The following is a 57671-nucleotide window of genomic DNA, read 5'->3' as shown; positions in this document are numbered from 1 at the left end:
CCGACCATTCCGTTTGAACGGTATGCTGACGATATTGTCGTACATACCCGAAGCAAAGCACAGGCAGAGTTCATTAAAGTACGAATTACTGCCCGGATGGAGGAATGCAATCTCCAACTTCACCCGGAGAAAACACATATTGTGTATTGCAAGGACCGGCGACGCCGAGAGACTCAAAGCCAAACAAGCTTCGATTTTCTGGGGTACACATTCCGCCCGCGCATATGCAATACTGAACAGGGATGGCAATTACTGTATGTGCCTTCTATGAGCAGAAAAGCAAAAGTCTCCGTAACGGAGAAGTTGAAACAGCTGAATCTGCACAAGTATAAGGGCACGATTCAGCACATGGCCAAACTGCTTAACGTGCGTATCCGGGGATGGATGAACTATTACTGCCGATGGAGTAAGTGGACAACCACATGGGTATGGCGAGTATTAAACCTAAAGCTGATTAAATGGCTCAAATGGAACCGCAGGTTCTCTAAGAAACGAGCTGTACATTGGCTGAAGCAAGTATATAAAGCCAATCCAAGGTTGTTTGCTCACTGGAGCCTGGTTCATCCGTGAAATCCATAGCGATTCAACGACAGGAGCTGTATGATGGGAGACTATCACGTACGGTTCTGTGAGAGCCTTGGGGTGAAATTCCCCTTGGCTACTCGACTTGTAACATGTGAAGCCAAACCAATAGGCCTGTGGATAATTACAGCTGAAGTTGTCATGAATACTTTTCAAATTATACCTGACCGTTGACATCTAAAAAACCATACATTCATGGTTCAGAGACTCAAATAAAAAGATTGAGTTTATTGAATAACCCCTTAATAATACAGGTTTAAGAGTGCATATGGCTGATTTAAGTCGTATTTTAATATAGAGAGAAAGAGTGATTATTAGATAGTGGCATTTATACAGATAAAAGAGAAACCTAAAATAAAAAACCATGTCAAGTCCACATATCGTTATACTCGGATGCAATTTTGCAGGACTTACAACCGCAAGATATATTCGCGACGCTGTAAAAGACAAAGCAGAGATCACCATCATTGACCGTAAATCACTTCTTACGTTTGTGCCAAACATTCCTATGCAGGTATTAGAGAACAAAAATCCCGGCATTGATATGAATTTCCAGTTCATCTCGTTTTTGGAAGATGATGGCAGTACGTTTATACAGGCTGAAGTAAAAGATATTGATCCCGAAGTCAATAAAGTGTTTTACAAACCTAATGAACGCTCCGGACATCCGGTTCGTGAAATGCAATACGACTATTTAATTGTAGCATTGGGTAACCGTTTGGCCTACGATGCGGTTGATGGATTTAGTGAATATGGCCATAGTGTTACGGATATTTTCCTGGGAAATCGCTTAAGAAATTATCTGCATGAAGAATACAAGGGCGGACCTATCGGCCTCACTTCAGATCTGTTTCATCAGGGTAAGAGTGATAAGCTTCCCGACGGCTTGCCCGTAGCGGAAACCGCCTGCGAAGGCCCGCCTGTTGAACTGGCTTTCTCGCTGGCACATTGGTTAGGAGAACATCAGAAAGGGGATGAATCTACCATTTATTTATCAACCCCGGCTAAAGTTATTGCTGAAGATGCAGGTGAGACTATTCTTGATGAGCTTCTGCCCATGATGGATAAAAAGGGATATAATTACCAGGCAAATACCCGCGGGATAAAAAGGATTCATAAAGACGGAATTGAATTCAATGACGGTTCATCACAGGAAACTGAAATAGCCATTATTTTTCCCGATTGGCGAGCCCATAATTTTCTTAAAGAGTTACCATTCACGGATGACAAAGGCTTTGTTGTAACTGATTTGTATATGCGAAATCCCGATTATCAAAACATCTTTGCAGTCGGTGATGCTGCTTCAATAACGGTACCCAAGATCGGTTCGCTGGGCCACATGGAAGCCGAAGTGCTGACCAATACCATAGCTAAAGAGCTGGGTGTAATAGAAGGTGATATTGAACCGATGAAATTTGAGCTGCTATGCATGGGTGACATGGGCGGCATCAAGGGTTTTTATATGCGCACAGATGAATGGTGGGGCGGAGAGGAATCGCATCTGGAAATGGGCGTGACGCCTTATGCCCTCAAAATGGGCTTCAAAAAAATGTATTATACCTTAGGTGGCAAAGTACCACACTGGGGCGTTGGCTTGAGTAAAGTAATTGGCGACCACACCCTCTTGTAAGGCTACCCATAGTTTAACAACAGAACCGTAGACAAAAGCTTATTTCCAAAGCGGGAACTGAAAGCCCGCCGTTTCTTGCCTAACCGCTATCGCCAGTTTTATGTTACATGTAAAATATGTTGATATACAATTAACTATTTCATCATTTTTTTTAAATAAGCTCTTCAAACATTCTTCACAATACTGAGTTATTTTAAGACAAATGAGTCTTAATTTAACATATCGTAAGTATACCGCCCTGATCACTTTGATCGTGATGCTGTGGAATGTGGGCGGATGGCTTGCAACAGGCCTGGTGATGAATCACGCCCACCACGGATATGATAATTTTATTTGCGAGGTTTCGTTTTGCTACTGCGAAACTGATGAGGCAGAAACGGTGTGCACCTGCCATCATCACGACATGGATAGCGCTTCTGAGCATCAATCAGATGACCACGATAAGCCCGGTACATGTTATTTCACAAAAGACCACACCCCGAATACCACAGCGTCACAGCTTGTGTTCACGAATAGTCTAACGGCGTATTACTTTCCTGAATCTGCGCCTTTTTATAGAACAACAATGTCCTACTTACCCTCTGAGCCGATTTCAACTCTGCTCACCGGAAGTTTAGATGACCTGCTCCGCCCTCCACAGGTTTAATCTGTCATATCTCTTCTTAAATCAACGTCTGTCGCACACAGAATACCGTGACTGATGAATCAACCTACAGCCGTCGCACCGTCTAATTTTTTAACGGGCAGCGTGAAGAGCACCCTATTTGATTGATCGTTCACCCTGTGACCGGCAGCATCTCTATCAAACAAATTAAACCTGTTGGTATAATTATATGACATTTCTAAGATGGGCGGGCACCCTTACAGCCTTTGCGTTACTCGTATTCACTCTTGCATCCTGCGACGTTACAAACAGTTCCGATTCAGAACCTGAACTGGATCTCGTCACAATCGGATCTGTAACTTCAGATGACTACAAAATCTCTCTGGAGTCAGAATCCACGCTTGAAACCGGAGCCAATCAACTCTACTGGAAAATTGAGCGCGGCGGAGACCTCGTGACTCCCGAATTAATAACCATCACGCCGATGATGGATATGGGGAATATGATGCACTCCACGCCTTACCAGCAGCCGGAAGTTGCCCCGGAAGATGATCGCTACTACTCAAACATGGCTATATTTATTATGGCAAGCGGTTCGATGGGAAGCTGGGCAATCGAATTTGAAATCACTTTGCTGAACCAGGAAATACTTACCGGGGAGATCCCCGTAGAGGTTGATTCCTCATGGCGGCTGACCAGTGTTCGGGATGATAATGATAAGATCTATTTTATTACCTGGCTACATCCTAAGCAACCGGTAACCGGCAACAACACGCTGGGATTTATGGTCCACACAAGAGAGTCGATGATGAGTTTCCCTCCTGTGGAAAATGCTGAACTGGAGATCTATCCGTACATGGATATGGGAGGCGGCAGCGGTCACTCAACGGAGTTTACCTCTCCGGAAGCAGAGGGATCAGGCTACTACGAAGGCTCCATCAACTACAGCATGAGCGGAACCTGGACAACCTCGGTAACCCTGACTGCAGGCGATATAACCCTGCCGGAAGTGATGTTTGAATACAGCGTTCAGGCACAATAAATCAATGAAAATCGTGAATTGAGCCGGTATCTATTACCGGTCGTTCACCAAACAAACAGAGCCATGAAATTTCTTTTAGCCAATCTACTTTTTCTGATCTGGGCTTCGTCTGCATTTGCCCAGGTGTCCGCGCTTCGAGTGCTCGACCGGACAACAGGCGAACCCGTTATACAGGCCCATATAAAATCAGATGAGCAAACGGTTATCGCTACTACCGGCACCGATGGGTATTTTACCATTAACCGCGATGATTATCCTGTAATTATCGTAACTGCCGTGGGATACCAGTCCCGTGAGTTCGTGCTCAGGGCCGGCATGGAGACTCTTTACATGAATCCCGAAATTTACCGAATTGAAACCGGGCTCCTGGTTTTGGCGAATCGCGAGGGGGAAAACAATGTGCAGGCCTATCAGCAGCAGCATCACGCTCAGAACATGGACCAGTTTCTCGATAAAATTGACGGCCTTTCTACCAATAAACGCGGGGCTTTTGCATGGGAACCGGTCATACGTGGTGAAAGTGATCAGCGTATGAACCTGATGATCGACGGTATGCAGGTTTTCAAGGCCTGTGTGGATAAAATGGACCCGATCACCTCCTATGTGGAAACGTCCAATTTATCCGAACTCCATATCGACAAGAGCGGAAGCGACGTGGCTTCCTCAGGCGGAGGCAGCAGCTCCATCAACCTTGTTACCCGCGGGGCTGAACCGGAATCTTTTTCCATGAATGTAAGCACCGGATATCGCCTGCCCGACAACTACCGGTCGCTTTCTGTTGCTGGAAATACCTCTGACCGCACCGGAAGGCATGCCGTGCGGTTTTCGGGAAGCTATAAAAAAGCTGATGATTTTGTATCAGGCAACGGTTCACAGATCGATAATTCCCAGTACGAAAAACTAAACCTGAACGTGAGCTACAGGCATCGTCTGCCATCAAACCATACTATTGAAGCAAATTACATCACCGATAAAGCATATGATGTAGGATATCCCGCGTTGCTGATGGATGCAACGAAAGCACTGGCCGATATTGGTCAGCTCAGGTTTAATTTTGCACCTACGGACAAAAGCTGGCGCGTTGAAACCGTTCAAATCTACGCCAACGCCATTCGCCATACGATGGACGATTACAGCCGTGATGTAGAAAACCGTGAAGTGATGGGCGGGATGCATATGCCGATGTTTGGGGAAACTTTTACGGCAGGGACCCGGGTGAATGGTCAGGCCGGGATTTCCCGGCACTCATTTGAGTGGTTTCTGGACGGGTATTATTCCCGGGCGTATGGTGATATGGAAATGAACAGCCACGATCCCAATATTGAGGATATGTTCATTTACAACCTGCAGGACGTAAATACCTGGCAGGGGAATATAGGCATGAAGCACCGGTTTATGATATCGGATGACCTTCTGCTGAAAGCCGAGCAGAACATTGCACTAAAGAATCTCGATACTGGAAGTGAACGCTTTGCGTCATTTTTCGAAGGTCTGTATAACAGAGGGCTCAATACGCGCCCGAACATTCTTCTGTCAGCCTCCGGCAACCTGCTCTGGATGCCGTTCGACGACTGGAGTTTTTCAGGCTCCCTGGTGTACTCCGAGCGGATGGGGAACCACATGGAGCGATTTGGTCACTACATCTACAACTATACCGATGGCTATTTCTACGATGGAAACCCGTGGCTGAAAACGGAACGAGCCATCAATACCGACCTGAATACAACCTGGGAAACGGATAGTCACTCCATTTCGCTATCCCTGTTTCACAAGCAGTATTTCAACTACATAGATGGCATCCTTTCTGAAGGTACAGGAAACATCGGTCTTGATTTCAAGCGCTACGCGAATGTGGGTGACGCAACCATCACGGGCGGAGAGTTCCGAAGCCTGAACCGATTGGGTCCCCGGCTAAGTATTGAAAACCGGGTCTCCTATTTGTACGCCCGAAATCAAACCCTTGACGAGCCGCTTCCATTAATTCCGCCCCTGAAAGGGTTCAGCACTATGCATCTTCATCACAAAGGGAACAGGCTGATGGGAGAGGTAGAATGGGCTGCCGCTCAGCACCGAATTGCGGAAACCGCATCCATTGAGGATGCCACCCGGGCCTTTGCCGTACTGAATCTCACCTGGGAACGCGACTGGCTGAATGGGTCGCTCACATCCATTCTGCAGGCAAACAACCTGCTTGATCGACACTATCACACGCATACCAGTATTGGAAACATTCCTGAGGCAGGACGTTCAGTGATGGTTTCGCTTAGCTATGCTTTTTGAGAGAACGTGGTAATTTACCCAAAGCTGCAACGCTCACAAGATTTGCCTCGGTTATTTTAGGCGGAAAAGTTATTGGTAGCCCCTAATTTTACCCCAAAAAGCGGGGCAACACCATTTGAGCAGTGACAGGATAATTCTCCCTTTCAGGGAAGTACTCCGCCGGCTTGCGGAGGGAGGGATGTACAGCATGATACTATTCAGCCATTACCACAGGGTTTCGAGCCGATCGTGAAGTTTCTGAACACCCCTCGCATCCTGTTCTAAGCGAACAGGATGATCTCCCCTCAGAAGGGAGATCGGACTCACAGATAAAAGAAAACTGCTATGCCAAACAACTAATTTAAAATCTGTCAATGGTAATGCAGTAAAATGTACTGGTACAGAAAACTTCCTGTTTCTTTAAAATCCCGGGGATTTCGCAGTGTATAAAGCGCAGTTCCCGGGATATCGCACAGGACAGGCTACAACTCCTTGTTCATCACCATACTGACCAGATAGTCCGGCATGAACGCTTCCCGTACGGCGATAAACTCTGAAAAGGCCTTTTCGTCCATATCAAAAATAACCTGGAGTACCGGCCGTGCTAAAAATGGAAAGACAAGCATGCTCATGATGTTCACGAAAATCTGTTCCGGCGGCAGATTAACAGTATTGCCTTTTTCTCTCTCTTCTTTTATTTGATTTAAAAATGGCTGTACTCGTTTTCCGATCTCCTTAGCGATAAATTTTTTCAGACGGCTGGGATTTTTATTCATCTCGTGAATCACAAATAGCGGGATGTCCGGGTTGGCTTTGACGAGTTCGAGATATTTTGCGGAAAACTTTCGAAGCTTCATATCCAGCGGCATCTCCTCATTTAATAGCGACGCTACCTGCGGCATCAGCTTGATGATGGAGAGCTCATACACTTTTTCGAAAAGTTTCTCCTTCGAACGGTAATAGTAGTGCAGCATCGACTTGTTGATATCTGCCTTATCTGCTATTTCCTGCATCCGTGCGCCTTCAAGCCCCTTGCTTTGAAAAACATCTCTTGCGGCGTCAAAAATTTTCTGTTCTGTAGAGGATGATTCTGTTTCGCTACTCATACTGCGGAGATTAGGATTTTGAATTGGATAAGTAAAATAGGAAAGATTGGCACAAAAGTTAACTATATGGTTAAACTAAATTGTCTGTATCAAACTTTCAGATCAGTAAACTAAATATAAAATGTTCTATAAATAACTGCTATATAATGGTTTAGTTGATTTAAAAAAAGATAGATAAGAAGTATTTAAATATTCAACCATATGGTTGAACTGTATGATTTATGTCCGTAAACTACGGTTGAACACAAACCGGAAATATTGACATGAATAAAGCCTTGTTAAGTTTTTCAATACTTTTACTGTTAACGATTACAGCTTCATGCAGCGGTGTATCAGCGGATAAATCCTCAGAACAATCGAGTGAAGCTGCAGCGGCTGAAATCGGCTCGCCACAAATCACCTTTTTTACGGTAGAAACCGAACAAATAGCGGATCGGGTATCCCTAAACGGCCGACTTCGTGCGGAGAATCGGGTTGAGCTTTTTCCGGAAGTTCCGGGAAAAGTGGTGGAGGGAACCAAGCCGTTTCGGGAGGGAGTTTCCTTTCAAGAAAGAGAGATGTTAGTTCAGCTGGACGATAGTGAGGCGAGGCTACAGATTCAATCATCCAGAAGTAAATTTAAAACGCTGGTATCTGCGCTGATGCCCGATATTAAGCTGGATTATCCGGAAACCTTACCACGATACGAGAAGTGGTTTAATTCGCTGAACGCTGAGAATAACCTTGTCGCTATTCCTGAATTCGGAGAGGGCGTTCGCCGTTATTTGGAATCCAAAGGAGTCTACGAGCTCTACTACACTATTAAAAGTGCGGAGGATCGATTGGAGAAATTCACGATTCGGGCACCGTTTTCGGGAGTGTTATCAGCCGCAAAAGCTGAACCGGGTCAGGTTGTGGGGCCGCAGTTTCATTTGGGCACATTTGTAGATTCCTCGCTGATGATTTTAAATGCTTCTATAGATCCTGCCCAAGTTGAGTGGATTCGGCCGGGTATGACGATGGCGGTATCAAATCAGGGTCAGACCGAATCTTACAAAGCAGAGATTGTGAGGGTAAATCCGTCAGTGGATTCATCATCACAGCAGGTGTTGATATACCTGGAAGTGTCGGGTGAAAAGTTACGCGAAGGAATGTACCTGGAGGGCGAGATCGAATCAGAGACGAAAAGAGAGCTGGCCCGAATTCCGAAATCAGCCCTTTTGAGAACGGGCGGCGTGCTTGCCAAAAGAGATGGGAACCTGGTTGATGTGACCGTTGAAATCCATGACCTGGAAAGGAGCCATCTCTGGGTAAGCGGACTGCAAAACGGAGACGAGATCGTTATGGATGTCTCTGAACCCGTTAGCGGACGAATCATTAATTATAGTCATTTATGAAGAGATTAATCAACTTTTTTATCCGCTATCCCGTCATGGTTACCCTGGGGCTGATGATCGTTGTTCTGATGGGCATTCTTAGCTTCAGCCAGACGCGGTACACGCTGAACCCGCCGGAGGCCCCGACTGAAATTTATGTAAACATTATTTATCGCGGGGCCTCGCCGCTGGAAATTGAGGAGCGGGCGATCTCGAGGATTGAGGAGAACCTGAACGGAATTTCCGGTATGGACAGGCACACCTCGGTAGCCCGGGAGAACAGCGGACGCATAACCGTGGAGATTTTTGAGTGGGCTGATATCGACAGGGTACTGGTTGACGTGGAGAACGCGGTAAACAGGGTGACTGATTTTCCTGACCAGATGGACCGCCCGATCGTGTATAAGCAAGAGATGCTCAATCCCACGATTTCGCTTGCGCTGACGGGAGAAATCTCGCTTCAGCAGAAAAAAGATTATGCCGACCAGATCAGGGACGTATTTATTGTTGAAAAAGGGATCTCAAATGTTTTTTTGCTTGGATTTCCACCTGAGGAAATTTCTATTGAGCTGAATGATGAGCAGATGGATCGATATGGTATTTCTGCACAGGAAGTGGCAGAAGCAGTTAGGAAAAACAACATTGATATCACCGGTGGCGAGCTAAAAACAGGAGATGCTAATTGGCAGATCCGTGCAGAGAATAAGGAGAGGACGGCACTGGAAATAGCTCAAATTCCCGTGAGATCGGGTATGAATGGTGAACGAGTACTGCTGAAGGATATAGCAACTGTAAAAGACCAGTTCGATGATCGGCCCGTTGAGCGCTATCTCGATGGCGAAGAGTCGGTAGTAATACAGGTGCTTACAACTAACGATGAAAACCTGGTGGCCATCGCCGAAGAAGTGAAGGAGTATGCCGGGCATTTCAATACGCTGCACAGTGGCGTTGAGCTGACCGTGGTTGAGGATTTTTCGGAGTTTGTAAATGAGCGGGTTGAATCGTTGAGGAGCAATGCCATTTTCGGGTTGATCCTTGTATTGATTATCCTCACGCTTTTTCTTGATAAACGGATTGCGATGTGGGTGTCGCTTACAATACCGCTCGCTATTCTGGGGACATTTGCCTCAGCACTCCTGGGATATGGATTCACGATCAATCCGGTGTCGATATTTGGGATTATCCTGGTTTTGGGGATGCTGGTGGATACCGGTGTGGTGGTTGCGGAAAATATTTACCGCCATTACAATGAATTTGGGGAATCCCCCGTGGAGGCCGCTAGAAATGGAGCTGCGGAAGTGGCCTCACCCATGATTATCTCGCTTATGACTACCGCAACGGCATTCAGCCTCTTCTTTTTCCTTCCGGGAAAGCCCGGTGCCTTCTTTACGGAAGTCTCATTTGTGGTTGTGAGCGCACTGCTGGCCGCACTGATCGTCACGTTTCTGTTTTTGCCTCAAAAGCTCACAATTTCAAAAGTACTGTCTGATAAGAATAGTCAAACCCGTTTCGAAAAAGCCATGGCCAACGGCCTCACAGGGTTCAGGGACAAATATTTTATCCCTTTTACAGATTTTGTTTCACATAAGTGGCGATGGCTCAATGTTTTCGTTTTTATTCTCTTGCTGATAGGTTCTGTAGCTTTAATCAGAACCGGGGTGTTGCCGGTCACTTTTTTCCCTTACCTGGATGATGATGTGCAGCTGGTGCGGATTGAGATGGAGCCCGGAGTTCCAATTGATACAACACGAGCTAAACTGATGAAAATTGAAGAAGCGGTTTATAAAATCGGGGATCAGTTGAGCTCTGAACGGGCTGACAATGAAAAAGTGATACGCAATGTGGAGAGAATTCTGGGTCCTGAAAGCCATCAGGGAGAACTTCGAATCGTAATGATGGGAGGCGAAGAACGGGGAATCCCGGCATATGAAATTAACAACATGTTCAGGGACGAAGTGGGTGACGTTCCCGGTACAAACTACATCCGGTTTATTTCTGCACTGGCGGAGCACCGGTTTGGAGGATTGCCGGTAGATATTTCAGTTTCGGGCAAAAGTATGGAGGAAATACAGCAGGCATCTGAAAAGCTTAAAACATCACTTGAAAAGAGAGATGACCTGGTGGATGTAGCCGATACCGATCAGCGTGGGAACCCCGAGCTTCATATTGAACTGTCAAAAGCGGGCGAGCAGCTCGGGCTTACGCTCCAGGATATTATGATGCAGGTCCGAACGGCATTTTTTGGAATGGAAGTACAAACGCTTCAGCTTAGGGGAGATGATGTTCGGATATGGCTGAGATTTCCGGAGGAAAACCGGGAGAGTTACCGGGATCTCTTGAACGTAAAAATCAGGACACCGAAAGGTGCATACCCTCTGTCGCAAGTGGCACATATTTTTCCGACAGATGCATCCCTCAACATCAACCATATTAATGGCAGGCGAACCATCCGGGTAGATGCTGACCTGGCCGACCCATCTCTTTCAGCTCCCGGAATCCTGGCCGATATCAGAGAAAACACGCTGTCGTCCCTGGAGCAGGAGTTTCCAGAAGTTCAGTTTGTGATTGAAGGGCAGAACAGGGAGTCGGCAAAGGTAACAGAAGCGATGCAGTCAGTTGCACCCATTATTCTGCTCATAATCCTGGCACTAATTGTGATCAACTTTCAGTCGTTCAGCCAGACATTCCTCGTATTGCTTTCTCTGCCATTTGCCTTTACGGGCGTGGTGATTGGGCACTGGATTCACGGGGCGACTATGAACATATTTTCCCTGATCGGGATGATTGCCCTTATCGGTATTTTAATCAACAACTTACTGGTGCTCATTACGGCATTTAACGACAATCTGAAATCCGGAATGACATTTGAAGAGGCGCTGAAAGATGCGGTACGGTCACGATTCCGACCCATTTTGCTTACAACGCTGAGTACCGTAGCCGGACTTGTCCCCATGATTTTTGTCGGCGGACTCGCCTCAGCATTCCTAAAACCACCGGCAATTTCCATCGCCTATGGACTTACATTTGGGCTATTGATCTCCCTGACACTGGCACCTGCATTCTTGGTCATTTTCAACAACGCCAAATTCAAACTTCTGCAGCTCGCGGGTAAAAAACCGGAATCACAGGAAAGTATCGAGCCGGCTGTCATACTTCATGAACATCATAAAAAGAGTTCACTATGAGATTTCTAATTTTTTCTTTTATTCTGGCGATTATGGCAGGAAGTGTCTCTGCTCAGCAGCAGTTTACACTTGATGAAGCGATTAAAGCGGCGCTGGAGCATAACCATAGCGTAGAGATCAGCAATATCGAAACAGACATTGCAGAGAACAGCGTTTCGCGCGGAAATGCCGGTCAGCTCCCAAATCTGGCGATAACAGGCGGACTGAGTGCTTCATACACAGACCTTGATATAACACCGGGGTCGTTCTTTCGGAATCTGCTCGATCCGCAGAATAGCGGTCAGCAGGTGGGAAGCCGGTCTATTTCGTATGATGGTGTTACAACTACGCAGTTCAGTTCACAGATCGGGACACAGATAGTGATCTACAACGGAATGAGGGGACGGCTACGGTACAAAATGCTCGAAACGGGCAGCGATTTAGCCGATCTGCAGTATCGGTCTGAACTGGAAACTACCATTTTAAATATCACCGCTCAGTTTATCAGGGTTGCTTCGTTTCAGAAAGCGATTGAAGTAAAAGAAATATCACTTGAGCAAAGTAATGACCGTTTTCGTGCGATTGAGACGAGGCGGGAATATGGTCAGGTGAATGAACAGCAGCTGCTTCAGGCCCTGGCCGATTTAAAAAGCGACAGTACGGCATACAGAAACCTGAAGCTACAGTATGAAACTGCATATCGGGATTTACATACAGAAATAGGGTGGGATCAGCGCAAAATGGATAATGTGGCTGATGAATTTAATGCTGCCGATCTGCCGAATTACGAAGATTTCTTGGCTTTGATGATGGAAAATAACTCTGTGCTGAACATCAGGGAGAAGCGTTTGGCGCAGGCCGAGCTGAATGAGCGGGTAACGAGGGCCGGCTTTCTGCCTTCGTTAACTGCAACAGCCGGATATGGCTACAGCTATACGAACGCTACCGAAGGACAGTTTGAAACACAGGAGCAGCTTGGATTCAGCGGCGGGATAACACTCAAGATTCCGATTTTCAGCGGCGGACGAAATCGTATCGAGTCTCAAAATGCAAAAGATAGGATACGCCAGGAGGAGCTGCGCAGGGAAGAGTCGGCCATACAGCTTCAAACCCGGTTCGAAAACAGCTGGCAGCAGTATCTGCACCTACAGAATCAGCTTGAAACGGAAAGATCAAATCTATCCGTATATGAACGGAATTACGAACGTGCGAAGGTGACGTTCGACCGCGGCGAAATTACCGGTGTAGAGTTACGTGCAGCCCAGCTCTCATTGGAAAATGCCCGGCTCAGAGTAGCAGAAACTGGTTTTCAGCTGAAGCAGACTGAGACATTGCTGCGCTATCTGACGGGTACTTTTATTACGGATTATTCACATTAATTGATATTTAGTACTAAGATTTTAAATCATAACACAAATCAAAAAACAAAGATAAATGAGCAAGAAAAACAGAATAGGTCTCGACACTAACAAAACAAAAGAACTGGCTGAAAAGCTGAACATTTTATTGGCGAACTACTCCGTGTTTTACCAGAACACGAGAGGATATCACTGGAATATTAAAGGAGATACTTTCTTTGAACTACACGTAAAGTTCGAAGAGCTGTACAACGACCTGGTTTTAAAAATTGATGAGGTGGCTGAGCGAATTTTAACGCTGGGATACACGCCCGAGCATCAATATTCAGAGTATGTAAAAGTCTCCGAAATTTCAGAAAGCGCAAAAGAGAGTGACGGAAAAAAAGCAGTGAATCACATCCTCGACTCCTTCAAAGTTACGCTAAAGCTGCAGCGGGAAATTCTGGAGTTGTCGGACGAAGCAGATGATGAAGGCACCAACGCACTGATGAGCGACTACATCAGCGAGCAGGAGAAGCTTGTATGGATGTACTCTTCTTATGCGGGAGAATAGGCTTAAGCTGCAGGAAAGAACACTGCAAAAAAGTGGTACCGTCTCGATTAAATTCGGGTCGGTATCTTTTTAAATCTATTCGATAGCTTAATATGTCATTGACAGAAAACATTACGTGCCAATATTTTAGACGAAAAGTGGTAAGATCAAAATGTGTGTAGGGCAAAATGGAAAAGAATAATCATATTATGCCTAAATGGATACGTTTTTTAATAGCCGCAATTGCAATTGGATTTGGTTTGTTGACAGTTTCTGCGGGGAGCCGGGTGCTTTTTGATATATCAGAGCCCGGTTACATCGTTTTTTTGCCCCTTCTGATTTTTAATACACTGATGGGATTTATTTATATGTCCACGGGATATCTTATTTTGAGAAATGCTCAAAAAGGGAGAAAAGCATCGAAAACGATTTTTATACTGAACTTATTAGTCTTAGTCATCATACTATTACTGTATTTTTTTAGCAGTGATCAGGTGGCAGCAGACAGCATCAAGGCGATGGTTTTTAGAACGAGTGTTTGGCTGGCCATTTATTGGAGTTTAAAAAAATCGATTTTCAGACAATGACAGAAAAAATCTCACTCAGTTTTATGAGACTTTCCCTATGACCGATAGGCTGAATATAACTCACCTTCACGTTCTACTCTCTTCCTTTCCTCACCAATCCACCTCACAGGCCCCGCCTCTGAACTGAAGACTCTCATCGGTGTACTGATGGAACTCTATTTTTACCCCGTTGGGATCCTCTGTCCAAGACTGCCAGGATTTATCAACCCCAAGTTTCTTATCCGTTGCATCAAATCCATTAGATCGTAATGTCGAAATAACCTGATTGATATCATCCGTCTCAATGGCCAGATGATCGATATTGCCTGCCGCTCCGGGGTCACCTTTGAAAACTTCAATAAATGAATCGTTGCCAAGTTTAATATAATACCCAAAAAGGGCGTCATCTTTCATAAAAACAAAACCTTTTTCCAAGCCGAGCAGATCGCAGTAGAATCTTTCAGTTTCTGCTAGATCTTCAGTGTGAATGCAAACATGTGCTAATCGTGTAATCATTGATTTTGGTATTGTGCCTGGGGTTTGTCTGGTAATTCATAAGTGCACTTTGTCGTAGAATAATTTAGTGACCTCAAGATACATTTTGAAACCTAAACTAATCATTGTAGATGCAACATAGGGTGAAAAGATAAACATAGTATTTTATCTGAATAGATTTGCAGTGGTTAAAGTTCTATCCTCTATTGAGACAGGGGAATGGATCGGCATTTCTCATTTATAAAGTTACTACTTCTTCCGGTGCAGGGAGCATGATCGGTAATCAAATATACGTAGAAGCATTATCGGGGTATTTTGTTGGTCTTTCTGGTATCAACCGAATTACAAATGACACTAACGCACGTGACAACAGAATGTAGCCTGTGCATCAGCTTTGAGATATCTTCTGAGAGGATACTATACCATACACTTCCTCCTCAATCCGTTTATGAAGATGTTCGATATGGGATGGCCCAACCTCACAGCAGCCGCCAACAATAGAGGCACCGACATTAATCCACTCCATCACATGCGAGGCATATTTCTCTTCGTCCAGATCACTTCTGGCGGATAGTTGTCCCACGGTTTCTCCCGGTTTAAGGGGCTCAACAGTGGTAAATCCATTGGCATATCCTCCGAATGGAATATTCAGATGCTGTAGCGATTTCATTCCCTTGGTTATCGTTTCCGGAAAGGAGCAGTTGAACAGAATGGCATCAAGGGAATAACCGATCATGGCATTCAGCGCTTCATGAATGGATTCTCCGGAGCGAAGCTGATTCGGCTGCCTGTCTGACAGTGTAAAACTCAAATAAACCGTTTTACCGCTCTCAAGTGCAGCTTCTGATGCTGCTTTCGCCTCTTTTATACTTGCAATGGTTTCGATGAGAAACAGGTCAACAATGGGTTCCTGAAGAGCAACAATTTGCTCATATTCCTGCTTGATCTCTGCAAAGGAACGTTCATCCGGAACATAGCTTCCCGTCAACGGAGGGAGGCAGGCTGCTATCTGAACATCCTCTGTTATAGATCCAAGTTCATCCCGGGCATTTAGCGCGATTTCTGTAGCCTGTAACTGAAGCTTCTGGAACCACTCGACTTCCCCGTCACGCCGAAGACGGGTTGGAGTAACTGTGTAACTGTTGATAGTTAGGATGCGGGCTCCTGCTTTGAGGAAATCCTTGTGAACTTCTTTCACGATATTCGGCCGGTCGATCATCACTTTGGCAGACCAAAGCGGGTGAGCAGGTTTTTTGGATCGCTTATAAATTTCCTGACCTGTACCGCCGTCTAATAAGCATATATTTTTCATAGTCTGTGTAGTAATAGCCATTTTTTATGGATTTGATCAACTCCATGAGTGAGCACATCTATTAGTTCAGTAGTTGCCCCTGATTTTCAATCACGTTTCTGTATGGGTTATAAATTTTTCTGATTAGTAAATAATTCCAAAGATCCGGAACCATCAGATTTATTATTCATTATTTAAGTCCTGATTTAGATGCCATGGCGCAGATCTATCAGATGAATCTCCGGAAATCTGAACTGAGACCTGATTTGTCTTTGAGCTAAAGCGTTTTCCCGCGTTCAGACCGTTCGGCAAATTCATAGCCAGAATGCCCGTAAAATCTTTTTTAACGGAGACCTTATCTGAGGTTGTAAAGTCAATTTGGGTCATAAACTGTTCCTGTTTTGTAAAGAGCTGTTTCGCTTGTACCGTTATCTCACGAAGTTTGATGCCGCCGGGCTAGGAGGGAATTCCCTCAACAGGATTCTTTTGGATATCCATATACCCTATGATGTAGATTGATGAGACTTCAATAAACAGGACAGGTTCATCTTTCACAAGTTTAAACCCGGCTCAAAACGTAAAGTACCGAACGCCTTTCTGCTTCATGAATTCAGCCACTTCCGGAGGAGCGGCGGTTCCGATGCCTTGCGTCAGATCCACTTCTGTGTAGTCACGGTTTGGGAGAAATATGCCGCAGACGTCAACTTGCACACCGCGATCGATCAGCCCATCTAAAAGCTGTTTAGGTGAGCGATCAGGAGGAGCAAAAGAGGGTGACTCATGGTTTTTGAGTGCCAGCATACCTGCGTCACTGCAAAGAAGTACGCGGACCGGCACATCCTTGTTGAGTGACTGTGTGGCAAGGACCATCGCCATCATTTGTGTTTCAGCGTCGTCTGAGGTGAGTACAACAAAAAGCGATTCGCTGTCTGATTGTGCCTCAGCCATTCCGGCAAATCCGAAAAGTGTAATAAATAGTGCAATGAGTGTTTTCATGAGTATAGGAGATTAGTGTGGATTTGTATTTTGTTAATTGGTAGTGAGGTAACATGATCAGGCAAAATCTTCTACGGCAACCTGGTAGGCGTGCAGCGGATTATCCCGGTCTCCTTCATACTCTTTGTTATAATTTTTCACTTCTTCCAGAATGCTTTTTACAGTCGCTTCATCCTGAAAGGAGAAAAAGAGGGTAGAGTAGATGCCCTGATCTCCCTGTGAAAACCAGCTTCGTATATCCGGTTTATGTTTTTCAGTTCGAAATCCATGCATTTCGGTTTCGCTATAGACAGGAACGTTGTTTCGTGTCATCATGGACCGGACTTCATTCGCGAATTCGGCTATGCTTAGTATGATCAGAAGTTTCATGGGTATGGTGGTTTGGTTTGTTGTTGGATAAAGTCCTGACAGGTTTCAAAAACCTGTCAGGTCTGGTTTAATATCTTTTAATTAATTGCGCATAATCTCGTCCGTCCTCTTATTCTTATTCACCATAAAGTAGATCAGCGGAACGGTAATCAGCGTGAGGGCTGTGGATGCAATAGCTCCGCCCATCAGTGATATTGCAAGTCCCTGGAAAATCGGGTCAAACAGAATCACAATAGCCCCGATAACCACGGTACCTGCCGTTAAGAGAATCGGCATAGTTCGAACTGCACCGGCTTCCACAACGGCATCCTCAAGTGAATTTCCTTCATTGAGGCTGATCTGGACGAAGTCGATCAGAAGCACGGAGTTTCTGACCATGATGCCGGCAAGGGCAATGAGTCCAATCATTGATGTTGCTGTAAAAAATGCGCCTGCAAGCCAGTGGCCGAGCAAAATCCCGATCAGTGACAACGGTATGGCAATCATCATAATGATGGGAACGCCAAAGTCCTGGAACCAGCCGACAATAAGGATGTAGATGATCACCAGTACCACGGCAAAGGCAATTCCGAGATCACGGAATACCTCGAGAGTAATTTGCCACTCACCATCCCATTTTACGGTCACGTTTTCGCTTGTAAACGGCTGACCTGCATATTGCTGCTCCATGCTGTAACCGGCAGGAAGAGATAAAGCGTCTATCTGGTCCTGTGCATCAAGGATGGCGTAGACCGGACTCTCAATTTCACCCGCAACTTCGGCCGTTACATAAACCACCCGGCGCTGATTTTTTCGGTGAATACTTTTCTCAAGCGTAGTTTCTTCAACATCAATGAGGTCGGTGACGGGCACCATTGCCCCAGATTGCGACTGAACATGAAGTCCGCCCAGTTCATCAACACCGGAACGGCCTGCCTCGCTGAGCTTCATCTGAATGGGTACCAGCGTGGCTTCATCTTCATCATAAAGTGAGGAAACCGGGTGCTGACCTAAAATCATGCCAAGCGATTCGGAAAGTTGATTGGGCATCACTCCCGTAATGGCGGCTTTATTGCGCAGAACGTTAAACCGGTATTCGGTTTGATCGGCTTCCACCATCCAGTCTGTATCCACAATCCCGGGTGTTTCAGTGAAAATCTGCTTAATCTGTTCGCCAACGTTACGCTGCATCTCCAGGCTGGGGCCATAAATCTCGGCTACAAGCGTGGATAGAACGGGTGGCCCCGGCGGTACTTCAACCACTTTAACATTCGCACCATATTTTTCGCCCACTTTTTGAACGATGGGCCTCATCCGCTTGGCGATGGCGTGGCTCTGATCCGAACGCATGCTCTTATCCACAAGATTCACCTGGATATCGGCGACGTTCGATGACTGTCGCATATCGTAGCTGCGGACCAGTCCGTTAAAGTTGATGGGAGCGTTGGTTCCGGAGTAGGTTTGGTAGTCGTAAACTTCGGGAATTTCGAGCAGGCTAAGGCCCACTTCCTGTGCTACGGCTTCGGTTCGCTCGAGCGTGGTGCCTTCCGGCATATCGATAATGAGCTGTATCTCGTTTTTATTATCAAAAGGAAGCATTTTTACTTCAACGGATCGGGTGTAAAAAAGCACCAGAGTAGCCAGTAAAACAACAAAAGTTCCGAGCAGAAAAAACCACCGTTTCCATGTGCTCTGCATCAGCGGACGCATGGTTTTATCGTATATTTTGAAAATAATAGTGTCTTCAAGTTTATAGCTCTTACCCGAGCTTCCGCCGGATTGTACCCTCGCAGCACGTAGTAAACGATACCCCAGCCACGGTGTGGCGATCAGGGAAATTATGAGAGACAAAATCATGGCAACAGTCGCGCCGATTGCAATCGGGCTCATGTAGGGCCCCATCAAACCGGAAACAAATGCCATCGGAATGACGGCAGCAATAACGGTGAATGTTGCCAGAATAGCCGGGTTACCCACCTCGTTGATAGAGTAAATGGCGGCCTGCTTGATGGGCAGTTTGCGCATTTTAAAGTGCCTGTGCATATTTTCGGCCACAATGATGGAGTTATCCACCACGATCCCGGTCACGAACACGAGGGCAAAAAGCGTAATCCGGTTTAGCGTGTAATCGTACATGTAGTAGAAAAACAGTGTAAGGGCAAAGGTGATCGGCACCGAGATAAATACCACAAGTGCACCCCGCCAGCCCATGGCCAGAAATACCACAAACGACACGGACAGCACGGCCACAAGCAGGTGCATAAGTAGCGTGTTCACCTTGTCAGTTGCGGTTTCGCCGTAGTTACGAGTGGTTTGCACGTTAACTCTGTCGGTGATAATAGACCCGTTGAGCTGTTCTAACATTCGGTCGATATTCTCAGCAATGGTCATGGCATCAGCTCCCTGTTGCTTAGCCACGGAAATCGTGACAGCAGGATAGGAACTGCCGGCTTCAAGGCTGTCTTCTCTTGCAGAAACCGGCCCCGGTGAGTATGAAACGTAGTTGGCAGGTTCGCCGGGTCCGTCCGCAATATCGGCCACGTCGCGGAGCAGAATCGGATCGCCCTGACGTACATCGAGCACGAGATTACCAACGTCTTCGGCGGTTTCAAGGAAACTTCCGGTTTGAACCAAAAACTCCTCGTCATTTCGCGTAAACGAACCCGATTTAAACTCACTGTTTGCAGTCTGAATGATCTGGGCGATTCGCAGCGGGTCAATAGAGAGTGCAGCTAATTTGCTTTTATCCAGAACCACCTCAACTGTTCGTGAACGCCCGCCATGAATGCTGGTTTCGGCTACGTCGGTGATCGACTTAATTTCGTTGTCGAGCTCCTGCGCCACTCGCCGAAGCTCATAATCCCCGTGCGTTTCACTCCAAAGGGTGAGGGTAACAATAGGCACATCATTTATGGACCGTGTTTTGATGAGCGGCATGGTAACCGGCTCCGGCTTGGTGTCCATGAACTTCATTACCTCGGTGTAGAGCCGCACCATGCTCTCTTCCACATCCTGCCCCACAAAAAAGCGCGCAGAAACCATCGCCTGTTGCGGCATGGATGTTGAATAGACATATTCCACTCCCGAGACATTCGATAGAATTTTCTCAAGTGGAATGGCGATTTTGTTCTCAACTTCAAGGGGTGAAGCGCCGGGATAACCGACAAAAATATCGGCCATAGGCACGTCAATTTGTGGTTCCTCTTCGCTGGGTGTCAGCCACACGCCATACACACCGATCGCTACAAAAGCGACCATCAGAAGCAGTGTAAGCTTCGAGTCGATAAACGCCTGTGCAATTTTACCTGCTAATCCGGTTTTCATTTTCTGTTGTTTCCTTTCAAATTCTTGTTAGTTGACCTTCTGTCGGTAGAATTACTGTGCGTTTACCAGTTGTCCCTGTCTCAGGGGCTGATCCATTGAGGCGATGTACTGTTCACCGGGAGCAAGTCCGGTTAAAATTTCAATCGTTTCGCCTGCAGATTTCCCTGTCCGTACCCATCGGAGTACGGTTCGGTTGTTATCAGATATCGTGTAAATCCCTGTGAGCTGTCCGCGTTCAATAATGGCACCGGCAGGGATGAACAGTGATTCTGTACCACCTGTGGGAATGCTGATTTCGGCAAACATTCCGGGTTTCATGCGGTCCGCCACGGCCGGATCGGTAATCTGAGCCTCGATAGCGTACTGCCTGCTCATCGGGTCGCCGGCGTTGCTGACAGCAGTCAACACAGCTTTGACAGCTTCAATATTTAAAGCGGTTAAACTGACGGTAACACTGTCTCCCTCACTGATTTCGCCAATCCACTTTCCCGGGACGTTCGCAGTAATTTTCAGGGTTCCGGGATCAGCAACGGCAACCAGCGGGTGTCCGGGTGCGGCCATATCGCCGGCAGAGACATACTTGCGGCTCACGATGCCGTCAAAAGGCGCCCTGATTACGGTGTACTCCAGCATTTCATTTACTTCACGCAGGCTGGCTTCCAGCGCATCAACATTCGCTTTGGCGATGTCGTACATTGTGGAAATATCGTCCAGCTCTTTAGACGTAGCGCTCTCTTCGGCATACAAATTCTTGATACGATTGTAATTCTTCTCTGTGTTTTCAAGATTGGCTTTAGCCTGAACTATGTTGGCTTCGAGCTGCATCTTATTGGCACGAATCTGGTCATCCTTTATCCGTGCAAGAACGTCTCCTTCCTTCACGGTTTGCCCCACGGAAACGGGGACCTCGGTTACGGTTCCCATTACGATGGTGCTTAAGCCAGCCTGATTATTACTCTCTACATTTCCGGGAAAAGTTTTGTTGGCGCTGCCTTGCGCGGTTTCAGCTGTGGCCACCTGTACATTCACCGCTGTTTCATCAAGAGCGGCCGGTTCGTCCGATCCGCAGGCGCTAAAAAGAAACGTTGCGAAAAGCAGTGCGAGGAGACCCGAAAGAGTACTAAACCGGGAATGTTTTAAAATATTCATGATAGTATAGATTGAATGTTTAGTTGTTAAGATCTTTTTCAAGAAGCATCTCAAGTGTGGCGATGCTCATATTGTATTTATAAAGTGCGGCCACATTTTGGAGCCGTGATTCGGCGAGTTTGGTCTCGGCTTCGAGCAGATCGGTCGTACGCTCCATGCCTTGTTCATACCGGTTTGTCCGGATTTTTACGCTCTCTTCAGACTGCGCTATCGACTCATTCGTAAGCTCGAGTTCCTGCCGGGCGTGCTCAAGAGCTCTGTAGGCCTGACGTACCCTGTTTTCCTGCTCCATGAGGTGACTCTCCTGCATGGTCTGAGCTTTTCGAAAGTCAGCTTTTGCCTCCATAATTTTTCCGGCCTTGCTGAAACCGGAGAAAATATTCCATTTCAGGTTCGCACCAATCATATAGGAGGAGGCATCAAAACCAGCAAAATCAGGATCATTAAACTCGTAAGATCCAAATAGGTTGATTTTAGGAAGAAAACTGAAGTTCGCTGATTTCACCATTCGTTCAGCCGCTTCTACACGGTATTCAATAGCCCGTGTTTGTGCATTGTTGATTGTAGTGGTGGTTATATCTTCGGGCAGTGCTGCAAGGTTAGTTTGTTGTAGATCCTGGGTGGGAGTTACTTTTACTGATCCGTCCATGCCAAGGAGAATGGCCATCTCTTCCTCAACTTTGGCAAGCTGATTTTCCGTGTTCAGTTTTCGGCTCTCCATTTCCAGCTCATACACCCGGGCAGCCAGAAAATCTTCCTTGCTGATTAATCCCTCTTCAAAATAGTTTTGCGCCTGACGCCTGTGCTCAGCCGCAGTTGCAAGAGCTGTTTCCAATACCTCAAGCTGGCGGTGGTGCAAAATGAGGCTGTAGTATTGGTTTCGCACCCGGAACTCTACATGATTTCGTGTGCCGGTCAGTTGCTCATCTGCCGAATTCAGCCGGCTTTTTACCGCGCCTCTTTGCATTATCATATCAGGATTTAAGAGCGGCTGCTGTACCTGGAAAGTAGCACTGTAGTTTTGAGTTGCGTCAGGATTGTTGAGCAAACTAGGGTTAAAATCCGATTGAGAAACAATCTCCTGCTTCAGTTTAAATCCGAATACATTCAGCGGATCGTTTGTGGAAACCGCATTGTATTCGAATGAGAGCTGAGGAAGGAAAACAGCGTTTGTCTGGCGGTATTGAGCTCTGGTTTTATCAACATCAAACTCCGCCTGTTCTACTGCAAAATTCTGTTCCAAAGCGATCTCCATGGCTTCTTGCAGCGACAGAGACAGATTAGAATCCATATCTGAAGGCGACTGTGCCGATACGTAAAACGGCACCAGCAAAAACAGCAAAATAAGATATACTTTTGGTGCGCGTAATTTCTTTCGATTCATTTTAGTTGTTGTTATTTGATTTAGAAAGTGTTTTGGCCCGGCAGGTAACAGATTTTTTAAAACCGAGATTATATTTTTCAATGATGTTATCCGCAAGGCACCAGCCCGTAAAAGCCGATTGAATCATATTTACACCTACAAATAGTGTAAGCAGGAGCCAGTAGGGTGAGATGACGTAAGCAAGAAGTAAGCTTCCTGTTATCATGCTACCGGCAAATAGTCTCATTGTTCGTTTATTTCCATCCATCGTGTTTTCCTTATTTGATTTTTGATACTATGAGTGCTTTAGTGGATCGCGTGGTTTAATCGTCATGCCGCACTGCGATGCGGCATCTCCCAATTCATTTAAGTCCGGTTCTATGCAGTGATTGGAGATCCCACGCTCCGGCGTGGGATGACCTTTATTGGAACTCACACTTCAGAAAACCTGCAGTAACTGTTCATCAAAAATTATTCAGGAACCAGGCTTTCTCTGATATGACTTTTTCCCAGTGTCGCAGCGCACCGCTTTTAGAGGATTGATTCCCGCCCTTTTCAAAATCTCCGCTTATTTTATCAGCTCTGTTTCCGGAATCAAGGATGTAGGAACCCTTGTACTTGAATGTCCTGTCAGGTGACTTACCTGAGATTTTGCGTGCTATGTTATGAGCCACTACTTCTGCCTGGTGCTGTGCAAAAATTCCTGCTTTTGGCATGGGTTGATTCTTTTCGCCGGACAGTTCAATGACATCACCAATCACATACACATTGTCAAATTTGGTTTCAAGAGTGTCGGGGTTGGGTTCTACCCAGCCGGAATCTTCAGTCAATCCTGCCTCTGATAAAACAGCAGGAGCTATATGTTCCGGTGTGTATGCAAGAAGGCCCGGGTTAGCGGTGAACGTGTCATCTGAACCTGTCCTGAATTCAATTTTGTCCTGTTTTTCTTTAACAAATTGGTGACTCGGATGGTAGTAAATGTCCTTTTCCTGCATCAACTTAACCACGTGCGATGAGATCTCAGAATTGGCAAAAGGCATGGGCTTTACTTCGGGGGTATAGAGGTGAATCTCAACTTCCTGACGTTTGTCATTTTCTCTCAGGTAGTTATCTATAAGCATCGCGGCTTCATAGGGAGCTACCGGTGATTTGTAGGGGAGAGAAGAGACCAGGATCGAGATTCTGTTTCCGGTAAATGATCTGAGTTCATTATGGAAAGATTCAGCACCATCAACTGTATAAAAATTATGGCCTTCCGATATCAGGTTTGCAGAATTATTTTGGGAAACACCGAGAGAAGCGATTATGTAATCCCCCTCGCAGGTTTTCCCGTTGGATGTAACTGTTTTAGCTTTGGGATCTATCTTTTCAATTTCTCCTTCTATAACTTCAATGCCGTTATACTCGATCTTACTCAGTTCTTTGTAGATCTCATTCTGCTCGCGTTTGCCCACCATCAGCCACGTGAGAGAGGGGGCATATAAACTCTGTTTCTTTCGTTCAAAAACTAAAATTCTGGCCAGGTTTATTCCGTCTTCATTCCCGATTTCACGGCTCAGTTGCTTTGCTGCATGAACGCCGCCGATTCCGCCGCCTAAAACTAATATTGTTGGTTTCATCCTATTCTCTGTTTTAAATGTTATTTGTCAGTTATTTCTACTGGTCTTTCTTCAGCTAACCAGTCGGCAAATCCGTTTTCGAGCCTGGTGGCATGTAATCCCTCTTTTCTCATCAACGCTACAGCTTCATCGGCCATCAGGCATAGTGGGCCGCGGCAGTAGGCTACGATTTCCCGGTCGGTTGGCAGCTCCTGCAGCCTCTCTTTTAGCTGCTTATGCGGCAGAGAGCCGGCCTGCTTAATGTGTCCAAGGTTGTACTCCTCTTCGGGACGCACATCAACCAGGTACACTTCATTGTTTTTCAATTTTTGGAACAGTTCATCGCTGCTCATCAGGTTCATCTGATCTTTTCGCTGCCGGTAATCCTCAAGCAGCTCATTGATCTCCTGGTTGCGTGAAAGGCCCAGCTGACGCAGTGCTCTCCAGGTTTCCAGCACACGCCCATCATAGAGTTCGTAAAAAATATATTTTCCATCCCTCACAGTGTCTACCAAACCCGACTTCTTCAGCACCTGCAGATGCTGCGATGCATTAGCCACAGACATATTCGCGTTTTCGGCTATGTACTCAACCGAAAACGAACCCTGGGCAAGCAGATCTAAAATTTCAAGCCGGTGAGGATTACTCAGCGCTTTTGTCACCTTTGCAAGCTGTTTGTAAAGAGACGATTTGAATTCTCGTGTATCCATATTGCAACGTTACTTTTACATTCAATAATAATGTTGAATGAATAATACGGTAATTCTCGGTAACGTTCAATAAATTTATTGAATAAAAGAAATAATCAAGTGCATTTAATCAAAAGGAAATATTTCCGTTTGATGGTCATTAGTAAAAAAAGATATTAAATGGCTATTAGAGATATGGAGCGTACGCTGTGACGCGCAGATTTGGAGAGAAAAATATTTAAGGGTCTACAGGAAAGTTTGTGGGTTGATGGAAAATATGTGGACAATCACATAGAACATGATCAAAATTTTCTAAAAAATTGTCCATTACTCTTGCAGATCCTTCTCTGCGCCATCAACTACAATGGCTTGATCAGGATGACACGCTCATGGGTTAGCAAGTGAGTGGCGTGGACACATCAGTCGTTTATCACTATCGCCTTGTAATCACGCCGCCCTACGCCTCAGCCAGCTAATTGTCATTCTGAATAAAACGGTGATTTTCCGTTTTGTGAAGAATCTAAAAAAGCAACATGATTTGTTCTATCAAATGACTGGTATTACCTCCTGAATAACTCATCTGACTTAATGAGACTGTGCATTGGATTATTACATGTACCCACAAACTTTCCTGTAGAACCATATTTAAAATGCATTATAGTCACGCCAAACCGAAAGCTTGATAAGCCGATATCATTTAAAAATCGCTGTTTGTGAAACTACAGGTTCCTCACGTTTGAACTCAACGTATTGGTGGGGGAGAAAGAGGCCTATATTTATTCTGAACTTATTTACGAAAGAATATTGGGAAGGGGAGTGTTTATCCAAAAACGAGCTCTTTTAAGTATCCTCTGTTCGCTGTAATAAACTTAAGACAGGCCCCAATTATTACCAGACGATGTACCTACAATATGGCCTCAATAAGGTCATCGTCAGGCTCGGGAATGCCGCCCTTATTTTCGGCAACCCAGCCGGCATACCGGTTTGCCTTTTTGATGGTTTCGCGCCAGGGTGATCCCTTCAGCGTGTGATGAATAAAACATGCCCAGAATGCATCGCCCACACCCACGAAATCGCCGATGCCTGTTTCTATGTCAACTGCGGATTCTACATAGTGCGTGCCATCGCGATCAAAGTAAATAGAACCGTCAGCGCCGAGCGTTAAAATAATTCCTTTCAGATCGAAAGCCTCCAGAAGTTTCGCTTCCTCTTCAATACTGAACATAGCACCGATCTGATCCCATTCAGCACGGTTCATTTTTACATAGTCTGCTTTTTTCATGGAGTACTCCAGCACCGGTTTCTGGACGTAAGGCGGACGAAGGTTCACATCAAAAAACAAAAGACAGGAGCCTGGCAGGTCAGCGATAATTTTTTGTAAAGTAATTCTGTTGGTTGAACTCCGCTGGGCCAGGGTTGCAAAAGTAAATGCATCAGCAATGCGCGTAATCTCGCTGAGAGAATCGGATGGCTGAATAAAATCCCACGCCACGCGCTGATGGATGGTATAGGTGGGTTCGTCATTCTCATCCATATGAACGGAAACCGTGCCGGTTGGATAGTCGGTTCGTTCTATGTATTTCTTCTCACCCTCTTTTTGAACGATGATATCCAGAAGCTGACTTCCCAATTCATCACGTCCGACAGCGCTTATCAGGTAACTTTTGTGTTTCAGGTAATGGAGGTGCATTGAAACGTTGAACGGTGAACCGCCGGCACGTTTATAATCTTTAAATTGATCCCATAATATTTCACCAAAATGGAGGATAGTTTTGCTCATATGATCGGGTAACTGAAGGGTTAAGCCAAACGAAAATAAGAGTTAGTATACAAAGAATAAAACACCATTAGTTTAAAAAAAAAAGCGGGTAGCATGCCTCAACAGGCTTGCTGGTTGACATCATAATTGTCCAATAGCTTTAGTTGTTGATGCATTAAGAACTATTGGTTGTAATAGTGAAATTTGCTTTAGATATCGCAATAAATATTTTGGTCCCTGATAACTTTTTGCCTGTTTCCGGAAGCTGAGTCTGGCTAGAGGTATCAAAATCGCAATTTAAGATATTTGTACTTACTCAGACATCGCATATTCAATACCGCCCCACACATGCTGCTGAAACAGATCATCAGAGAAGGCTGCTTTTGTATGTCCAAGGCCAGTATAGAATGCCCGTCCGCCATCATATTCGTGATACCACGCAATTGGGTGATTGCCAAGGTGGTCGCTGCCTTCGTAACTGTCGGTATCCAGGCTTAAAAGAACATTGATATGATCTTTAAATTCCTGGTAATTATACCATTCATCATCCCGGTTCCAGACATCCGGAAGCATTTCTGTTGCGCTGTGACCGTCGTCTTGCACGAGTACATCAGCGTTGGGGGTTCCCGGAGGGTGATTGTCGAAATAAGCTCCCATTAGGTTTCCATACCACGGCCAGTCATATTCTGTATCAGCCGCAGAATGAATGCCAACATACCCGCCGCCATTTTGAATGTACTCTTCAAATGCAGACCGCTGCTGATCGTTGAATATTGTCCCGGTCGTGTTTAAAAAGACGACAGCATCATACATTGCCAGGGTGTCGGGGTTAAACATAGATGCATCTTCACTTACCGTAACACCTACGTTATGTTGCTCACCCAAAGATTGTAAAGCATCTTGACCTGTTTCGATTGACTGATGTCTCCAGCCCGCAGTTTTTGAGAATACCAGTATTTGTTTACTATCCTGTACAGATGTGGCGGAATCTGATTCCGGGGACGATGACTGCCCGTCTGCCGCACATGAGATGATCAAGATTGAAGCGGATAAAATCAGTAAAAGACACTTAATGGTTGATGCTGTCATAGTTACAATTTTCATATTGATATCTGGTTAATTTTCACTGTTGGAATCTAAACAATCTTGGTCATGAATTCACCTTTCAAAAATACAACCTTTAAAGGCAGTATAAATTGCCCGAAATGCCAACTGCTAATTGTTGGATGGATCAATTCAAGAGGATCACTGCCCGAATACTTCAACTCTATCTTTAGTATTCTGCGCGCATATATATTTAACCAAACTATGTGATTTGTCAGTGGTTACGGATATCTTTGATCTATAATTTGCAGGCCGATTTCCGGTTGAATCAAAGAGTCTTTGATAACAGATTTTTATGAATAAAGTAAATAAAAGCCTATTGGTAATCGGGTTTGTTTGGCCTGAGCCTACGTCTTCAGCAGCTGGAAAACGTATGATGCAGCTACTCACCTTTTTTAAAAGCCAGGGCTGGTCCATCACGTTTGCAAGTACAGCAAAACAAAATAAAAACACAGCCGGTTTATCTGAACTAACGGTTGCATGCGAATCGATAGAAGTAAACGATGAGTCATTTGATCGTTTTGTTAAAAAACTGAATCCGGAAATTGTACTGTTTGACCGGTTTATGACTGAGGAACAATTTGGCTGGAGGGTTCACGTGCAGTGTCCCTCTGCCGTACGAGTGCTTGATACAGAGGATCTTCACCTGCTCAGATATGCAAGAGAGATGAGTTTCAAAAATAATGACGACAGAATTCAAACCTATCTTAGGTCTGATGTGGCAAAACGGGAGATAGCATCCATCTACAGGAGTGATTTATCCCTGATTATCTCAGAAACCGAAATTCACCTGTTGCATGAGTTTTTTAAGGTGCCGAAGGAACTACTACTGTATCTGCCATTTTTATTCGATGCTATCACAGATGGTGAATCAGGCGCGTGGCCAGGTTTTTCTGAACGCGATGGATTTATGACGATCGGGAATTTCCGACATAAACCAAACTTTGACGCAGTAAGTTATCATCGAAGTGACATCTGGCCTCTTATCAGGCAATCGTTGCCGAATGCAACAATGCATGTATTCGGATCTTATCCAAGTCAACAGGTAAATGAGTGGCATAGTCCGGACACCGGATTTATAATTCACGGCCGGGCAGAGCGTGTGGATACTGTGATGCAAGAGGCTCGCGTTTGCCTTGCACCGCTGAGGTTCGGCGCAGGCTTGAAAGGGAAATTGATTGACGCAATGTTGAGTGGTACGCCAAGTATCACAACATCAATGGGAGCCGAGGGCATTAACGGGTCCATGGATTGGCCCGGTGTGATTTGTGATGATCCTGAAACTTTCGCCCAGGCTGCCATAAAAATATATACTGATGAAGCTCGATGGACTCATGCACAAAAGCAAGGCATACGAATTATCAATGAGCGATTTTTAAAAGAGGTGTATCAAAATCAACTTTCAGAGCGACTGAAAATCTTATTGTCTGAGCTGGAGTTTCACCGAACGAACAATTTCACCGGATCCATGCTGATGCATCATACGATGGCCAGCACACGATTTATGAGTAGATGGATTGAAGAAAAGAATAAACCTGCGGATGATAAAAATGTTTGAGCGTTTGGCTCAAACAAAAAAGGAGGGACTCATATTTACGGCAGGCGGATATAGATTTCAGGAATTAGAAATTTGTGTGGATAGGTTAAGGCTTCACAAATGGTTTAAGGCAAAAATAATCATTAAGTATAAGGGATACATTGTTAAATTCAGTCCTATGTATTGCTGGAAGAGCTTAGAAAATTTTTTGAATATGTAAAAACCGTCTTCTGTGCGAAATAATCACGTATTTAATTTGAACATTATCGTGTGGTTACATAGTTTAGGTCCACTTCCAAAATGAACTGACAGAATAAATTAAACTAACTAAGGAGTTTATATGAACAGAATTGAACAGGTGCGATCACTAATTTCCGAACTGGAGCCTGATATGGAAAAATTTTATGAAAAAGGAAATAAAGCTGCCGGTACAAGAGCTCGTAAGACACTTCAGGAAATTAAAAAAGTTGCCCAGGAAATCCGTCTTGAAATTCAGGATTGGAAGAATAGTGGCAAAGTAGACGAGGTCTAATTCTCCTAAAGAAAACGATTTGATAAAGCCGCTTATTAAGCGGCTTTTTTTTAGTTCTGAAATAATCTGAAAAATATTTCAAATCTCCCTTGACTTACGCTTATTGTTCCCCTTATATTTGCATCCTCTTGAAGGAAACGCGGCTTACTTTTCTTTTAGAGTCATAAAATTTTGTTTTTTTCCTCGGTAGCTCAGTGGCAGAGCAATCGGCTGTTATCCCGACAGTGGTCGGGACGTAGGAGTCGAGTCCGCTGGAATGTTTTTAACTTTATTGATATATAATCCTCGGTAGCTCAGTGGCAGAGCAATCGGCTGTTAACCGATCGGTCGTAGGTTCGAATCCTACCCGGGGAGCCAAGCGTATCGGAAATGCGAACTTTGATCTTTTCAGAGTTCGCATTTTTTATTTCAGCCCATTCAGCTTCCAGTTTTTTATCAGCAATTTACTACACTTCTAAAGTTCCCCAACCGGGTAATATGAGCAATTTGTCGAGGGTCACGAGTATTCCCCACCTAAGTCCATTAGTATTCCCCACTGAATATTTCACTCAACTTGACCCACCTGTTTCACACTAAACTGACCCACCCCCTCACCGGTGGATGCGGCCATTAATATAGCAATGTTTTTATTGTTTGGTTCTTAAAGATTTTCCTTTCAACTCAATGCGGTTTGCCCGTGCTGTGAGTCGATCCAAAATGGCATCGGCCAGCGTGGCATCTTTCAGGTATTCATACCACTGGCCTACCGGCAATTGCGAGGCGATCACGGTGGACTTTTTTCCGTAGCGGTCTTCAAGTATCTGAAGCAACGCCAGCCGGACATCACTTTGCAACGGTTGAAGGCCAAAATCATCGAAAATCACTACCGGGATTTTCTCAATTCGATTCAATAGCTTGATAAACGTCCCGTCGAGTTTGACCAGCGTAATTTGCTCGATAAAACGGTTCATATTCAGATACAACGTTTTATAACCCATCAGGCAGGCCTGGTGGCCGACCGCACAGGCCAAATAGCTTTTCCCGCACCCGGTGGCCCCGGTAATGAGCAGATTTTCGGCCCGGTCAATCCAGCTGCATTCAGGCGATGATGGCCAATTATTCGGTCCGCAGTCTTCTGGAGAAAGCTGCCCTCATTGGCCCGAATACAGCCCGCTACGTGGAGGCCTTGCTCCAGCCCCACGCGATGCGAAACCTGCGGAAAGCGATGGGAGTGATTGATCTTGCCGGAAAACATCCCGCCGATATTGTAGAGGCGGCCTCCCTGCAGGCTCTTGCCGGCAGGGCATTACCCCGGAGCTTCCCATCCCTGTTTCCTCCCAGACCCGACAGCTGACGCGCTCGGGCGACTATTTTACCCATACAACTGACACATAATCAAAACCCAACCCCCCATGAACAACCATCACATTGTAAAACAACTCAAACAATTAAAACTGTCCGCAATGGCCGAAAGCCTGGATCGCAACCTGCTGGCCGCCGAGCAAAACGGCCTGGATTACACCGGGTTGCTGTCTATGCTGCTGGCTGAAGAACTTGAGCTTCGCGATGATCGCAAGGCCCAGCGACTGTTGCATGCCGTCAGTTCGGCAACCTGCAATGCCTGGAAGACTTTGACGTGAGCCTGTCGACCGGGGTAAACCCTACGCTGCTGCGAGAGCTGGCACGTGCCGGTATATCGATCAGGGGCAGGGCGTGAACCTCCCGGCACCGGGAAAACCCACCGGGCTCGCGGGCTGGGTCATGCTGCCTGCCGGGCTCTTCGAACGGTGCGGTTCTTTAAGTTTAACCAGCTGTTCGGCCATCTTGAACAGACTCTGGAAGCCGAAAACACGCGCGCCTGGCGTAAATCATTGGCCATGACCTGCTGATTATTGATGACTTTGCATTCCGGCGTATTACGCAAAGCCAGAACGAAATGCTCTACCAGCTTGTGGACACCTGCTATGGAAATACATCCATTATTCTGACCAGTAACAGGGCCTTACCAGACTGGCTGGACGTATTTCCGGACCGGGTCATTGGCGGAGCTATCCTGGACCGGCTGGCTCACAACGCCCACCAGATTACGCTTAAAGGAGAATCCATACGTAAAAAATTACGGCTGAAAAACGACCCGTTTTCACCACTGGAACCCAACGAAAAAACCACCTAAATTGAATCGCTCAACTCCGAAAAAAGGTGGGGAATACTATTGACCCCGGGTGGGAAATTCTCGTGACCCTTGACACCGGAATCCAACATTCAGGGTAAGCTGTAACTCATTATCCCTCTTGACATTAAGTTTAATGTTATTAATATTCAAGACAAACCAACAATAGATTTATATTTCATTATATATGAATCAGTCTATTAAAAATTAATAAAACAGAGAGAGGTAATAATCATGAGTAGCTTAAAAGCTTATGTCAGTATAGTCTTAATGAGCGTGTTCCTGCTTACGGCAGGTTGCGACTCGAGTATAACGAACGAAGAGAAATCAACCGATAAGTTAGAAACTCAAAATCTGACCGAATCCTTCCAAAAAGTTACCAATCCTGGATTGAACCGGACACTGGCCGACGTTCGTTCTGCATCAGCCCAATTCCACGATGTGGATAAGGCAGAAGCTGAAGGATACAGTCAGGCAAGCGAGTTTGTCCCGGGAATGGGTTATCATTATGTAAATCCTGCATTCGTAGATGCTGAAATTAATCCAACCGAACCCGAAGCGTTGGTGTACCTGGATAACCCCGTAGATGAAGACAAGCGCAGGCTTGTTGCCGTCGAATATATCATTCCTTTTGCCATAATACCGTCTGACACTCCACATTCTGAATTCGATAATAAATTTCCTGGTGTAGATGGAGATAAATGGCACAAGGAAGATGAAATCGACTCTTGGACACTCCATGCATGGATTTGGTACCCAAATCCTGACGGCGTTTTCCACCCAACAAACCCAAGAATACGGGGAGGAGAGGAAGAACATTAATCGACTATATCTTTAGTCTATTTTCAGGGCTCCGGAAACCGGGGCCTTTTTAGTTTATCCGGCATGTGCAGAGTATACATTGAGCTCAATTTAAAAAGCCTTTGATAAAGGATTCCATTTTTTTTCGGCTTGTTATACTCCACCTGTGCATTGATCATGCTGTAGCTGGTGTCCTTTTCATCGGCCCAGAACGGCAAAAAGCCCCACTGGAACGGAAGAATGGATCGACGGCCATCCTCATTCTCGCCCACTACAGGCTCCGTCTGGCTTGGCGCCACATTGTAGCTCGGCTGCAATTCATTCAGCTCCACGCGGTCGGCCATAAGAACCTCCGTAACCCAGGCTCTGCTTACCCCAAATTTTCTGGCTATAACAGCCTTATTTTTGGCTTTTCCCGAGTCAAGGATTTCCGATATAATTTAGCCTGCTCTTCACGGCTCTTTTCTTCTTAGGGTCCTTCCACCATATTAATACGAATTTTGAATTACTCAGAGTTCGTATTTTATTTTGGGCTTTTAATCTAATGGTTTGATTCTATCAAAAAATTTGGGATTGCTAATTTATACTTGATGACACTGAACAAATTTCTATCCCTTATTTTAATGATTTAAAAACATCTTTATTAGCAGGAATAAATTACTGTGCTGCATAACCGTCAAAGTTCAAGTTCGATAGGGCATTCATATTTGCCTTGTAATTCAGTTCTTGAGTATCATTTATTTCATTTCTTCCAGGAACACCTACAGCATGAAAGTGGCTTATGTACTGAATATTATTTCTAATGGTGCGAATTATATCGCCATCCATGATTTGCATGTGATAGATGTCATAAAGTAATTTAAAATCTTTATAACCAAGCTTTTCACAAAGTGCGGCACCCTATGTGGTATGGTCACATTGATAATCCGGGTGATTAACTTTTGAGTTAAGAAGCTCCATACTCATTGTGAAGCCATATTCAGCTGCTTTTTTACTATAGGGGGTGGAAGATCCTGCTAAAAGGGGTCAGGCTTACGCTGTGTTAGGAAAAACATATCGTGCACTCAAAGAATATCAGCAGCTTAGGGATAGGGGTGGAATCGAGTCGCTTCCAGTGTCGAATATAGATACGGAATCATTTACGATCTGGAGCCTCTCCGCCAGGATCTCCGGTATGAGTAGTTGATAAAAAGGCAAACCGGGTCTGAGGCCTGAAACCGGACGGGAGTTTACCACAAGGAAATAGTTCACCTGAAGACTTTTCACAAGCGTCTCTTTATTCGGAGTCAAACGCCTTGGTCGAGACTGTACTTCTGTTGTTTTTTTGACTTTCTGTAAATACATCCGCAAAAATATAATTTTTTCATCTGTACCAAGCATGTGGATATAGAATGCATCTGCTCGTTAAAACCTGAGGTATAGAGACCCTGTACCACTTTTCATCCATCATTTGAAGATCGTCGAAAATCGATAAATTCTTTCGTTGCCTGTGTTTATGTTTGGATCCAACAGTTTTATTCAATTCTACGGATGTTGAACTATTGACAGGATGAAAATGTCAAACCCGACCTCTGCCAAAAATCAAGGAGAGAAGGAAGAGGACGATAAACACGTATAAGAGAATCTCGGCTATTCCAGCAGCTGCACCTGCTATGCCCCCAAATCCGAAAATTGCAGCGATAATGGCTATAATTAAGAACGTTATAGTCAATCGTAACATACCCAGGTACTCATAGCTTGCGCGCTGATCCAGGGCAATCTTTATCATCCTGGCCGCATCAAAACAGAGCTGGCTGTACTGATGCTCAGATTCATAGATCGCGGTGACAACCTGTTCCATAAGCTCTTCGAGCATGTGTTCCCCAGTGTGCTTTCTCATCACGGTGCTGTCGCCTCGGAACATTAGATTGTCACAGACGATAACCGAGGTGCCCACAGCTACAGCAGATCTGAACGTCTTGCAGTGTGAATTTCGGATATCGATCGAAAGGCGCAGGGGGTCATCGTCAGATGTTGATTTGCTAGAACAGGACAGGACGCCAAACATTTTGCTGCCATTTGAGCTGAGGGCATAGGCTTCCTTTGCAAAGGTAAAGTCCCGTAGCATATTGGAGGCAACGGTCTTCACGTTGATCGCGAAATCGTAGTGATTCAACGGTGTGTAGGTCTCAGTCTGTTCGGGTTCAGGGATCGAAAGCGGCTGCTCCAATTTGCACAGCTCGGATCCGCAATGTGTCAATAGTTCAGGCATGTAATTCTCCGTTAGTTATAGGTTTTGTACACTGTTCTTATACCAAAAAAAGCGGGAGAATGACGTCTGAAGGTTGAGAATGGAGAGAAATTTGGTATAAGAAGTATAATGGGCTGGAAAAGCTTAAGGATTGTTGATTCCGGCAAATAACAATAATAGACCGGCAGACTGGCTTATTAGCGAGTTACCCAGCACTTATCTAATCAATCACATAAAAAACGGAGACACTATGAAAGACGGATTATCAGAGATCATTTGTATCATTGACAGTTCAGGGTCGATGAAACTCATTAAAAATGACGCGATTGGAGGCTTTAACTCGTTTCCTGACGAGCAAAAAAAGCTCCCTGGAGAAGCAACGTTAACGCTCATCCAGTTCAACACAAATTATGACGTTATTTATGAAAACGAGTCCCTGAGTAAGGTTAACCCTATCAATGACAAAGATTACATACCGAGAGGAAGTAAAGCGCTGCCGGATACCCAGGCAAAGCGATAGATTCAACAGGGCGAAGACTGGCCAATACCCCGGAGGAAAACAGACCTGAAAAAGTGATTGTTGCTATCCTGACCGATGGGGAAGAGAACGCAAGTAGTACCTATAATTTATCAACAATCAATGACATGATACGCCATCGAAAAGAGACGTACTCATGGGAATTTATTTTCCTGGGAGCCAATTAGGATGCGTTTGCGGAAGCTGCAAGAATAGGCATTGATTCAAAAGACACGATAGACTTTGCGTCAACAGGGGATGGAATCAGAACGGCGTATGGCGAGATGAATGACAGTATAAGCACCTATAGGAAAAAGCAGAATCCGTTTTAAGAGGCTTAATCTTAACAGGTTGAAGCCTTTTTTTCAATTAATTGATTCCAAATCTATAAAGTAACTGAGGTAGAGCTTACAGCTAACGATTCTGCCATCCTTATTTGAAAAGAATAAGCTCAGTGGTTTGATCTTTCTCGGAATCCCGGACATTACCCGCTGAAGCTTTGCGAAATATTTTTCATACTTAGAGCTAAGCAAAAAGAACTTCCATAAATTCACTTTAGGACTGGTTTCAAAGTTGGAAATAATACTTTCTTATTTTTCTTGAAAAAAAGATTTATTCAATATAAGAATCAGATAATATAGCTTAATGAGAAAAACAAGCATATTATCTCCTGATTAAAATAGGCTTTCACGTGCACGGTTAAATGATCAATGTCCAAAAGACTAACTTTTAAAAAAAAATGATACTTAATAATTTTTTTTTGCGCATTATAGCAAAGGGGATGTCTTCAGCTTCAATAAATGAGAAAGAGACCAGGTTTTTTGGGATAGCTCATCTTTAAAATACTGACCCATTTAGAAGTCTAGCAGGATAAATGAAAACATAAGCTTACCGCCATGGAGACTCAGACACTGAATAAATATATATGGAAGGCTCAATGGGGCATCGTATTCTCGCTGACCCTCTTGTCATCATGTACAGTTTCTTCAGACAGTCAAGAATGGAATACATACCGTTATGATGGTGAAATTGTCTTCACATTGGAGTATCCGGCACAATGGACTACCACTCAAAAAGAACAGCATGTCGTTTTGTTTACGCCACCTGATAATGGCGATGTAATAATCGAAATTGTTGTTTACGATCCGGTAGAGACCCCTCCGCTTCCCGTTCATATCACCTATGACACCCTTCGGGTAGTTGATTCCCGACTCGGTCCGATTTCCGTCCTTAAGAGGGACCCGGCAGCAGTTACCGAGAGATATGTTGCCTTCATAGATATTAATAGCCATATCGCGGAATTCCGACTTTATGCCAAAAGTGATTATGACGAAATTTTCGACCACATGCTGGCCACCACAAGGCCAATAACTTCACAAAATTAAAATTAAAATGAATAAAACAAATGATTCAATACCGTGTGAAACATTGTCTCGTCTTCCTGTAGCGACAATATTAGCTGCAATAATGGCTCTGGCCGTTCACATCTTATTCGTAACCACACCTGCTGAAGCTCAGCGTCCCGGCACCTTCGATCCGGAATTTACGATCGAGGTTCGTTTTGCTGAAGATGCCATGCCCCAGGCACGTGGCCAGCTTATGTCATCTGATCTTCGCCGGTCCATGGTTAGGGTGGAACGACTTTTTTCTGCCAGTGACGATCGGTTGCGTGAAATACGCAAAAGAGGTCAGCTGAGATCTGAACGCAGAATACCCGCGCTTGAAGCCTGGTATCGCATTATTGTAAAAGAGGATACAGATATAGAAGATTTCATCAACCGTCTTCTGTCACTCCCCTATATAGAAATTGCCGAACAAGCAGCCGTCCCTGTACCGGCACCATTTTTTCCCGGGGAAATAAAAGAAACACCCTCCCTTAAGCTCGCGACAACTCCGCTTTTTGAAGACCTACAAGGCTATCTGGAACCGGCACCGGATGGCATCGATGCCTTCTACTCCTGGGATTTTCCCGGCGGTAATGGAGCCGGTTTCACTGTTTATGACGTTGAATATTCCTGGAACCAGTCGCATGAAGACCTTTCCAAATTGTCCGGCATCAGTTTACTACTGGACTCCGGTGATTCCTCTTCCGATCCCTTTAACGACACGAATCACGGGACCGCCGTTATGGGAGAACTAATTGCCGACAACGACGATAAAGGTGTTACAGGTATATCATGGGGAGCTGACGGAGGCCTCGCACCCGCTAATACCAGTGACCTCGGGTATAACCCGGCTAATGCAATCGCTCTTGCAGCAGTTGACGGTAATGCCGGGGACGTCATCCTCATTGAACAGCAAACCTGTGTCTGCAACCAATCTTGTTCAACTGGCCAGCAGGGACTTGGACCTACGGAATGGATTACTTCTGTCTACGATGCCATTGTAAATGCAACCGCAGCAGGTTTTATCGTGGTACAGGCGGCCGGTAACGGCGGTGTGGATCTCGATCAGGAGAGCTGTGGCGGGCGCTTCGACCGCGACGTTCAGGATTCAGGGGCCATCATCGTTGGTGCCGGGAGCTCGACGACCCGTGAACGTCTTGGTTTTTCAAGCTATGGAAGCCGGGTGGATCTGCAAGGCTGGGGCCAGAATGTAATGACTACAGGTTACGGCACCCATTACACCAACTCTGATGACACTGGCAACGATGACTTCTGGTATCGTCGCAATTTCGGGGGAACTTCGAGTGCATCTCCGATCGTATCAGGGGCGGTGTTGAACCTTCAAGGCATCAATAAGGAGGCAAATGGCACCGTGCTTTCAGCCGATGAGATTGCCACCATTTTAAAAAATACAGGCACGCCACAGGGGGGTGATACCAGTGAACATATTGGTCCGCTTCCGAACCTGCGCATGGCTATCGCAGAAATCGTAAATGTGGCGCCGGTCGCCGACGCGGGGCCCGATCAGACACTTGAATGTGATAATTTTGGAGTGGCCGCTGTCTCGCTCGACGGTTCGGGATCCTTTGATGACAACGGTGATATGCTCACCTATTCCTGGAGCGCTGGCGGTGAAGAGATTGCCACCGGTGTGAACCCCAATGTTTCGCTGGGAATTGGCGTGCATGTCGTTACCCTCACTGTCAAAGATTCACAGGGCCTTTTTGAAACGGATGAAGTAATCATTACTGTTGAAGACACCACACCTCCTGATGTCACCTTGCTCGGCGATGATCCATTGATCCTCGAATGCGGAGTCGATTCCTATGAAGAATTTGGTGCTGAAATCTCAGATATTTGTGACGCTGATCCGGCACTGGTCATTGATGCACCGGAGGTTAACACATCCGTAACCGGGGAGTACACCATCAACTATACCGGAACCGATGCAAACGGAAACTCTACTCTGATTCAGCGTCAGGTGATTGTTGAAGACACTACGCCTCCTGATATCACCTTGCTCGGCGATGATCCTTTAATCCTCGAATGCGGCGTGGATAGCTACAACGAATTGGGTGTAGATATCTCCGATTTTTGTGATGCTGATCCGGCACTGGTCATCGATGCCTCGGACGTTAACACATCCGAGACCGGCGAGTACCTTGTCGACTATACCGGAACCGATGCCAGCGGAAATTTTACAGTGGTTCAGCGTAAGGTAATTGTCGAGGATACGACGCCTCCGCAAATCACGGTAAACAGCCCGGCTACAGTACTCTGGAGTCCAAATCATGAGTATCGAATTTTGTCACTTGCCGACCTCGACATTGAAGTTGAGGACGCTTGTGATCAAACACTCACCCCCGAGAATATTTCAATTGTAAAAATTACGAGCGACGAGCCGGAAAATGCCAATGGCAACGGTGACGGTAATACGCCTGAAGATATAATAGTCGGAGAAACCTGCGATGTCGTTCAGCTTCGAGCCGAACGTGCAGGAAACAGCAACGGACGTGTGTACACCCTTCATCTGGAACTGATGGACGCCAGCGGAAATATCGGAACCGCAACACATGAGGTCCATGTTCCAATTAGCCAGCGTCCGGGAAGTATCGCCGAAGCTGATGACCCGGCCTACGAAGTTATTTCTGAAGGATGTGAACCCGTTTTTGCAGAAGCAGTTGTAGAGAGTGATGGTCCGGCTTCACTCGGATCGCTTGAATCAGATTTCAACGATTTGAATGAAGCTAATGACGGAAGTAACATGGAGCTGCCAACAGAATTTGGGCTGGAGCAGAACTATCCGAATCCATTCAATCCTGTTACAATCATACCATATATGATGCCGGAAGAAGCTTCTGTACGTTTGTCAGTTTTTAATATGCTTGGTCAGGAAGTCATGCGATTGGTGGATGGAACCCGGAAAGCAGGACGGCACCAGGCACAATTCGATGCTAGCAGTCTACCATCAGGGTTATATATCTATTCGATAACTGCTGGTAATTTTCGGGCTTCAAAGACTATGGTCTTGTTGAAGTGATATAAAAACAATAAAAGTGAGTATCCGGTCATTGATCGGGTATTCACTTCTTCTAAGGAGGTAAAACTGATTTCAGAATTCTTAATTAATACGAAAAAGCAGAAAAAACGATCCCATGCGGTCGCTTATTACTCCACTTGAGATTATAGATTGTGGGTGGATAGTTCACTAGTTTCCATTCTCCATTGGCCTTTTCATGCTCTCTGAGTAGGAATTAGCTCATCCCATGATGCGTTTGATGTCACCGGTTTAACGGTTGATTTCCGCCTGGCGCAGAACGCCAGCCCTTACGAAACTACTCATTTGTTTCACTTTGGGGCACACTTATGATTTATGACACTCTAGAAACTTTATATTTGGATATAACATATAATTTGTGAGTCAATAATGTATGTCTGAAAAAAATAGTTATGATGAAATTCTCCAAGAATCAGGTAATTTTCTCTCTGAAATCGCACTCGCAATCGAAGAAAAAAAATCCACAGAAACACTCTCTGAAAAAGATTAAGGATTCGTTATTTGATGCGGCTGGAAATTCAGATAGTGATCAGTTTAATCACAAGAGATATGACTTTCTCTATAGTTTGCTGGAAGTTCTTGATGACGTGGATAAAAAGGATACACTCCAGCAATTTCTGGACTAGATCTGCCAATAGGCCAAAGACCCGTATAATCCTGAGCGACATTACGAATATGTAACAAGCTGTAAAAAGATAGGGGAGTTATTTGATGAAGATCTGATTTCATCTTTAGTGCCTAAGCTTGAGCATCATGTCCGAAAAGAGGTGAAGTTTCTTCAAATGAAAGAACCAAAATATCTGGATAACGAAATTTGTGATTTAGCCATTGGGTCCATCCAAAACCTGACATTCCAGCGTAAAGAGTCTACCCAACAGCAGACTAATGAAATTATGCTACTGTATGAGATTTTAATTTTCGGCTTTCCACTCTTAATGATGAACAGGCATGGCACTATATGGTTCAAACAATTTTAAAGGAAGCTAAGACGACAAAACCTTCGTAACCATTTCCAGTTTAATCAAATTTCCTGGCAATAGCAGCCCTGTTTTTGATCTTCCCTGAGTTCAAAATTTCCGATATAAATTAGTCTGCTCTTCACATATTATTTAGCTCAATGAGTATTCTAAGAAAAATTTAATATTCAGGGAATGTAACTTGAATTTTAAAGTTTCGTAATTTTTGTACGATTTAATGCTCACCCTGCTGCCAGGTTTGTAATAAGTAACAGTTCAGAGAAGAGATAAGTCGCTTTCCTACTTATAATTCTAATTACACTACAATGAAAACAAGCATACTATTATTCGTGTTTGTTTGTGTGTTTACGGTACCGCTTGCGGGAACACCTCAAAATGAGCAAACAAACAATCATAAGATTACTCACCCTTTAGTTGAATTCTCTAAAAAATACAATTTGGTAGATCAGGCCTCGATTCAATCGATGCTCAAATCGAATGAAATCTTAACTCTTGAATCTGTTGAACACCAGGGGTGGAACGGGAGTGAGTTTGCTTCCTATTACGCAATCGATTTCATCTACTCAGGTGGCAAAAGAACAGAAACCCATCACTATTATAAATGGGATGCGGGAAGCGATTGGGAGATTGACTCAAGGGAGGTTTATGTTTATGAGAACGACAGGCTGCTCTCGGTTACAAACCAAATGGTCATTGAAGAGGAGTATGTAAATGATTACAGAACCCTTTTTGCCTATCAGCAGGTCGGAGATGATGTGTTATTGTCTGAAACGGTTGATCAATTCTGGAATGGAGATTTCATGTCATGGGAGAATGAGGAACGAATTGAGTTTACCTCCTCTAACGGGGAATTAACAGGTGGCGAGTCAAGTACATGGGATGGAATTGATGAATGGGTTCTGTACGAACGATTTATTCTTGACGAACAGGAAAATGACCTTTACATGACGTACCAGGATTTTACCGGTACGGATTGGATAAATTCAGAACGACAAATTTTTGAGAACTTCAGCATCAATGAAATGTATTCTCTCTTCACTGAAGAAATGAATGTCGTTGAAACCGGCTCTTTGCTTACACTGGCAGAGCTTTTCCCTGATTATACGGAACAGGCATGGGATGGAAGTCAATGGGTAGATGTTAGCCGACAGGTTACTGAAACAGAATATACATGGCCGGGAGAGATTACTGGAAAAATAATATCGGGGCAAGCTTATGAATCAGAATGGGTTACATTTTCTGAAATCAGAATAACATTCCAGGATAATAAACCTCATGAGTTAGTGCTATACATAGCTGAAGACTCTGAAGCAGCAGAATTGATTCCCGATTTTGGTGAAGAGTTTCAGTACAATGAAGAGGGTCATTTGAAATACGTGCTTCAAAAACAGGCTGCCGATGAAAACAACAAAGCATTATCTGTCGCTGAACTAGTCACTACCGGCCGCCTGATACTACAATGGAGCGGTGCCTCAACTTCAATTGGAGATGAAGTAAAACCCGTTTCTTTCAGTCTCGGGAATGCGTATCCCAACCCGTTTAATCCGTCCACGGTCATTCCATTTCAGCTGGGTACAGCGGGTGATATTTCGATCCGGGTATTTGATATGCTTGGACGCGATGTCGTATCGCTCGTAAACGGCAGATACCCTGCAGGAAATCATACTATACGGTTTGATGGTTCCGGACTCTCAAGCGGTGTGTATCTCATCCGCCTGGAGGCTCCGGAATTTCAGGAGACGAGACGGGTTACGCTTTTGAAATAGATTCAGAAAAGAAGCTTAAACAGAGAGAAATCATCCCGGCAGGAATGCCGGGCTGATTTTTAAAGAGATGAAAAAAATTAAATGGTGCACAGGCTTGTCTAAACTATTCGCAGACAATGAATTCTATGGAGAATCAATTTTCAATCAATCATACTGAAGTAAAATCATGTAAACACTTAAAAATCAATTAAAATGAAAACTAAAAAAATAATCGCAGTTACCGGTGCTACCGGTGCGCAGGGTGGCGGTCTTGTACGTGCAATCCTGAATGATCAAAACAGCGAATTTAGTGTTCGTGCTTTAACAAGAGATAAGAACTCGGATAAAGCCAAAGCACTCACGTCTCTTGGCGCTGAAGTTGTGGAGGCTGATCTTGATGATCTCGAAAGTTTAAAAAAAGCATTTCATGGTGCCTATGGTGCTTATTGTGTGACCTTTTTCTGGGATCATATGTCTCCGGAAAAAGAGTTGAAACAAGCTGAAAATATGGCGGAAGCTGCCCGGCTTACGGGTCTGAAACATGTCATCTGGTCCACATTGGAAGATAGTCGCAACTGGATTTCACTTGAGGATGATCAAATGCCAACGCTAATGGGTAAATACAAGGTTCCCCACACGGATGCCAAAGGCGAGGCCAACGATTATTTTAAGGAAAGAAATGTTCCCACAACCTTCTTTCTCACGTCTTTTTACTGGGAAAATTTCATCATGTTTGGAATGGGGCCACAACCCGGACCTGATGGTAAATTGGCGATTACATTTCCGATGGGTGACAAGAAGCTTCCCGGTATCGCTTCTGAAGATATCGGTAAGTGTGCCTATGGTATTCTCAAAAAAGGCGAAGATTTCATCGGCAGAACAATCGGGATTGCCGGCGAGCACTTAACCGGTGCCGAAATGGCCGATGGGTTCAGCCGCCTGCTCGGACAAGAAGTCGTTTATAACAAAGTGTCACCGGAAGTGTATCGCGGGTTTGGATTCCCGGGCGCAGAGGATATTGGGAATATGTTCCAGTTCCAGCGTGATTTCAACCAGGATTTTATCAAACCCAGAAAAGTTACCCTTTCAAAGGAATTAAATCCTGCTTTGCAAAATTTTGACCAGTGGCTTGCTAAAAACAAATCACTGTTCGCAATACCGGAAGTGGCATAACTTGAATAGACATGATTTTTTAGCATTAAGTTTGTTTGTGTGCGAAGAAATGTTGAAATGGAGTAGTGAAACGTAAAATAATACGTTGATCATCCGCCTTTAACTGAACGGAGCCCACAGACAAATTTAAATGCAAGAGAAAATAGCTACGCGCAGTGTATCGGGTTCAACATCTTAATAGTTAAATGCATATAGGTGCAAGAAGGAAACATATCTAATCAATAACATGCGGTTGGTCAAACCGGGGAGAAGGAAAAAAATATATCAAATTATTTATAAAAATAGATTTTTACCTGACATAATGATGATCGATTCTTTGAATACGAAGAATCATGCAATGGTGAACTATTGTGAACCATAAATCCGAATTGGTAAATCAGATGTAGAAGCATACGTAATTCGGGCACAGAAATAAAAATTAACTTTATTATAAATTTAAAAAACCAGATTAAAACAATGAATAAAACAGATCAACATAGACGTTCTTATTTGTCTATATCATTAATACTGCCACTGATATTGCTGGCAGCCGCATGTGAACAGTCATCTTTTCCAACGACATCAGAAGAAACAGAATTCAGTAATTCTGAAACAACTGCTTTTACAGCAGGCCTTGAAAGTGCTAAAATAAGCGGGCAGGTAGCCGCCCAGTTAGCAGAAGTCCGGCGCCTCACCGCTCCATATCATGACCATCAAATTGCGGCAGAGGACGGCTGGTTTATACCTCTTTCCCCCTGTGTCGAGAATCCGGATCTTGGAGGTATGGGGTATCACTACGGCAACTCTGAATATCTTGGTGATGGGATTCATGAACCTCTCAAACCTGAAGCACTCCTCTACGAGCCACAAAAAAATGGTAAGTTACGATTGGTCGCAGTTGAGTACATCGTTCCTTTTGGTGAGCCTGAAACGGTGGGTGGTGCCCCTGTACAGGGAGACCAGCCATTCCTGTTCGGCCAGGGTTTTGATAACAGTCCACATGTTGGGCCACTTGGTTCGTGGACACTGCACGTTTGGCTGTGGCGCAACAACCCGTCCGGAATGTTTGCTGCTTACAATCCGAAAGTAAGCTGTGACTTCGCTTTTTAAGAAAAAGGAGTCGGTTTTTAAATAAGCCGCCTGCAATTTTCAGGCAGGCGGTTCTTATCTTTTCTTCATAGTTTTTCACTGATCGACTAAACGTAAGCCGTTCAGAAATCTCATCAGGCAGTTCAAATCCAGTTTATAAAAGAGCAGTTACGCAGCAGTGGAAAGATAGCAAAATCGTGAGAGAACGATTTTATGGAACACAGCATGGATAATATATTCTGTCTTCTATTAAACTAAAATAAAAGCCCACCAGTTGCGGTGGGCTTTTTTTGTTAAAAAAGTGAATTAAACAAAATCTTTAAGAAATTTAAAAAACCACCCCCCATATCACTCATGGGACCCGTGGGGTCGCGATCGCAATGCTAAACTGAATTAAACCTGATCACCCCCCACTTCCTCTCAGAGTTGGTAAAAAGCGATCCTGATATTTTTTTTCTCCAAAATTTTAGAACCCTCCCAGCGCGTTGAATTTAAAAAAAGAGCGCAACGCCCTCTTTTTTAAGTCATATCAGCCCTTTGTTTCGAAAGGAGGTATATCCGCCCCGGTAGAGAATGATATGGTCATCCACGGCAATACCAAGAAGTTTGCCTGCATCGACAGCACGCTTAGTAAGTTTAATGTCAGCATTGGATGGCCTCGGGTTGGATGAGGGGTGTGAGTGTGAAAATATCAACGAATGTGCATTGCCGAGCAAAGCCGCCTGGTAGATAGCCGCTATTTCAACAATGGTAGCCGTTGCACCACCGGAAGAAATCAGATGCCACCCAAGCACTTGCTTCTGGTTATTGAGAAGGACAACAATGAATTGCTCCCTGAGCTCTAATAGATCGTCGTCCCAAATGGAGTGGCAGTAGGCAGCAGCGTCCTCCGGGCAGGTAATGCAAGGGAGTTCGCTGACGGGTTTAGCTGGTTTGTAGGATAGTGTAATTTCTGCAACTGTAGGCATGAGTTTATGGGTTGGTTAAGATTAATGAGGCTTTAATGCCATCACTATTCTTATACCCAGAAGTGCGTCATTTTGAGCCTGATGAACACCATCAGCTACAATTGAAATTCTCTTATGCATCTTGCAGGTCTTTCGCGGCTTCTATAGATTCGTTGGATGAGCCGATTGTACCGTATTCTATTCATTTTGGGGGTGGTAATTGCCGCCGTGTTTATCTTGCAAACGTGCAAGGACACCTCCAGCGCGGTTGAGGAGGTAGAAGAGACACCAGCGATGAGCATATTTGCCGAAGCGCCGGAAAGCTTCAGATTAGCAACATTGACACCACACTACTGCTCATCCTGGGATACTTGAAGCGGCAGGTTACTTGTATGGATGTGTGGCCGTTTAGGTTGGAGCTTCACAAACTAAACGAGGGCTTTGCAAAAGCGTGATTTTGTCAAATTTTGGCGTTATCGTGAAATCGAATTAATAACTCCGTCAACCCAAAAGAAGAACAGCGACCACCCGACCTGAAACTTGTAAACCGGAATGCAAGTCCGTTAAATCCGCCCTCACTTTAAATTTGAACCCATACCTTTTCTGTCCGATTTATCAAATAAAAGCTTGAATTCCACCCCTCGGTCCAGTGACCTGTATGTATAGGTACCTTTAAGTTGTTTTGTAAGAGTCCGAATCAGCTCCATCCCAAGAGTGCTTTCATCTTCTTTTGCATCAAAATCCTCTGGCAGACCTTTACCATTATCTCGGATTTTCAGCGTCACTGTTTCATCTTCTTCAATAAGGGAAACATCCAGGATTCCTGACTCCCCGTTATCGTATGCATGCTTCATAACATTTGTAACAACCTCGTTTACAATGAGTGAGCAGGGAATTGCATCGTTGATATTCAGCTCAATGGGCTCCATATCGTACGATACATCCAGATCTATGGAAATATTGTAGGTATTGACAATATTGTCGATCAATTGTTCGATATTTTCATCGAGCCGAAGATTTTTAAAGCTTGAAGACCGATAAAGCAGTTCATGTATCGTTGCCATTGTTTGTATTCGACCGGTACTGTCATATAGTTTCTGTTGAACCCGTTCATCTGTTTCTTTATAGGCCTGCAGGTACATCATACTCGATACAACAGCAAGATTGTTTTTTACACGGTGATGAATCTCTGCAAGCAAAATATTTTTTTCTTCCAGAGAACGCTGAAGCATCTCCTTGCTTTCCTTTTCTTCGGTAATCTCAGTAGATACCCCACCAACGACATTTTCCATTCCCGGAACACCATTAATCGGGAAGATATTTGTTTTGTAAAATCTCACTTTTCCATCTAATTGGAGCTTCTCTTCAAAAACAACAGGATCACTCGACTCCAGTGCTTTCTGATCATTGGCTTTAAACTGATTTGCCAGCTCATCATTAAAAAGGTCATCTACATTTTTACCTACCACCTTTTTCCTGGACAATCCAAACAGTGATCTGAACTTATCATTTGCAAATACAAACGTTCCACTATCATCTCTTATCCATATAGCTGACCATGCTTTATCTGCGAGTTCTTCGAGCAGTTGCTTATTTCTGTGTGATTCCTCTTCTAATTCCACCAATTCACTTACGTCAACAATGGCTCCAATGATTTTTTCCGGCGTGCCGTCTTGATTGCGATCCACATAGACGGGATTCATGACATGTTTATAGTCTCCCTCAAACGTTCTGATCCGATAGACAAGATTCGTCTTCCAGCCACTCTCTTCCATCGTCAGAGCCACATCATGAATCACCCGCTCAAGATCATCGGGATGAATTTTGTCGATCCACCAGTCGTAATCCACAAATTTTTCCGTATGCGGGTACCCGAGCACATCCGTTAACTCATCTCCCCAGGAGAGGTCCCCCGACGCCCAATCCAGTTCATAGATAAGGTCTGTCGCAACCGATACAATTTTTTTAAGTTTATCTTGAAGCTCATAAACCCCCTCCTCCGCTTCTTTTTTATCGCTGATGTCCCTGGCCGTCACGTACCATTGATTCTTATCAGACGAGAAATTACACTGAAACCATCTTTTTTTGTTTTGGTTGTCTATAAGCCGAATCGATGTTGTATAACGGCCCTTGTATTGTTTTTCAGTCGAAAACCATTGGTCTATTGTTTCACCTTCGAGCTCACCTGCCTCCACAATAGTGGCAAATGGCTTTCCTTTGAGTGTCTTCGGTGAGTATCCCAACACTTTCTCCACACCTTTGCTTACATCCGTTATTTTTCCCAATTCAGGCTCAAGGAGGAATGAAAGATCTGCTGAGTTTTTAAGTAAAGCAGAACAGGTTTTCAGTTTTTTACTTTTCTCATTCAGCAACACCGACTGTTTGTAGATCAAAAGTTGATCCTTCGCTCCGTCGGCCAACTCCCGAAGCAGTTGCTTCTGATCATCTGAGAGCGCACGAGGTTTGGTATCACAGATACAAAAAGCTCCAATCTCGTCTCCGGTCTCATTTCTCAAAGATGCCTTGACAAAAAATTGAATCTTATCTTTTTCCAATTCAGACAGCAGGGAGGCGGCTTGTCCATATTCCCTAACATTTTGAATGACCGGCAAGCCATTACCAGATTCTAACATACCCGTAAGCTTTTTGACAGCGGAAACGATAGTTTCATCTAAGATCCCATTAGATGCCAATATTTTGATATCTGATCCCTCATGTATGTAAACCAAAGATGTGGTTGTTTCACACATGCTTGATGCCGTTTTCAGAGTCGATATCATCCGGCCCTTCAATGCATTTAAATCAGTTTCATTCGATGCAATATCCAGCTTGATTTTATTCTCTTTCATTATTCGTTTGGCCCTGCTTTTTCTTTTCCAATTTGGTGCTGCATTGGCACGAACATATGTGCCGGGAAACTTCACTGGTGGGGGGCTATACTATATGTACTTATATCTTCAGTCAGTTGAAAGTTTACATATATAAAATCAGTTTTGAGTTTTTCATTTTTCACTTTCCCGAATTTTAGGAATAGCGGCATCATTCATCAAAGGCACCATCTCAAAAATTGAACGAGAATTCAATCTTAGTTATAATAGCAAATTTTTATAATTTAATCTCATTTTGTCCAGTATCTTATATAGAATAAACACATATCATATCGTCTCCTAAAGTTCCGACTCGAGCGCTTGTCCGCCAGATTATGACCGCTGGTGAATGGCTGTTCCGGAGTATAGCATCACTTTCTATCAGATGGTCATTAACTCATTTCCGAATCAAAGCTTTTACTTGACCTTTTAGGGGGATTCTCTCTCGGAAAGACTATTTTGGGTAAGCAAGTTTTAGGATGAAAAAACTATAGAATTAACTACATTCATAACCTAAACTTAAACTATGTTTTTCAGTAAAGTTAAATCAGAATAGATGAAGAAAGTAAAAGGGAAAATTATCCTTGTTGATGACCAAAAGTATGAAAAAGAGCTGCTTAATGATGCTCTTGAAGATAAAGGTTGGGGTATAAAGGTCGATTATTTTAACAATGTCCGGGATGCCCTTGACCATCTTCAAGAAAACGTAGATGAAATATTTCTCATCATCTCTGACATGAACATGCCTGGCATGAACGGTATGGAATTCAAAAAAGCAATTGACAGGGATGAGTATCTTCGCCAAAAATCGATCCCTTTTATCTTTGCGAGTGGTCATCCGGTCAGGGAGGACGTGTTGGAAGCCTATCAATATCGGGTTCAGGGATTTTTTAAAAAACCGGAATCAATTGAAGGTCAGTCGGCTATGCTTGAAACAATCGTTAAATATTGGGTGGCCTGTATTCATCCGAATAAAGACGATATCACCGCCAAACGAAAAAAGTAATCTTTTTGGCCTGTCTTCAACTTATGATCATTAAATCAAAGCGCTTCATCCATAATTTCTAAAGCCCTAAAAAATGGATCGCCTGCCATCCTCATTCTGACCCACCACAGGCGCCGTCTGACTCGGGGCACATTATAGTTCGGCTGAAGTTCATCCAGCTCCACTCGATCCGCGTCGAACCACTCTTCTAAATCCTTCAGGTTTTCAATCAACGTGTAGCGTCCGCACATGGGAAGGGAGTTATTTGATTTTAAAGAACATCGGATCTCACTCAGAAATGATTGGTGGTTAATCCATACAATATCCTAATACTGACTTCACTTTCGAATTCGGCAGATTTAATTACTCAAATAGTGTCGTTTCTATAGGAAAAGTAAATAAAAAAAGCCCTTATCGATTGGATAAGGGCTTGTAATCGTTAAAGATTTGCAATATTAGTCAGCATCCTGAACGTTCACTCTAATAGCTACGGCTAGCGGTTGGCCGTTAAATGTTTCCGGAGTTAAAACCAGACGAAGGTTATAGGTTCTTTCCACATTCGGATCATAATCTGAATTCCCAAATCCTGGATTCCATGACTGCTGACATAAATTATCGGCATCAAAAGAATCAGAATCACATATCCCACTCACCATTGGAAGTTCAACAGGATCGTATCCCAAAGCTCCAAACAGACTTTGTTCGGTAAAATTCTGCTCTAAAACAAGTTTATAGTCACTGAGGGTTTTGCCTTTCGCCTTGCCGGTTGCTCCGGAAAGATCGACATGCCAGTCGTAATTCCAGGTTCCGTTATTAGTGCCGGAGCTAATACCAGTGGGCGCTGAATAAACTCCAACACGATTGCCATTATCGCCAGTCACGCCCAACAAGCCTTCAAAGCGCTCCAGGGCGCGGAGTCCGATGACAACACCTTGTCCCTCTGCGGTGACAAACTCACCGTTAGGATTGCCGTCTCCAATATCTCAGGAAGAAACTTCGGTATTCAGCGTAACGTTACCAAGGCTCTTGGCTTCTGATCCCACGGTTTTATTATCAGCCGCATTATCCGCTTCTAGGGCAAGAACTTGGTTTTTCTTTTCAATGTTATCAATCTGAGAATCCGTTATGGATTCACAGCCCAATGCAATAACTCCAGTAATTAAAATTAAACCTAACGCTTTTATTAATTTACTCATGATACGATTTATTTAAGATTAGACTGCTCATTTGATGTGATCCTCTGTTTTCTAAGTTCGATATGCTGTTCTCAATTTTATCTTGCGCCAGCATATCGCTACATAGATTGGTGCAGTTAATTACTTAAATCAGTCTTTAATCTCCAGTTAGATATCTTTAATACTACACAGACTCTCTTCATCTCCAAAAAGACAGATTACATTTACTGTAGAATCACTTTCAGGATGGAATCATAAATTCGCCCCTAAAAAATCACGGTAGCTATATAAGCTCACCATGATTTTCCTCTCTCATGATTCCTGAAGAGATTCTCTTGACCGTTCGTACCTGCCAGACGGTTCAAGCTGAAGATCCGGCGCCGGAAGTAGGCTTTCCACATGAGCCCAAGTGCCTCGGTCTGTTTCTCTGTGCTCCACGTAGATCATAGCAGGCACACCCACCACATTCTCCAAATTGAATCCTCGGGCCAACTGTTCTTGTTTGAATGGCTGTCCCCTCCAGCGCTCCAAGTCTTTTCTGAGATTTGACTTCTCGTGAAGAGACTTGGTATATCTCTTCTGAAGCAGATACCGGTCGTCCTGATCATTGGTAGCAGCCATCTCGAAGACCAGCAGAATCATCTGCTTATCTCCGAATTTGGTTTCAACTGTGCCTAAATCCCTGCAGTCTACGCAGACGGCCGGTTGCAGCCCGCTTGGGGCCAGGTCGGTTTTGGTTGATTTTTCATTTATGATTAGTGTCATAGTTTATCCTGTTTTAATCTTAAGGTTCTGGTTTGGGTTTCGCTTTGATATCTCCCGTATAACTCGGGGTAGTCTTTTCGGAATTGCTTGGAGTTAAAACTCCGCCGGGTAGAGGACTTCCACGTAAGCAATGGCTTGCCATCCGCAGTTATGGCCTGGTGATCACCGCAGTACTGCTTCAGGTCAAATTCGATGCTGCTCTTAAGCTCCTTCAGCCCGTCGATGCGTTCTCTAACGCTCAGCAGCATGTTATACCGCTGGCGAATGTGGGTAGAGGCTTCAATCTGAGACTCTTGAGAGTCCGGATGCTTAATGAGTAGATCGTCCGTGGTTGAGGGCGGAGGTGGTGTGTTACCTTCCACAAATGTTTTCCACCATTGACTCAGGCGCCGGTTATTTGCCTTGATGAGCTCGTCATCTCGTTCAACGAATACAGGCTCTGCAAACTCACATATGTCTCTGTAGTACACTTGTAAGAAGCCGTACTCTATATCCAGAATGCCCATGTAGTGCATCAGCTGTGTATACCATTCAATTGGAATATTTTGAGCTAACTCATGAGGTGCGATTCTGTGAGTGGTCGTGCATTTTATCTCAAGGACTCCCAAGCCAAGGTTGCCCTCGTCGTGGATCAATCCATCGACGTTGCCAGACAGCATGGGATACTCCGGGTGGATGAACATCTCGTCGGGTTCTGTAACCTTTAGGTTCATCATCTCACTGAAATGCGTCCTACAGATTGGTTCGAAAAGTGTTCCAAAACTAGAGAACGCATTCCCCTGGAAGAAGCTGACGTTCTGAGTCTTTTCCAGCCAGACCATATAGGGGGTTTTATAGGTTTTAATTTTCCCCAAAATGGCTGCACTGTCACTTCCCCCCGCAAACGAATTTCTAAGATTACACCACTCGGTTTTCGAGAGGTCTTTTGTTGATATGCTATTCATAGGTGTTTGGTTTTATGTTCATGAAAAAAGACAGCCCCGTTAGGAGCCGCCTTTCTTTGATTTATGGTTGCTTTCAAGCCATTTAATTATTGCAAAGACTATGGCTCGTTTACAGACTTCTCCTATCATTCGTGCAACTTTTTCTGCGTGTTTCATCGGCTAATTCAGATAGAGGTCTTCAGTAAGCGCGTGGAGCCTGCTGTGGTTGCGCACCATTGACTGTGGTGGTGAGCTCTTGAGGGCTTCGGTTGCCGCATTATATGAGCTCCATAAGTTCGATTGTTCGAACTCCGGATGAGATGGTACGTCTATTGCTCTTTTCAATGTTCAGATGGCCAGAGAACTCACTCATTCGGTTGAGATTTTAAATGAAGGTTATGCCAATCTCAACATATTTGGTGATAGCCTTTCCGTGGAAGTTATAAAAGAAGGTGTTTTCTACGTAGATGTAAACGTAAAGGATAAATATGGTTTCGATATCACAAAACGGATCTCATTTACTGCCAGATACAATAAGCCATGGATATCTGCTGAGATGGATACCCTTCGTTTTGATACTCCATATGTAGGAAGATCTGAGATTTCTACAATTGAACTGAATCATACGTTGCCGGTCGACAGAAATTATGCGTTAGCTTTTGAAAATGGAGATGTATTTTCAGCTGATGTATCGGAAGTTTCATTAACGGAAAATGGTACGTCTGAAATTGAGGTCACGTTTTCACCAAATTCAGAAGATATCTTTTCTGACACCCTCTATCTTATTTATAGCGGGTTCGAGACCGACACAAGTTTCGCACTACCCATAACTGCTACAGGCCTGACTATGCCGGACCCAATTGCCTCGATTTCCACGAATTCAATCAGCTTTGGCGATGTTAAGCCAGGAAGTGACAAAACAGAATACGTAACGCTGACAAATACCGGGGTAATCGATATTCAGGTGGATTCTGTTGTGACATCGAATATGGCATTTGGCGTCGATTTACAGTCTACTTCTCTAAAACCAGACTCTTCGCTGAGCATTGCAGCCACTTTTTCTCCTGACCAAATCGGGGAGTATAACGACAGCCTTCGGGTCTACGTCAAGGATATGGAGGCAATGGTAGTTTCGCTGGATGGCAGAGGTGCAGCGGCTATTGCCGAGCTGGGGATATCCGCCCAAAATTTTGGAAATGTTAAGGTAGGGGAGACTTCTGAAAAAAGCTTCTGGCTGTACAACAAAGGAAATTTAGCCCTGTCATTAGATGCACTTCTGTTGAAGGGCGAGGTGTTTAGTACCCGGCTGTCTGCGGAGCAAATCCCGGCATTCGACTCTTTGGCTGTGACGACCTCTTTCTCGCCTGCCGATGTAGTTAGCTATAGCCAGAATTTGCAGCTAATTGTGGATTCCGGTTCGGATACACTATTTGTTGAACTTAATGGGTCGGGGTTTGCAGATCCAAGTGCCTCGATTTCTACAAATTCAATCAGCTTTGGCGATGTTAAGCCGGGAAGTAACAAAGCAGAATCCGTAACGCTGACAAATACCGGGGTTATCGATATCCAGGTAGATTCTGTTGTGACATCGAATATGGCATTTGGCGTCGATTTACAGTCTACTTCTCTAAAACCAGACTCTTCGCTGAGCATTGCAGCCACTTTTTCTCCTGACCAAATCGGGGAGTATAACGACAGCCTTCGGGTCTACGTCAAGGATATGGAGGCAATGGTAGTTTCGCTGGATGGCAGAGGTGCAGCGGCTATAGCCGGGCTGGAGGTAACCGCCCAAAATTTTGGAAATGTTAAGGTAGGGGAGACTTCTGAAAAAGGCTTCTGGCTGTACAACAAAGGAAATTTAGCCCTGTCATTAGATGCGCTTCTGTTAGAGGGTGAGGTATTTGGTTCCCAGCTGCCTGCAGAGCTAATCCCGGCATTCGACTCCTTAGCCGTCACATCGACATTTACACCGGTTGAAGCAGTTGGCTATAGCAAGGATTTACAGCTAATTGTGGATTCCGGTTCGGATACTCTATCCGTAGCACTCAATGGTACAGGGTTTACGGATCCGCCTCCGGAGCCTGGTGTAGCTTTTTCGACGGATAGTTTAAGCTTTGGAGACACTTTCCTTACAGATCAAAAAACGGATACACTGATCATTCGAAATAGTGGTGGCGTAGTTTTAAGTATTGATTCAGTTAAAGTATCAACGGCGGAGTTTATCTATGAGTTTCAGCCGTTCGTACTCAAGCCTGATTCAAGCAGTAACCTGTTGATCTCATTCCAGCCGTCTCAGATTGGGTTTTATAGGGATACCTTGCAGGTATTTATAAATGAATTGGGCATGAGCGAAATACCCTTATCTGGATCGGGAGTCGGAGCAGTGGCTGAGCTATCGGAGAGAACTCATGACTTTGGTGAAGTTATTGTTGGTGAGTCATCTGATGTAGATATATGGCTATATAACCGCGGGAACCTCCCATTAATTATTGACGCTTTAACTCTCGATAGTGAGGTGTTTTCAGTTGAAATGTTGAATTCTGAAGTCGCTGCTCAGGATTCAGTTAAACTAATAGCAAGATTTTCTCCTTTGAATGCCGAAAGTTACGAAGATGCGTTGATTCTCAAAACTAACGCTTCAGCTGATACACTGCTGCTGACAATGACTGGGTTAGGCACTTCTGCTGTTTCTATTGACGGTGATAGCCAAGTGCCGGTACATTATTCACTCGAGCAGAATTACCCTAATCCTTTCAATCCCAGCACGACTATTAAATACAGTCTGCCAGAAGCGGAAAATGTCAACCTTCAGGTATTCGACCTATTGGGCCGCCAGGTAGCGTCGCTGATAAGTAAACACCAAAGTGCCGGAGTACATACCGTAAACTTCGATGCCAGCCAACTTGCAACGGGCATTTACATCTACCGGATAGCGGCAGGTAACTTTGTGATGACTAAGAAGCTAATGCTGGTTAAATAGGGTTTAAATTTTAGAATAGCGATTTGGGTTAATTGGATAAGTAATAAAGCCGGGAATCTGTCGGGCGTTACCATCGATACCCAAATCGTCCTATATCTTAACGGCTAAAGATCCCACATTAGATGCGTAAGAGGCATTGGATTATATGAGTCAGACAATTATGGAGGAAGCTAAGACGATAAAACCTTCGTAACCCATGCCCGGCTCACTCCAAACTTACGGGCAATAGCAGCCCTGCTTTTAACCTTACCTGAGTCCAATAATTTTCGGTAAAGCTTGGCTTGTTCTTCACGGCTTTTTTTCTTCTTAGAGGCCTTCCGGGGCTTAACAGTTTTAGGTGTCATAAAGTAATCCGAAATTTTCATAACCAAGCTTTTTACAAAGTGCGGCACACTGTGCGGTATGGTCACATTGATAATCCGGGTGATCAACTTTTGAATTAAGAAGCCCCTTACTCATTGTGAAGCCATATTCAGCTGCTTTTTTACTAAGGGAGTGGAAGATCCTGCTAAACGGGGTCAGGATTACGCTGTGTTAGGAAATACAGATCGTGCACTCAAAGAATATCAGCGGCTTAGGGATAGGGGTGGAATCGAGTCGCTTCCAGTGTCGAATTTAGATACGGAATCATGTACGATCTGGAGCCTCTCCGCCAATATTCTGGTATGAGTAGTTGATAAAAAAGGCAAACCGGGTCTGAGGCCTGAAACCGGAGGGGAGTTTTCCAGAAAGAAATAGTTCACCTGAATACTTTTGAAAACAGTCTCTTTATTCGGAGTCAAACACCTTAGTCGAGACTGTGCTTCTGTTATTTTTTTTTGACTTTCTGTGAATAAATCCGTGCGAATATAATTTTTTCATCTATACCAAGCATGTGGAGATAGAATGTATCTGCTCGTGAAAACCTGAGGCACGTAGACCCTGACACTACTTTTCATCCAACACTTGAAGATAGTTGAAAATTGATAAATTCTTTCGCCGATCTTTGTTTATGTTTGGATCCAACAGTTTGATTCTATTCTACGGATGTTGAACTATTGACAGGATGAAAATGTCAAACCCGACCTCTGCCAAAAATCAAGGAGAGAAGGAAGAGAACGATAAACACGTAAAAGAGAATCTCAGCTATTCCAGCAGCTGCACCTGCTATGCCCCCAAATCCGAGGATTGCAGCGATAATGGCTATAATTAAGAACGTGATAGTCAATCGTAGCATAATTTTTTGTTTTATTAGAAGTACAATGTGTTATATATGAAAATATATATTATGTATCAATAATGAGTGTTATGATTTATCAGTATTGTCCGGTTAAAATCTAATACTTCTGTTCAAACCTTGCTAATGGAGGTATAAGGCCACTTTTTTTAGCAGCATATCAGACAGAACCACTTCGTTTAACCGAATAAGTTCAGTTGATAGGGCGGTTTGGTGGTCAGCTGCCTCCAGGATTGATCCGGATCTTTTAAAAAGCTGAACAAGTGGATATTCCGGACTATACTGACCCCCCTTGAATCCGGCGTAAAACACACGGCCGGAGTGCTG

The 57671-nt window shown here is 44.5% G+C and carries 49 protein-coding genes, 1 tRNA gene and 3 pseudogenes (1 of these 53 running past the window's edge); 26 read left to right on the top strand and 27 right to left on the bottom strand.

Annotated elements, in window-relative coordinates; genetic code table 11:
- From ltrA to AABW11_RS00240, 5 genes are all read left to right on the top strand, one after another.
- A protein-coding gene (gene ltrA, locus AABW11_RS00260; protein ID WP_340102780.1) for a group II intron reverse transcriptase/maturase crosses the window boundary here: on the top strand, window positions 1-570 show its 3' portion. Its footprint begins 564 nt before the window's first position; only the last 570 of its 1134 coding nucleotides appear in the window; its start codon lies beyond the left edge, outside the window; its stop codon occupies window positions 568-570.
- Between the two features lie 376 nt (window positions 571-946).
- A complete protein-coding gene (locus AABW11_RS00255; protein WP_340102479.1) occupies window positions 947-2212 on the top strand; it encodes an NAD(P)/FAD-dependent oxidoreductase in 1266 nt (421 codons plus the stop codon).
- Window positions 2213-2414: 202 nt separating this feature from the next.
- Window positions 2415-2858 carry a hypothetical protein gene (locus tag AABW11_RS00250; protein WP_340102478.1) on the top strand — a complete coding sequence of 148 codons (444 nt, stop codon included), beginning with the start codon at window positions 2415-2417 and terminating at the stop codon, window positions 2856-2858.
- Window positions 2859-3045: 187 nt separating this feature from the next.
- Window positions 3046-3858, top strand: a complete 813-nt coding sequence (locus AABW11_RS00245; RefSeq protein ID WP_340102477.1) for a FixH family protein — start codon at window positions 3046-3048, stop codon at window positions 3856-3858.
- A 63-nt stretch (window positions 3859-3921) separates the two neighbouring features.
- Complete coding sequence (locus AABW11_RS00240; protein ID WP_340102476.1) at window positions 3922-6138, top strand: TonB-dependent receptor domain-containing protein; 2217 nt, start codon at window positions 3922-3924, stop codon at window positions 6136-6138.
- 461 nt (window positions 6139-6599) lie between these two features.
- Here the strand turns inward: AABW11_RS00240 and AABW11_RS00235 are convergent, their stop codons facing one another.
- Window positions 6600-7223: a TetR/AcrR family transcriptional regulator gene (locus AABW11_RS00235; protein WP_340102475.1), complete on the bottom strand. Its 624-nt coding sequence runs from the start codon at window positions 7221-7223 to the stop codon at window positions 6600-6602.
- Between the two features lie 263 nt (window positions 7224-7486).
- On the opposite strand from AABW11_RS00235, the gene AABW11_RS00230 reads away from it, so the two are divergent.
- The 5 genes from AABW11_RS00230 to AABW11_RS00210 all read left to right on the top strand — a co-directional run bounded on the left by AABW11_RS00230 (window position 7487) and on the right by AABW11_RS00210 (window position 14219).
- On the top strand, window positions 7487-8599 hold the full coding sequence (locus AABW11_RS00230) for an efflux RND transporter periplasmic adaptor subunit (RefSeq protein WP_340102474.1): 1113 nt from the start codon (window positions 7487-7489) through the stop codon (window positions 8597-8599).
- Entirely contained in the window at window positions 8596-11763 is a 3168-nt protein-coding gene (locus tag AABW11_RS00225; protein WP_340102473.1) for an efflux RND transporter permease subunit, read from the top strand. The genes AABW11_RS00230 and AABW11_RS00225 overlap by 4 nt, the downstream gene beginning before the upstream one ends.
- Window positions 11760-13121 (top strand): TolC family protein, encoded by a 1362-nt coding sequence (locus AABW11_RS00220; protein ID WP_340102472.1) that lies wholly within the window; start codon window positions 11760-11762, stop codon window positions 13119-13121. The genes AABW11_RS00225 and AABW11_RS00220 overlap by 4 nt, the downstream gene beginning before the upstream one ends.
- Window positions 13122-13176: 55 nt before the next feature.
- Entirely contained in the window at window positions 13177-13653 is a 477-nt protein-coding gene (locus tag AABW11_RS00215) for a Dps family protein (protein ID WP_340102471.1), read from the top strand.
- Window positions 13654-13820: 167 nt separating this feature from the next.
- A complete protein-coding gene (locus AABW11_RS00210) occupies window positions 13821-14219 on the top strand; it encodes a hypothetical protein (RefSeq protein ID WP_340102470.1) in 399 nt (132 codons plus the stop codon).
- A 90-nt stretch (window positions 14220-14309) separates the two neighbouring features.
- On the opposite strand, the gene AABW11_RS00205 is transcribed toward AABW11_RS00210, so the two are convergent.
- The 12 genes and pseudogenes from AABW11_RS00205 to AABW11_RS00150 all read right to left on the bottom strand — a co-directional run bounded on the left by AABW11_RS00205 (window position 14310) and on the right by AABW11_RS00150 (window position 28314).
- Complete coding sequence (locus AABW11_RS00205) at window positions 14310-14714, bottom strand: VOC family protein (RefSeq protein WP_340102469.1); 405 nt, start codon at window positions 14712-14714, stop codon at window positions 14310-14312.
- Between the two features lie 367 nt (window positions 14715-15081).
- Entirely contained in the window at window positions 15082-16026 is a 945-nt protein-coding gene (locus AABW11_RS00200; RefSeq protein ID WP_340102468.1) for a homocysteine S-methyltransferase family protein, read from the bottom strand.
- 528 nt (window positions 16027-16554) lie between these two features.
- Window positions 16555-16980: a DsrE family protein gene (locus AABW11_RS00195; protein ID WP_340102467.1), complete on the bottom strand. Its 426-nt coding sequence runs from the start codon at window positions 16978-16980 to the stop codon at window positions 16555-16557.
- 57 nt (window positions 16981-17037) lie between these two features.
- Window positions 17038-17349 (bottom strand): hypothetical protein, encoded by a 312-nt coding sequence (locus tag AABW11_RS00190; RefSeq protein ID WP_340102466.1) that lies wholly within the window; start codon window positions 17347-17349, stop codon window positions 17038-17040.
- A gap of 81 nt (window positions 17350-17430) precedes the next feature.
- Window positions 17431-20652 carry an efflux RND transporter permease subunit gene (locus tag AABW11_RS00185; RefSeq protein WP_340102465.1) on the bottom strand — a complete coding sequence of 1074 codons (3222 nt, stop codon included), beginning with the start codon at window positions 20650-20652 and terminating at the stop codon, window positions 17431-17433.
- 51 nt (window positions 20653-20703) lie between these two features.
- Entirely contained in the window at window positions 20704-21801 is a 1098-nt protein-coding gene (locus tag AABW11_RS00180; RefSeq protein WP_340102464.1) for an efflux RND transporter periplasmic adaptor subunit, read from the bottom strand.
- 19 nt (window positions 21802-21820) lie between these two features.
- Entirely contained in the window at window positions 21821-23185 is a 1365-nt protein-coding gene (locus AABW11_RS00175; protein ID WP_340102463.1) for a TolC family protein, read from the bottom strand.
- Window position 23186: 1 nt separating this feature from the next.
- Window positions 23187-23432, bottom strand: a complete 246-nt coding sequence (locus AABW11_RS00170; RefSeq protein WP_340102462.1) for a YgaP family membrane protein — start codon at window positions 23430-23432, stop codon at window positions 23187-23189.
- A gap of 196 nt (window positions 23433-23628) precedes the next feature.
- Complete coding sequence (locus AABW11_RS00165) at window positions 23629-24783, bottom strand: NAD(P)/FAD-dependent oxidoreductase (RefSeq protein ID WP_340102461.1); 1155 nt, start codon at window positions 24781-24783, stop codon at window positions 23629-23631.
- 20 nt (window positions 24784-24803) lie between these two features.
- Window positions 24804-25472 carry an ArsR/SmtB family transcription factor gene (locus tag AABW11_RS00160; RefSeq protein WP_340102460.1) on the bottom strand — a complete coding sequence of 223 codons (669 nt, stop codon included), beginning with the start codon at window positions 25470-25472 and terminating at the stop codon, window positions 24804-24806.
- 883 nt (window positions 25473-26355) lie between these two features.
- A pseudogene (locus tag AABW11_RS00155) lies at window positions 26356-27249 on the bottom strand (PfkB family carbohydrate kinase); the annotation flags it as partial.
- Between the two features lie 273 nt (window positions 27250-27522).
- Window positions 27523-28314 carry a ThuA domain-containing protein gene (locus AABW11_RS00150; protein WP_340102458.1) on the bottom strand — a complete coding sequence of 264 codons (792 nt, stop codon included), beginning with the start codon at window positions 28312-28314 and terminating at the stop codon, window positions 27523-27525.
- Window positions 28315-28609: 295 nt separating this feature from the next.
- On the opposite strand from AABW11_RS00150, the gene AABW11_RS00145 reads away from it, so the two are divergent.
- The 3 genes from AABW11_RS00145 to AABW11_RS00135 all read left to right on the top strand — a co-directional run bounded on the left by AABW11_RS00145 (window position 28610) and on the right by AABW11_RS00135 (window position 30740).
- Window positions 28610-29872, top strand: a complete 1263-nt coding sequence (locus AABW11_RS00145; protein WP_340102457.1) for a glycosyltransferase — start codon at window positions 28610-28612, stop codon at window positions 29870-29872.
- Between the two features lie 319 nt (window positions 29873-30191).
- A complete protein-coding gene (locus tag AABW11_RS00140) occupies window positions 30192-30383 on the top strand; it encodes a histone H1 (protein WP_340102456.1) in 192 nt (63 codons plus the stop codon).
- Window positions 30384-30665: 282 nt separating this feature from the next.
- Window positions 30666-30740: transfer RNA gene (locus AABW11_RS00135), tRNA-Asn, on the top strand.
- 269 nt (window positions 30741-31009) lie between these two features.
- On the opposite strand, the gene AABW11_RS00130 is transcribed toward AABW11_RS00135, so the two are convergent.
- The gene (locus AABW11_RS00130; RefSeq protein ID WP_340102778.1) at window positions 31010-31450 is read right to left on the bottom strand and encodes an ATP-binding protein; all 441 of its coding nucleotides are present in this window, start codon (window positions 31448-31450) and stop codon (window positions 31010-31012) included.
- Between the two features lie 17 nt (window positions 31451-31467).
- On the opposite strand from AABW11_RS00130, the gene AABW11_RS00125 reads away from it, so the two are divergent.
- The 4 genes and pseudogenes from AABW11_RS00125 (at window position 31468) to AABW11_RS00110 (ending at window position 33354) form a co-directional block, all read left to right on the top strand.
- Window positions 31468-31716 (top strand): hypothetical protein, encoded by a 249-nt coding sequence (locus AABW11_RS00125; RefSeq protein ID WP_340102455.1) that lies wholly within the window; start codon window positions 31468-31470, stop codon window positions 31714-31716.
- A 58-nt stretch (window positions 31717-31774) separates the two neighbouring features.
- Window positions 31775-32251 (top strand): annotated as a pseudogene (locus AABW11_RS00120) (ATP-binding protein).
- A gap of 47 nt (window positions 32252-32298) precedes the next feature.
- Window positions 32299-32535 (top strand): ATP-binding protein, encoded by a 237-nt coding sequence (locus AABW11_RS00115; RefSeq protein ID WP_340102454.1) that lies wholly within the window; start codon window positions 32299-32301, stop codon window positions 32533-32535.
- Window positions 32536-32766: 231 nt separating this feature from the next.
- Window positions 32767-33354 (top strand): hypothetical protein, encoded by a 588-nt coding sequence (locus tag AABW11_RS00110; RefSeq protein WP_340102453.1) that lies wholly within the window; start codon window positions 32767-32769, stop codon window positions 33352-33354.
- 23 nt (window positions 33355-33377) lie between these two features.
- Here the strand turns inward: AABW11_RS00110 and AABW11_RS00105 are convergent, their stop codons facing one another.
- The 3 genes and pseudogenes from AABW11_RS00105 to AABW11_RS00100 all read right to left on the bottom strand — a co-directional run bounded on the left by AABW11_RS00105 (window position 33378) and on the right by AABW11_RS00100 (window position 35053).
- Window positions 33378-33677 (bottom strand): SOS response-associated peptidase family protein, encoded by a 300-nt coding sequence (locus tag AABW11_RS00105; RefSeq protein ID WP_340102452.1) that lies wholly within the window; start codon window positions 33675-33677, stop codon window positions 33378-33380.
- Window positions 33678-33948: 271 nt separating this feature from the next.
- A pseudogene (locus tag AABW11_RS20050) lies at window positions 33949-34320 on the bottom strand (TIM barrel protein); the annotation flags it as partial.
- Between the two features lie 571 nt (window positions 34321-34891).
- Complete coding sequence (locus AABW11_RS00100; RefSeq protein ID WP_340102776.1) at window positions 34892-35053, bottom strand: DUF1328 family protein; 162 nt, start codon at window positions 35051-35053, stop codon at window positions 34892-34894.
- Between the two features lie 760 nt (window positions 35054-35813).
- Between AABW11_RS00100 and AABW11_RS00095 the strand changes: the two genes are divergently transcribed.
- The 7 genes from AABW11_RS00095 to AABW11_RS00065 all read left to right on the top strand — a co-directional run bounded on the left by AABW11_RS00095 (window position 35814) and on the right by AABW11_RS00065 (window position 45507).
- The gene (locus AABW11_RS00095) at window positions 35814-36083 is read left to right on the top strand and encodes a hypothetical protein (RefSeq protein ID WP_340102451.1); all 270 of its coding nucleotides are present in this window, start codon (window positions 35814-35816) and stop codon (window positions 36081-36083) included.
- Window positions 36084-36976: 893 nt separating this feature from the next.
- Window positions 36977-37465: a hypothetical protein gene (locus AABW11_RS00090; RefSeq protein ID WP_340102450.1), complete on the top strand. Its 489-nt coding sequence runs from the start codon at window positions 36977-36979 to the stop codon at window positions 37463-37465.
- A 7-nt stretch (window positions 37466-37472) separates the two neighbouring features.
- Complete coding sequence (locus AABW11_RS00085; protein ID WP_340102449.1) at window positions 37473-40505, top strand: immunoglobulin-like domain-containing protein; 3033 nt, start codon at window positions 37473-37475, stop codon at window positions 40503-40505.
- A gap of 410 nt (window positions 40506-40915) precedes the next feature.
- The gene (locus AABW11_RS00080) at window positions 40916-41149 is read left to right on the top strand and encodes a hypothetical protein (RefSeq protein WP_340102448.1); all 234 of its coding nucleotides are present in this window, start codon (window positions 40916-40918) and stop codon (window positions 41147-41149) included.
- A gap of 656 nt (window positions 41150-41805) precedes the next feature.
- The gene (locus tag AABW11_RS00075; protein WP_340102447.1) at window positions 41806-43266 is read left to right on the top strand and encodes a T9SS type A sorting domain-containing protein; all 1461 of its coding nucleotides are present in this window, start codon (window positions 41806-41808) and stop codon (window positions 43264-43266) included.
- A 192-nt stretch (window positions 43267-43458) separates the two neighbouring features.
- A complete protein-coding gene (locus AABW11_RS00070) occupies window positions 43459-44418 on the top strand; it encodes an NmrA/HSCARG family protein (RefSeq protein ID WP_340102446.1) in 960 nt (319 codons plus the stop codon).
- 489 nt (window positions 44419-44907) lie between these two features.
- The gene (locus tag AABW11_RS00065) at window positions 44908-45507 is read left to right on the top strand and encodes a hypothetical protein (protein ID WP_340102445.1); all 600 of its coding nucleotides are present in this window, start codon (window positions 44908-44910) and stop codon (window positions 45505-45507) included.
- A 503-nt stretch (window positions 45508-46010) separates the two neighbouring features.
- On the opposite strand, the gene AABW11_RS00060 is transcribed toward AABW11_RS00065, so the two are convergent.
- Window positions 46011-46454, bottom strand: coding sequence for a JAB domain-containing protein (locus AABW11_RS00060; protein ID WP_340102444.1), 444 nt, complete (start codon window positions 46452-46454; stop codon window positions 46011-46013).
- A gap of 554 nt (window positions 46455-47008) precedes the next feature.
- Complete coding sequence (locus AABW11_RS00055; protein ID WP_340102443.1) at window positions 47009-49282, bottom strand: PAS domain S-box protein; 2274 nt, start codon at window positions 49280-49282, stop codon at window positions 47009-47011.
- A 574-nt stretch (window positions 49283-49856) separates the two neighbouring features.
- Here AABW11_RS00055 and AABW11_RS00050 point away from each other — a divergent pair.
- A complete protein-coding gene (locus AABW11_RS00050; RefSeq protein ID WP_340102442.1) occupies window positions 49857-50306 on the top strand; it encodes a response regulator in 450 nt (149 codons plus the stop codon).
- Window positions 50307-50341: 35 nt separating this feature from the next.
- On the opposite strand, the gene AABW11_RS00045 is transcribed toward AABW11_RS00050, so the two are convergent.
- The 5 genes from AABW11_RS00045 to AABW11_RS00025 form a co-directional block, all read right to left on the bottom strand.
- Complete coding sequence (locus tag AABW11_RS00045; protein ID WP_340102441.1) at window positions 50342-50536, bottom strand: hypothetical protein; 195 nt, start codon at window positions 50534-50536, stop codon at window positions 50342-50344.
- A 204-nt stretch (window positions 50537-50740) separates the two neighbouring features.
- Complete coding sequence (locus tag AABW11_RS00040; protein WP_340102440.1) at window positions 50741-51166, bottom strand: hypothetical protein; 426 nt, start codon at window positions 51164-51166, stop codon at window positions 50741-50743.
- Window positions 51167-51268: 102 nt separating this feature from the next.
- Window positions 51269-51481 carry a hypothetical protein gene (locus AABW11_RS00035; RefSeq protein WP_340102439.1) on the bottom strand — a complete coding sequence of 71 codons (213 nt, stop codon included), beginning with the start codon at window positions 51479-51481 and terminating at the stop codon, window positions 51269-51271.
- A gap of 291 nt (window positions 51482-51772) precedes the next feature.
- Window positions 51773-52225 (bottom strand): phage replication initiation protein, NGO0469 family, encoded by a 453-nt coding sequence (locus AABW11_RS00030; RefSeq protein ID WP_340102438.1) that lies wholly within the window; start codon window positions 52223-52225, stop codon window positions 51773-51775.
- A complete protein-coding gene (locus AABW11_RS00025; protein WP_340102437.1) occupies window positions 52222-53169 on the bottom strand; it encodes a YqaJ viral recombinase family nuclease in 948 nt (315 codons plus the stop codon). Before AABW11_RS00025 ends, AABW11_RS00030 begins: the two co-directional genes overlap by 4 nt.
- Before the next feature lie 331 nt (window positions 53170-53500).
- Here AABW11_RS00025 and AABW11_RS00020 point away from each other — a divergent pair, with 331 nt between their 5' ends.
- Window positions 53501-56128 carry an Ig-like domain-containing protein gene (locus AABW11_RS00020; protein WP_340102436.1) on the top strand — a complete coding sequence of 876 codons (2628 nt, stop codon included), beginning with the start codon at window positions 53501-53503 and terminating at the stop codon, window positions 56126-56128.
- Window positions 56129-56298: 170 nt separating this feature from the next.
- On the opposite strand, the gene AABW11_RS00015 is transcribed toward AABW11_RS00020, so the two are convergent.
- The 3 genes from AABW11_RS00015 to AABW11_RS00005 form a co-directional block, all read right to left on the bottom strand.
- Window positions 56299-56493: a hypothetical protein gene (locus AABW11_RS00015; protein ID WP_340102435.1), complete on the bottom strand. Its 195-nt coding sequence runs from the start codon at window positions 56491-56493 to the stop codon at window positions 56299-56301.
- Window positions 56494-57182: 689 nt separating this feature from the next.
- Entirely contained in the window at window positions 57183-57344 is a 162-nt protein-coding gene (locus AABW11_RS00010; protein ID WP_340102434.1) for a DUF1328 family protein, read from the bottom strand.
- 123 nt (window positions 57345-57467) lie between these two features.
- A partial coding sequence (locus AABW11_RS00005) for a hypothetical protein (RefSeq protein WP_340102433.1) occupies window positions 57468-57671 on the bottom strand: 204 nt, incomplete at its 5' end.

Origin of the sequence: Rhodohalobacter sp. 8-1, assembly GCF_038150125.1 — a bacterium.
Classification (GTDB): Bacteria; Bacteroidota; Rhodothermia; order Balneolales; family Balneolaceae; genus SW132.
This window is presented reverse-complemented; position numbering and strand designations above follow the sequence as displayed.

Excerpts from the sequence above, each read along its gene's own strand:
- AABW11_RS00255 (WP_340102479.1), top strand. The coding sequence starts at position 947 with ATGTCAAGTCCACATATCGTTATACTCGGATGCAATTTTGCAGGACTT.
- AABW11_RS00250 (WP_340102478.1), top strand. The coding sequence starts at position 2,415 with ATGAGTCTTAATTTAACATATCGTAAGTATACCGCCCTGATCACTTTG.
- AABW11_RS00245 (WP_340102477.1), top strand. The coding sequence starts at position 3,046 with ATGACATTTCTAAGATGGGCGGGCACCCTTACAGCCTTTGCGTTACTC.
- AABW11_RS00240 (WP_340102476.1), top strand. The coding sequence starts at position 3,922 with ATGAAATTTCTTTTAGCCAATCTACTTTTTCTGATCTGGGCTTCGTCT.
- AABW11_RS00235 (WP_340102475.1), bottom strand. The coding sequence starts at position 7,223 with ATGAGTAGCGAAACAGAATCATCCTCTACAGAACAGAAAATTTTTGAC.
- AABW11_RS00230 (WP_340102474.1), top strand. The coding sequence starts at position 7,487 with ATGAATAAAGCCTTGTTAAGTTTTTCAATACTTTTACTGTTAACGATT.
- AABW11_RS00225 (WP_340102473.1), top strand. The coding sequence starts at position 8,596 with ATGAAGAGATTAATCAACTTTTTTATCCGCTATCCCGTCATGGTTACC.
- AABW11_RS00220 (WP_340102472.1), top strand. The coding sequence starts at position 11,760 with ATGAGATTTCTAATTTTTTCTTTTATTCTGGCGATTATGGCAGGAAGT.
- AABW11_RS00215 (WP_340102471.1), top strand. The coding sequence starts at position 13,177 with ATGAGCAAGAAAAACAGAATAGGTCTCGACACTAACAAAACAAAAGAA.
- AABW11_RS00210 (WP_340102470.1), top strand. The coding sequence starts at position 13,821 with ATGGAAAAGAATAATCATATTATGCCTAAATGGATACGTTTTTTAATA.
- AABW11_RS00205 (WP_340102469.1), bottom strand. The coding sequence starts at position 14,714 with ATGATTACACGATTAGCACATGTTTGCATTCACACTGAAGATCTAGCA.
- AABW11_RS00200 (WP_340102468.1), bottom strand. The coding sequence starts at position 16,026 with ATGGCTATTACTACACAGACTATGAAAAATATATGCTTATTAGACGGC.
- AABW11_RS00195 (WP_340102467.1), bottom strand. The coding sequence starts at position 16,980 with ATGAAAACACTCATTGCACTATTTATTACACTTTTCGGATTTGCCGGA.
- AABW11_RS00190 (WP_340102466.1), bottom strand. The coding sequence starts at position 17,349 with ATGAAACTTCTGATCATACTAAGCATAGCCGAATTCGCGAATGAAGTC.
- AABW11_RS00185 (WP_340102465.1), bottom strand. The coding sequence starts at position 20,652 with ATGAAAACCGGATTAGCAGGTAAAATTGCACAGGCGTTTATCGACTCG.
- AABW11_RS00180 (WP_340102464.1), bottom strand. The coding sequence starts at position 21,801 with ATGAATATTTTAAAACATTCCCGGTTTAGTACTCTTTCGGGTCTCCTC.
- AABW11_RS00175 (WP_340102463.1), bottom strand. The coding sequence starts at position 23,185 with ATGAATCGAAAGAAATTACGCGCACCAAAAGTATATCTTATTTTGCTG.
- AABW11_RS00170 (WP_340102462.1), bottom strand. The coding sequence starts at position 23,432 with ATGGATGGAAATAAACGAACAATGAGACTATTTGCCGGTAGCATGATA.
- AABW11_RS00165 (WP_340102461.1), bottom strand. The coding sequence starts at position 24,783 with ATGAAACCAACAATATTAGTTTTAGGCGGCGGAATCGGCGGCGTTCAT.
- AABW11_RS00160 (WP_340102460.1), bottom strand. The coding sequence starts at position 25,472 with ATGGATACACGAGAATTCAAATCGTCTCTTTACAAACAGCTTGCAAAG.
- AABW11_RS00150 (WP_340102458.1), bottom strand. The coding sequence starts at position 28,314 with ATGAAAATTGTAACTATGACAGCATCAACCATTAAGTGTCTTTTACTG.
- AABW11_RS00145 (WP_340102457.1), top strand. The coding sequence starts at position 28,610 with ATGAATAAAGTAAATAAAAGCCTATTGGTAATCGGGTTTGTTTGGCCT.
- AABW11_RS00140 (WP_340102456.1), top strand. The coding sequence starts at position 30,192 with ATGAACAGAATTGAACAGGTGCGATCACTAATTTCCGAACTGGAGCCT.
- AABW11_RS00125 (WP_340102455.1), top strand. The coding sequence starts at position 31,468 with ATGATGGCCAATTATTCGGTCCGCAGTCTTCTGGAGAAAGCTGCCCTC.
- AABW11_RS00115 (WP_340102454.1), top strand. The coding sequence starts at position 32,299 with ATGCTCTACCAGCTTGTGGACACCTGCTATGGAAATACATCCATTATT.
- AABW11_RS00110 (WP_340102453.1), top strand. The coding sequence starts at position 32,767 with ATGAGTAGCTTAAAAGCTTATGTCAGTATAGTCTTAATGAGCGTGTTC.
- AABW11_RS00105 (WP_340102452.1), bottom strand. The coding sequence starts at position 33,677 with ATGGCCGACCGCGTGGAGCTGAATGAATTGCAGCCGAGCTACAATGTG.
- AABW11_RS00100 (WP_340102776.1), bottom strand. The coding sequence starts at position 35,053 with ATGTTACGATTGACTATAACGTTCTTAATTATAGCCATTATCGCTGCA.
- AABW11_RS00095 (WP_340102451.1), top strand. The coding sequence starts at position 35,814 with ATGAAAGACGGATTATCAGAGATCATTTGTATCATTGACAGTTCAGGG.
- AABW11_RS00090 (WP_340102450.1), top strand. The coding sequence starts at position 36,977 with ATGGAGACTCAGACACTGAATAAATATATATGGAAGGCTCAATGGGGC.
- AABW11_RS00085 (WP_340102449.1), top strand. The coding sequence starts at position 37,473 with ATGAATAAAACAAATGATTCAATACCGTGTGAAACATTGTCTCGTCTT.
- AABW11_RS00080 (WP_340102448.1), top strand. The coding sequence starts at position 40,916 with ATGATGAAATTCTCCAAGAATCAGGTAATTTTCTCTCTGAAATCGCAC.
- AABW11_RS00075 (WP_340102447.1), top strand. The coding sequence starts at position 41,806 with ATGAAAACAAGCATACTATTATTCGTGTTTGTTTGTGTGTTTACGGTA.
- AABW11_RS00070 (WP_340102446.1), top strand. The coding sequence starts at position 43,459 with ATGAAAACTAAAAAAATAATCGCAGTTACCGGTGCTACCGGTGCGCAG.
- AABW11_RS00060 (WP_340102444.1), bottom strand. The coding sequence starts at position 46,454 with ATGCCTACAGTTGCAGAAATTACACTATCCTACAAACCAGCTAAACCC.
- AABW11_RS00055 (WP_340102443.1), bottom strand. The coding sequence starts at position 49,282 with ATGAAAGAGAATAAAATCAAGCTGGATATTGCATCGAATGAAACTGAT.
- AABW11_RS00050 (WP_340102442.1), top strand. The coding sequence starts at position 49,857 with ATGAAGAAAGTAAAAGGGAAAATTATCCTTGTTGATGACCAAAAGTAT.
- AABW11_RS00045 (WP_340102441.1), bottom strand. The coding sequence starts at position 50,536 with ATGTGCGGACGCTACACGTTGATTGAAAACCTGAAGGATTTAGAAGAG.
- AABW11_RS00035 (WP_340102439.1), bottom strand. The coding sequence starts at position 51,481 with ATGAGTAAATTAATAAAAGCGTTAGGTTTAATTTTAATTACTGGAGTT.
- AABW11_RS00030 (WP_340102438.1), bottom strand. The coding sequence starts at position 52,225 with ATGACACTAATCATAAATGAAAAATCAACCAAAACCGACCTGGCCCCA.
- AABW11_RS00025 (WP_340102437.1), bottom strand. The coding sequence starts at position 53,169 with ATGAATAGCATATCAACAAAAGACCTCTCGAAAACCGAGTGGTGTAAT.
- AABW11_RS00020 (WP_340102436.1), top strand. The coding sequence starts at position 53,501 with ATGGCCAGAGAACTCACTCATTCGGTTGAGATTTTAAATGAAGGTTAT.
- AABW11_RS00015 (WP_340102435.1), bottom strand. The coding sequence starts at position 56,493 with ATGAAAATTTCGGATTACTTTATGACACCTAAAACTGTTAAGCCCCGG.
- AABW11_RS00010 (WP_340102434.1), bottom strand. The coding sequence starts at position 57,344 with ATGCTACGATTGACTATCACGTTCTTAATTATAGCCATTATCGCTGCA.